38 protein-coding genes and 1 pseudogene (2 of these 39 only partly in view) are annotated in these 57,671 nt (G+C 72.6%); 11 read left to right on the top strand and 28 right to left on the bottom strand.

From position 1 onward, the window contains the following. The 4 genes from ACQ9ZG_RS26825 to ACQ9ZG_RS26810 all read left to right on the top strand — a co-directional run. Positions 1-266, top strand: partial view of an ABC transporter ATP-binding protein gene (locus ACQ9ZG_RS26825; protein WP_109916122.1) — the final stretch only. The gene continues 1,549 nt to the left of window position 1, outside the view; only the last 266 of its 1,815 coding nucleotides appear in the window; its start codon lies beyond the left edge, outside the window; its stop codon occupies positions 264-266. Beyond that, on the top strand, positions 263-2,023 hold the full coding sequence (locus ACQ9ZG_RS26820) for an ABC transporter ATP-binding protein (protein ID WP_109916123.1): 1,761 nt from the start codon (positions 263-265) through the stop codon (positions 2,021-2,023). Before ACQ9ZG_RS26825 ends, ACQ9ZG_RS26820 begins: the two co-directional genes overlap by 4 nt. A gap of 139 nt (positions 2,024-2,162) precedes the next feature. Further along, positions 2,163-2,909, top strand: a complete 747-nt coding sequence (locus tag ACQ9ZG_RS26815) for a TetR/AcrR family transcriptional regulator (protein ID WP_050451428.1) — start codon at positions 2,163-2,165, stop codon at positions 2,907-2,909. Beyond that, the gene (locus ACQ9ZG_RS26810; RefSeq protein ID WP_499281302.1) at positions 2,906-3,712 is read left to right on the top strand and encodes an alpha/beta fold hydrolase; all 807 of its coding nucleotides are present in this window, start codon (positions 2,906-2,908) and stop codon (positions 3,710-3,712) included. Before ACQ9ZG_RS26815 ends, ACQ9ZG_RS26810 begins: the two co-directional genes overlap by 4 nt. On the opposite strand, the gene ACQ9ZG_RS26805 is transcribed toward ACQ9ZG_RS26810, so the two are convergent. From ACQ9ZG_RS26805 to ACQ9ZG_RS26795, 3 genes are read right to left on the bottom strand one after another with little or no spacing between them, the layout of a single operon-like run. After that, a complete protein-coding gene (locus tag ACQ9ZG_RS26805) occupies positions 3,709-4,788 on the bottom strand; it encodes a FecCD family ABC transporter permease (protein WP_084991591.1) in 1,080 nt (359 codons plus the stop codon). The genes ACQ9ZG_RS26810 and ACQ9ZG_RS26805 overlap by 4 nt on opposite strands. Beyond that, positions 4,785-5,831, bottom strand: a complete 1,047-nt coding sequence (locus ACQ9ZG_RS26800; RefSeq protein ID WP_028418020.1) for a FecCD family ABC transporter permease — start codon at positions 5,829-5,831, stop codon at positions 4,785-4,787. Before ACQ9ZG_RS26800 ends, ACQ9ZG_RS26805 begins: the two co-directional genes overlap by 4 nt. Positions 5,832-5,881: 50 nt before the next feature. Next, the gene (locus tag ACQ9ZG_RS26795; protein WP_109917311.1) at positions 5,882-6,943 is read right to left on the bottom strand and encodes an iron-siderophore ABC transporter substrate-binding protein; all 1,062 of its coding nucleotides are present in this window, start codon (positions 6,941-6,943) and stop codon (positions 5,882-5,884) included. A 239-nt stretch (positions 6,944-7,182) separates the two neighbouring features. On the opposite strand from ACQ9ZG_RS26795, the gene ACQ9ZG_RS26790 reads away from it, so the two are divergent. Then, positions 7,183-7,680 carry a MarR family winged helix-turn-helix transcriptional regulator gene (locus tag ACQ9ZG_RS26790; protein ID WP_109917312.1) on the top strand — a complete coding sequence of 166 codons (498 nt, stop codon included), beginning with the start codon at positions 7,183-7,185 and terminating at the stop codon, positions 7,678-7,680. Between the two features lie 49 nt (positions 7,681-7,729). On the opposite strand, the gene ACQ9ZG_RS26785 is transcribed toward ACQ9ZG_RS26790, so the two are convergent. Further along, positions 7,730-10,537 carry a molybdopterin-dependent oxidoreductase gene (locus ACQ9ZG_RS26785; protein ID WP_109917313.1) on the bottom strand — a complete coding sequence of 936 codons (2,808 nt, stop codon included), beginning with the start codon at positions 10,535-10,537 and terminating at the stop codon, positions 7,730-7,732. Next, positions 10,534-11,376, bottom strand: a complete 843-nt coding sequence (locus tag ACQ9ZG_RS26780; protein WP_109917314.1) for an FAD binding domain-containing protein — start codon at positions 11,374-11,376, stop codon at positions 10,534-10,536. Before ACQ9ZG_RS26780 ends, ACQ9ZG_RS26785 begins: the two co-directional genes overlap by 4 nt. 204 nt (positions 11,377-11,580) lie before the next feature. On the opposite strand from ACQ9ZG_RS26780, the gene ACQ9ZG_RS26775 reads away from it, so the two are divergent. After that, positions 11,581-13,203, top strand: coding sequence for a PucR family transcriptional regulator (locus tag ACQ9ZG_RS26775; protein WP_109917315.1), 1,623 nt, complete (start codon positions 11,581-11,583; stop codon positions 13,201-13,203). Between the two features lie 46 nt (positions 13,204-13,249). On the opposite strand, the gene ACQ9ZG_RS26770 is transcribed toward ACQ9ZG_RS26775, so the two are convergent. The 7 genes from ACQ9ZG_RS26770 to ACQ9ZG_RS26740 all read right to left on the bottom strand — a co-directional run bounded on the left by ACQ9ZG_RS26770 (position 13,250) and on the right by ACQ9ZG_RS26740 (position 22,154). Further along, a complete protein-coding gene (locus tag ACQ9ZG_RS26770; RefSeq protein WP_109917316.1) occupies positions 13,250-13,954 on the bottom strand; it encodes a GntR family transcriptional regulator in 705 nt (234 codons plus the stop codon). Between the two features lie 138 nt (positions 13,955-14,092). Beyond that, positions 14,093-15,094, bottom strand: coding sequence for a proline racemase family protein (locus tag ACQ9ZG_RS26765; RefSeq protein WP_109917317.1), 1,002 nt, complete (start codon positions 15,092-15,094; stop codon positions 14,093-14,095). Positions 15,095-15,152: 58 nt separating this feature from the next. Further along, entirely contained in the window at positions 15,153-16,049 is an 897-nt protein-coding gene (locus tag ACQ9ZG_RS26760) for a dihydrodipicolinate synthase family protein (protein WP_099219795.1), read from the bottom strand. Positions 16,050-16,135: 86 nt separating this feature from the next. Then, positions 16,136-18,142, bottom strand: coding sequence for an FAD/NAD(P)-dependent oxidoreductase (locus tag ACQ9ZG_RS26755; protein WP_499281301.1), 2,007 nt, complete (start codon positions 18,140-18,142; stop codon positions 16,136-16,138). Further along, a complete protein-coding gene (locus ACQ9ZG_RS26750) occupies positions 18,123-18,488 on the bottom strand; it encodes a (2Fe-2S)-binding protein (protein WP_258312342.1) in 366 nt (121 codons plus the stop codon). Before ACQ9ZG_RS26750 ends, ACQ9ZG_RS26755 begins: the two co-directional genes overlap by 20 nt. Positions 18,489-18,529: 41 nt before the next feature. Beyond that, the gene (locus tag ACQ9ZG_RS26745) at positions 18,530-19,687 is read right to left on the bottom strand and encodes an NAD(P)/FAD-dependent oxidoreductase (protein ID WP_109916949.1); all 1,158 of its coding nucleotides are present in this window, start codon (positions 19,685-19,687) and stop codon (positions 18,530-18,532) included. 145 nt (positions 19,688-19,832) lie between these two features. After that, positions 19,833-22,154 (bottom strand): M9 family metallopeptidase, encoded by a 2,322-nt coding sequence (locus ACQ9ZG_RS26740; RefSeq protein ID WP_109916950.1) that lies wholly within the window; start codon positions 22,152-22,154, stop codon positions 19,833-19,835. Positions 22,155-22,402: 248 nt separating this feature from the next. Here ACQ9ZG_RS26740 and ACQ9ZG_RS26735 point away from each other — a divergent pair, with 248 nt between their 5' ends. From ACQ9ZG_RS26735 to ACQ9ZG_RS26720, 4 genes are all read left to right on the top strand, one after another. Further along, positions 22,403-23,443, top strand: coding sequence for a hypothetical protein (locus tag ACQ9ZG_RS26735; RefSeq protein ID WP_109916951.1), 1,041 nt, complete (start codon positions 22,403-22,405; stop codon positions 23,441-23,443). Between the two features lie 56 nt (positions 23,444-23,499). Further along, complete coding sequence (locus tag ACQ9ZG_RS26730) at positions 23,500-25,551, top strand: vWA-MoxR associated conflict system protein (protein WP_109916952.1); 2,052 nt, start codon at positions 23,500-23,502, stop codon at positions 25,549-25,551. After that, entirely contained in the window at positions 25,548-26,501 is a 954-nt protein-coding gene (locus tag ACQ9ZG_RS26725; RefSeq protein ID WP_109916953.1) for an AAA family ATPase, read from the top strand. The genes ACQ9ZG_RS26730 and ACQ9ZG_RS26725 overlap by 4 nt, the downstream gene beginning before the upstream one ends. 133 nt (positions 26,502-26,634) lie before the next feature. Continuing rightward, positions 26,635-29,307 carry a TIR-like protein FxsC gene (locus ACQ9ZG_RS26720; RefSeq protein ID WP_146225827.1) on the top strand — a complete coding sequence of 891 codons (2,673 nt, stop codon included), beginning with the start codon at positions 26,635-26,637 and terminating at the stop codon, positions 29,305-29,307. An 88-nt stretch (positions 29,308-29,395) separates the two neighbouring features. Here the strand turns inward: ACQ9ZG_RS26720 and ACQ9ZG_RS26715 are convergent, their stop codons facing one another. Next, entirely contained in the window at positions 29,396-30,442 is a 1,047-nt protein-coding gene (locus ACQ9ZG_RS26715) for a helix-turn-helix transcriptional regulator (RefSeq protein WP_109916954.1), read from the bottom strand. Between the two features lie 444 nt (positions 30,443-30,886). Next, positions 30,887-32,233 carry an aminotransferase-like domain-containing protein gene (locus tag ACQ9ZG_RS26710; protein ID WP_499281300.1) on the bottom strand — a complete coding sequence of 449 codons (1,347 nt, stop codon included), beginning with the start codon at positions 32,231-32,233 and terminating at the stop codon, positions 30,887-30,889. A 293-nt stretch (positions 32,234-32,526) separates the two neighbouring features. Here ACQ9ZG_RS26710 and ACQ9ZG_RS26705 point away from each other — a divergent pair, with 293 nt between their 5' ends. Next, positions 32,527-33,177 carry a LysE family translocator gene (locus ACQ9ZG_RS26705; RefSeq protein ID WP_028418007.1) on the top strand — a complete coding sequence of 217 codons (651 nt, stop codon included), beginning with the start codon at positions 32,527-32,529 and terminating at the stop codon, positions 33,175-33,177. Here ACQ9ZG_RS26705 and carB read toward each other — a convergent pair. The 14 genes and pseudogenes from carB to ACQ9ZG_RS26635 all read right to left on the bottom strand — a co-directional run. Then, positions 33,096-36,488: a carbamoyl-phosphate synthase large subunit gene (gene carB / locus ACQ9ZG_RS26700; RefSeq protein WP_499281299.1), complete on the bottom strand. Its 3,393-nt coding sequence runs from the start codon at positions 36,486-36,488 to the stop codon at positions 33,096-33,098. The two genes, ACQ9ZG_RS26705 and carB, sit on opposite strands and share 82 nt — an antisense overlap. Continuing rightward, the gene (gene carA, locus ACQ9ZG_RS26695; RefSeq protein ID WP_109915246.1) at positions 36,481-37,623 is read right to left on the bottom strand and encodes a glutamine-hydrolyzing carbamoyl-phosphate synthase small subunit; all 1,143 of its coding nucleotides are present in this window, start codon (positions 37,621-37,623) and stop codon (positions 36,481-36,483) included. Before carA ends, carB begins: the two co-directional genes overlap by 8 nt. Then, on the bottom strand, positions 37,620-38,879 hold the full coding sequence (locus ACQ9ZG_RS26690) for an ATP-grasp domain-containing protein (RefSeq protein WP_109915247.1): 1,260 nt from the start codon (positions 38,877-38,879) through the stop codon (positions 37,620-37,622). The genes carA and ACQ9ZG_RS26690 overlap by 4 nt, the downstream gene beginning before the upstream one ends. After that, positions 38,876-39,166 carry a hypothetical protein gene (locus ACQ9ZG_RS26685; RefSeq protein WP_018490382.1) on the bottom strand — a complete coding sequence of 97 codons (291 nt, stop codon included), beginning with the start codon at positions 39,164-39,166 and terminating at the stop codon, positions 38,876-38,878. Before ACQ9ZG_RS26685 ends, ACQ9ZG_RS26690 begins: the two co-directional genes overlap by 4 nt. Before the next feature lie 212 nt (positions 39,167-39,378). Next, positions 39,379-40,632, bottom strand: a complete 1,254-nt coding sequence (locus ACQ9ZG_RS26680) for an ATP-grasp domain-containing protein (protein WP_109915248.1) — start codon at positions 40,630-40,632, stop codon at positions 39,379-39,381. A 163-nt stretch (positions 40,633-40,795) separates the two neighbouring features. Continuing rightward, complete coding sequence (locus tag ACQ9ZG_RS26675) at positions 40,796-41,749, bottom strand: TauD/TfdA family dioxygenase (protein ID WP_109915249.1); 954 nt, start codon at positions 41,747-41,749, stop codon at positions 40,796-40,798. 43 nt (positions 41,750-41,792) lie between these two features. Then, on the bottom strand, positions 41,793-41,951 hold the full coding sequence (locus ACQ9ZG_RS26670) for a hypothetical protein (RefSeq protein WP_181398220.1): 159 nt from the start codon (positions 41,949-41,951) through the stop codon (positions 41,793-41,795). Between the two features lie 53 nt (positions 41,952-42,004). Further along, the gene (locus ACQ9ZG_RS26665) at positions 42,005-43,843 is read right to left on the bottom strand and encodes a carbamoyltransferase family protein (RefSeq protein WP_499281298.1); all 1,839 of its coding nucleotides are present in this window, start codon (positions 43,841-43,843) and stop codon (positions 42,005-42,007) included. A 198-nt stretch (positions 43,844-44,041) separates the two neighbouring features. Next, entirely contained in the window at positions 44,042-46,426 is a 2,385-nt protein-coding gene (locus ACQ9ZG_RS26660; protein WP_499281297.1) for an iron-containing redox enzyme family protein, read from the bottom strand. A 316-nt stretch (positions 46,427-46,742) separates the two neighbouring features. Further along, a complete protein-coding gene (locus ACQ9ZG_RS26655; RefSeq protein ID WP_109917161.1) occupies positions 46,743-47,753 on the bottom strand; it encodes an SGNH/GDSL hydrolase family protein in 1,011 nt (336 codons plus the stop codon). Between the two features lie 230 nt (positions 47,754-47,983). After that, a pseudogene (locus ACQ9ZG_RS26650) lies at positions 47,984-48,160 on the bottom strand (IS701 family transposase); the annotation flags it as partial. 187 nt (positions 48,161-48,347) lie between these two features. Beyond that, on the bottom strand, positions 48,348-48,725 hold the full coding sequence (locus ACQ9ZG_RS26645; protein ID WP_109917162.1) for a VOC family protein: 378 nt from the start codon (positions 48,723-48,725) through the stop codon (positions 48,348-48,350). A gap of 47 nt (positions 48,726-48,772) precedes the next feature. Continuing rightward, positions 48,773-49,417 (bottom strand): type VII secretion system-associated protein, encoded by a 645-nt coding sequence (locus ACQ9ZG_RS26640; RefSeq protein ID WP_109917163.1) that lies wholly within the window; start codon positions 49,415-49,417, stop codon positions 48,773-48,775. A gap of 249 nt (positions 49,418-49,666) precedes the next feature. Continuing rightward, positions 49,667-57,671 carry the 3' portion of a lonely Cys domain-containing protein gene (locus tag ACQ9ZG_RS26635; protein ID WP_499281639.1) on the bottom strand. The gene runs 23,264 nt beyond the window's last position, so 8,005 of the gene's 31,269 nt are visible here — the last part of the coding sequence; the start codon falls outside the window, past its right edge; its stop codon occupies positions 49,667-49,669.

The raw sequence follows: 57,671 nt of genomic DNA, 5'->3' as shown, positions 1-57,671 counted from the left end.
CGGACGCCCCGGTCCTCGTACTGGACGAGGCGACGGCCTTCGCGGACCCGGAGTCGGAGGCCGCCATCCAGGACGCCATCGCCCGGCTGGTCCGGGGCCGGACCGTCCTGGTGATCGCGCACCGGCTCCCGACCATCGTCGAGGCCGACCGGATCGCCGTGCTCAGCGACGGACGGATCGTCGAGCGCGGCCGCCACCCCGAACTCCTCGCGGAGGACGGTCTCTACGCCCGGATGTGGGCCACGCACGAAAGGGCAGTCGTATGATCCGCGACCTCACCGCGGTCCTGGGGAGCGCCCACCGGGTCGTCCTCTTCCGCTATCTCGCCGCCCTGGTCGCCTACGCGGTGGCCCAGGGGCTCTCCGTCGCCTTCCTGGTGCCGGTGCTCGGCGACCTGCTGAGCGGGGACACCGGCGGGGCGGCCCGCTGGACCGGCTGGATGGCGGGGGCGGTTCTCGTCTCCCTGGGCCTGCACTACGTGCAGGCGATGCTGGGCTTCCGGGTGGCGCTCGTCATCCTCACCACGCTCCACCACCGGCTGGGCGACCATGTGGCGGCGCTGCCGCTGGGGTGGTTCGACGGGACGACGGTGGGGCGGCTGACCCGGATGGGCACCAAGTCGGTGCTGTCGATCGCCGGGAGCTGCGCCCATCTGCTGCAGCCGCTGGTCACCGGGGTGCTGACCCCGGCCACGGTGGTCGTGGTGATGCTCTTCCTGGACTGGCGCCTCGGGCTCGCCGCCCTGGCCTGCTCCCCGCTGATCCTGTTCGCCGCGCGGCTCTCCGTACGGCTGCTGAACCGCATGGACGAGCTGAACGACGCGGCCGGGGTCGAGGCCTCCGGCCGGGTGCTGGAGTTCGCCCGCAACCAGCCGGTGCTGCGCGCCTTCGGCCGGACCACGGAAGGCTACGCGCCGCTGGAGGCCGCGCTGGAGGAGCAGCGGGCGGCCTCGCGCAAGCAGGTGTGGATGTCGGTGCCGGGGATGCTGCTGGGCGGTTTCGCGGTGCAGGTGTGCTTCTCGGCGCTGATCGGGGTCGGGGCGTCGCTGGCGCTGGACGGGGCGGTGGACCCGGTCGAACTGGTGGCACTGCTGGCCCTGGTGGCCCGGTTCGCGGGGCCGCTGGCGGAGGTGGGGGACTTCGCGGCGGTGGTACGGGCCGCCCGCAACGACATGGGCCGGGTGCGGGCGGTGCTGGAGGAGCCGCCGCTGCCGGAACCGGAGCGTTCGGCGCCGGTGACGGTCCCGGGCGCGGTGGAGGTGGACGGGGTGCGGTTCGGCTACCCGGGCGGTGGTGGCGCTTCCGGTCACCCGGTCCTGGAGGACGTCTCGTTCACGGTCGCCCCGCGTACGGTGACGGCCCTGGTGGGGGCGTCCGGTTCGGGCAAGACCACGCTGACCCGGCTGATCGCCCGGTTCTTCGACGTGGACGCGGGGACGGTACGGGTCGGCGGGGTGGACGTGCGCGACCAGTCCACGGCCGCGCTGATGGAACAGCTCTCCCTGGTCTTCCAGGACGTCTACCTCTTCGACGACACCCTCATCGGCAACATCCGCGTCGGCCGGCCGGACGCGGACGAGCGGGAGGTGCTGGAGGCCGCCCGGCTGGCCGGGGTCGACGAGATCGTGGCCCGGCTGCCCGACGGCTGGGAGACCCGGGTCGGGGAGGCGGGTGCCTCGCTCTCCGGCGGGGAGCGGCAGCGCGTCTCCATCGCGCGGGCGCTGCTGAAGGGGGCGCCGATCGTGCTGCTCGACGAGGCGACCGCCGCGCTGGACCCGGAGAACGAGGCGTACGTCCAGCGGTCGACGGAGGCGCTGCGGGAGACGAGCACCCTGCTGGTCATCGCCCATAGGCTGTCCACCGTGACCGGAGCCGATCAGATCGTGGTCCTGGACGGAGGACGGGTGGCGGAGCGCGGGACCCATCAGGAACTGATGGCCCTGGACGGGCAGTACGCGCGCTTCTGGAACGAGCGCCACCGCGCGCTGGGCTGGCGGATCGCGGCGGACGCCGACGCCTCGTGAGCGAGGATCACGGCCGGCGCCACGAAAGTCGCGGTCGGGGCCACGAGAGCCACGGCCGGGGCCAGGAGAGTCGCGGCCATCGCCACGAGGATCGCGGGCGACGCGTCGTGAAAGCAACGTCTCAGGGAAGTGACGCCTCTTGAACGAGCGGGGAAAGACCGGCGGCAGGCCCGGCAGGAAGCCCGGGCCCGCGCCCTCGCTGACCCGGGACGCGGTGGCCGCGGCGGCGCTCGCCGAGGGCATCGCGGTGTTCAGCATGCCGGGGGTCGCGGCCCGGCTGGGGGTCGGCCATTCGACGCTCTATCGCTATGTCGACAGCCGGGAGGACCTGGTGCGCGCCGCGATCGAGCTGGCCGCGGCGCGCACCGCCTGGCCCCCGGCCGACCTGCCCTGGCGCGAGCTGCTGACCGGGTTCGCGGACGCGGTCTGGGAGGCGTGCGAGGCCTTCCCCGGGCTGGCGGAGGTACTCCTCACCACCCCGGCGTCGCCGCCCGTCATGGTGGACCGGCTCGGCCGGTACGGGGTGGCGCTCGTCGGCGCGGGGCTCTCCACCCGCGACGCGGCGGTCGCCGTGGACTTCGTCGGGGACCTGGTGCTCTCCTCGGCGGTGGCGATGCGGGGCCTGGACCGTACGGTGCCGGACGCCACGGGCACCCCGAGCACGGCCCGGGAGCAGTACCGCGACGCCTGGGCGGCGGGATCCCACCCGTTCGAGGCCGAGTTCGCCGCCGAGGAGACCTGGCACGGGCGCGGCTGGTTCGACGACAAGCTGGCCGTCTTCCTGGACGGGCTGGCCACCAGACTCGCTCCGACGGCCCCCGGAGGCCCCGGGTCCGCCCCGCCGGCTTCCGTACACCCCTCTGAGAGCCCTGAGGAGAACGCGTGAACCGTACGGTCCTGACCTTCGACTCCATCGCGCGCGGCCTCGCGGAGTACGGCGATCCGCACGGCCACCCGGTGGTGCTGCACCACGGGCTGCTCGGGGACGCCGGGCTGCCGGACGTCTGGGACGCGCTGGCGCGGGACGCGGCCGTCCGGCTGATCGCGGTGGAGCGCCCCGGGTACGGCGCCTCCGACCCGGCCCCGATGGCGGCGGTGGGCGACTGGACCGCGCATCTGCTGCCGGTGCTGGAGGCGTGCGGGGTGGACGGCTCCTTCGACGTGCTGGGCATCTCGGCGGGCGCGCCGTACACGTACGCCCTGGCCGCCGCCCTGCCGGAGCGGGTGCGGCGGGTCTGGGTGCTCAGCGGGCTGCCGTACGTCCCCGACGACGCGGTCCGCGGCCACTACCCCGAAGAGGCCGAGCCCGTCTGGACGTTCTACCGGGAGGCGCCCGAGGCCGAGGTGGTCGCCCGGTTCGGGGCGGCGGCCGGACGGATGGCGGAGGTGTTCGCCGGGTCGCCCTGGGTCCTCGCCTCGCTGCCGGGCCTCGCCGCCCACGGCTGGCGGGGTCCGGCCCGGGAGGTGCGGCTCCAGACCCGCCCGTGGGGGTTCGTCCCGGCCGGGGTGGCGCAGCCCGTACGGCTGTGGCACGCGCCGGGCGACCAGGAGGTGCCGTTCCCGGCGGCCGAGGCGACCGCGGCCCTCCTGCCGGCCGCCCGGCTGACGGAGCAGGAGGCTCCGGACCACATCCCGAGCGAAACGACCCTGCGGGAGCTGTTCGCGGAGGTGCGGGAGGCGGCTCCCTAGAGCACGCCCCGGCGCCACTCCCGGATCAGCAGGTGGCCGAGGTAGGCGCCGCCGATGGCCATCGTGTAGATGCCGACCGGCAGGTCGTCGAAGAGCGGCAGCTGCTGGGCGCAGAGGTCCGCGGCGACCAGCAGCAGCCCGCCCGTGAGGGCCGACAGCAGCAGGTGGGGGCCGGAGCCGCGGGTGAGGCGCCTGGCGATCTGGGGGGCCGTCAGGGCGATGAAGGCGATGGGCCCCGAGACGCTGACGGCGGCGGCCGAGAGGGCGATGGCGAGGACGACGGCGAGGGTCTTGGCCTTCTTCGGTTCGGCGCCGAGCCCTTCGGAGATGTCGTCGCCCATCTCACCGATGTCGAGCCGCCGGGAGATCAGCGCGGTCAGCGGGGCGACGGCGAGCAGGACCAGCCAGATGGTGGTGGCGTCCGACCAGGAGCGGGCGGTGAGGCTGCCGTTGACGTACGCGGTGAGGACGGAGGCCTTGTCGCGCTCCAGGGCGTAGACGACGTACTGCGTGAGAGCACCGCCCATCGCGGCGACCCCGATACCGGCGATGACGAGCCGGGCGGGGTTGCGGAAGCCGGTGCCGGTGGAGACGTACACGAGGGCCATCGCGGTGACCGCGCCGATGAGCGCGCCGAGGGCGACGGGGACCGTGCCGGGGAACATCAGCGCGCAGATCGCGGCGCCCGCCCCGGCTCCGGCGGAGAGGCCGATGACGTCGGGGCTGCCGAGCGGGTTGCGGGTGACGGACTGGAAGAGCGCGCCGGAGAGGCCGAGCGCGGCGCCCACCCCGATGGCCACGGTGAGCCGGGGGCCGCGCAGCCGGTTGAAGACGAAGCGGTCCTTGCCCTGGGCATCCCCGAGGAGGGCGGCGGGCAGGTCGGCCGGGTCGAGGCCGAGGCGCCCCCAGGTGAGCGTGGCCACGGCGGCGGTCAGCAGGAGGACGAGGAGCCCGGCGAAGGCGAGGACGGAGGCGCGGCGCATCGGCACCGCCACCGCGCGCCCGACGACCAGATAGCCGCGGGGAGCCTTGACGGACCCGCGGGCGGCGACGGTGGGTTCGGTGGTGAGCGTCATGTGGTGCCCCGCATCCTGCGTACGGCGATGAGCAGCGCGGGTGCGCCGATGAACGCGGTGACGACGCCGACCATGAGCTCGGTGGGGCGCATGACGGTCCGGCCGATCACGTCCGCGAGGAGCAGCAGGGTGGGGCCGAGCAGCGCGGAGAAGAGGAGCTGGACCCGGAAGTCGACGCCGACCAGGGCCCGTACGACGTGCGGAACGGCGAGGCCCACGAAGGCGATCGGGCCGACGGCGGCGGTCGCGGCGGCGCTGAGCAGGGTGGCGGCGAGCAGGCCGCCGCCCCGGGTGCGGGCCGGGTTCGAGCCGAGGGCGACGGCGGTCGCGTCCCCGAGGGCCAGGGCGTTGAGGCCGGGGCCGAGGGCGAGCGCGAGGAGGAGGCCGACGGCGGCGAAGGGCAGCACGGACCAGAACACGTCGAAGTCCCGGCCGCCGAGCGCCCCGACGACCCAGTAGCGGTAGCTGTCGAACACCTGGGGCTTGCTGAGGGTCACCGCCTGGATGAACGCCATCAGGACGGCGGTGAGCACGGCCCCGGCGAGCACCAGGCGCACCACGCTCGTCCCCGTACCGGCGGAGCCGATGACGTGGACGAGTACTCCGGCGACCAGCGCTCCGGGCAGTGCCCACCACATGGTGTCGGTGGCGCCCGAGGCGCCGAGCCAGGCGGTCGCGGCGACGATGCTCGCGGAGGCCCCGGCGTTGATGCCGAGCAGGCCCGGTTCGGCCAGCGGGTTGCGGGAGACGCCCTGCATGAGCGTGCCCGCGACGGCGAGGCAGAGCCCGGCGAGGACGCCGAGGACCGTACGCGGGTAGCGGCTCTCGACGATGGCGGTGACGTTGGCGTCGGCGCTGCCGCCGAGCACGTCGAGGACCTCGCCGAACGAGGTGGAGCGGCTGCCGAACATGACGCTCGCGCCGAGCGCGGCCGCCAGGGCGACGACCGCCGCGACCGTCATGAGCAGGAGGAACGCCGGCCGAGCGGCACCGGAACGGGATGTTCCGGTGCCGCTCGGCGGTGCGACCGTCGTGGTTGCCATGGGAGTGAAGTGTGCCTGGTGACCTCGGCGGTTCCGATACCCGGCCGGGGTTACTCGGCGGCCTTCTTGACGGCCTCGTCGATGATCGGCAGGTAGCGCTCGATCGTCCACGGCACGGTCAGCGGGTTGATGATCGAGGAGGCGGTGACGAAGGAGTTGTCGTTGCTCGCGACGACGGCGCCCTTCTTGATCGCGGGGATCTCGCCGTACAGCTTCTGGCCCTCGATCTCCTTGCGGTTCTTCTCGTCCGTGTAGAACGTGAAGATCACGTCGCTGTCCTTGAGCTTCTCGGCGTTCTCCAGGCCGATGAGGGCGGAGTCGGTGCCGGGGGTCTCCTTGAAGCCGTTGACGACCGGGTCGACGGTGAGGCCGAGCGAGGAGACCATCTTGACGCGCTGCTCCTCGGGCTTGAAGACGCCGAGGGTGCCGGGGCCGGTGTTGTAGATGTAGGAGAAGGTGACGTCCTTGTAGTTCGGCCGGGTGGCCGCGGCGTCGGAGAGCTGCTTCTCGATCTTCGTCTTGAGGGCGTCGGTGTCCTTCGTGCGGCCGAGCGCCTTGCCGATGATGTCGATCTGCTGGTCCCAGTCGGTGCTCCACGCCTGGTCCGGGTAGGCGACCGTGGGGGCGATGTCCTTGAGGACGTCGTACTGCTTCTGCGTGATGCCCGACCAGGGGGCGAGGATGACGTCGGGCTCCAGCTCGGTGATGGCCTCGAAGTCGATCTCCTCGCCGCCCGTGAACTGCTTGGGCAGCTTGTCGCCGGACTTCTTCACGGCCTCGTCGATCCACGGCAGGTAGCCGGACTTGTCGCTGCCCCACGGGTAGCTCTCGATGCCGACCGGGGTCTGTCCGAGGGCTATCGCGGTCTCGGCGGACCCCTGGCCGAGGGTCACGATGCGCTGCGGCTTCTCCTTGATCTCGGCGGTGCCGAGCGAGCTCTTGATCGAGACGGGGAAGGCACCGGCGCTGTTGCTCGCGTCCTTGCCCGCGTCCTTCGCCGCGTCTTTGCCGCTGTCGCCGTCCGAGGAGCAGCCGGCCAGGACGACGGCGAGGGCGACGGCGGTGGCCGAAGCGGCAAGGGTGTGACGACGCACGCGGGTGAAGCCGAGCATGGGTGTTCCTCAGGTTGGACGAGCAGTGAGAGTTAGGCAAGCCTAAGCTAAACGTACAGGGGCTTGCGGGGCACCCCTCCCCTGGTTCCGTTTCCGCACCGGATGAGCCGACGCCACGGACGAGCCGGCTCCGCGGAGGGCCCGGCGGCGAGTGGTGGGCCCGGCCGCGGCTGAGGGCCCGGCCCGCTCCGTCGCCCCGACGCTAGGCTGGTGACGCCCTGGAACCAGGAGGAACCACCATGGCCGCCGCCCCCCATCCCTCCCACCCCGCACCGACCGGCCCGGAGGCGGAAACCGCGGGACGCGACCGGTACTTCTCCAGGCTGGCGCGGGAGCGGCCGGACATCGCGCTCTGCCGGGCGACGTCCCTGGTGAGCCGGGCCCTCGACGAGGAGCTGGCCGGGCGGCGGCTCACCACGGCCCAGCACCTCGTGCTGAAGATGCTGAGCGAGGTGGGCCCCTGTTCCCAGCAGGAGCTGAGCGAACAGCTGCGGATCGACCGCAGCGTGATGGTGGGGTGCATCGACGGACTGGAGGGCTCAGGTCTCGTACGGCGGGAGCGCCGCCCCCGGGACCGGCGGGCCTACGCGGTGACGCTGACGCCGGAGGCCGGGCCCGCGCTGGAGGAGGCGGAGAGCGGGGTTCCGCGGCTGCTGGACCGGGCCTTCGGCGCCCTCACCGCGGCCGAGCGCCGGACGCTGACCCGGCTGATGGGCAAGATCCTCGACGTGGACTGAGCGCAGCCGCCTCCGCGCAACCGCTCCCTGGGAACCACTGCCGCGTCCGTCACGGCTCCCGCGACCGGCCCGCCTCATGGAGCGCCAGCCACACCCGGTCGCGGGTCAGCGGCAGTTCGGTGAACCGGATCCCCGTGGCGTCGCGCAGCGCGTTGGCGAAGGCCGGGGCGACCGGGTTGAACGGGCTCTCGCTCATCGACTTGGCTCCCAGCGGGCCGATCGCGTCCGAGGTCTCCATGAAGTGCACCTCGGTGCGCGGCACATCGGCGAACTGCGGCAGCCGGTAGCGGCGCAGGGCGGCCGTGGTCACCTCGCCGCGCTCGTCGAGCCGTACGTTCTCGAAGAGGGTCGCGCCGAGCGCCTGGGCCACCCCGCCCTCGACCTGCCCCCGGCACTGCATGGGGTTCATCACCTTGCCCGCGTCGGCCGCGTGGACGCTGCGCAGGATGCGGATCTCACCGGTCCCCGGGTCCACCGCGAGCCGGAACCACTGCGCGTTGAACGCCACCGAGCGCGGGGAGCCGCCCCAGTGCCCGTCCGCCAACAGCTCGCGCCCGGCCGCGCGGGCGGCCTGGAACAGCTCCTTCAGGCTCACTTCGCGCCCGGCGCACTCCACGGCCTCCGCCGTCAGCCGGCACTCCCCCGGCGCCGCCCCCAGGTGGTGCGCCGCGAACTCCCGGAGCTGTACGGCGAGGGCGTCGGCGGCCTTCATCACCGCCTTGCCCGCCACCACCGTCCCGGCCGAGGCGAAGGCCCCGGTGTCGTGCCGGACCACGTCGGTGTCGGACTGGCGGATCGCGATGCGGTCCACGGTCGTGGAGAGCGCCCCGGCGGTGATCTGCTTGTGGACGGTCGTCGTCCCGTTGCCGAACTCGGCGGTGCCGACGGCGATGTCGTACGTCCCGTCCTGGAGCAGCTTGACCGTGGCGTCCGCGAAGTGGCCGCCGGGCGGTCCGGTGGCGATCATCGACATCCCGGTGCCGTGGCCGACGAGCCACCCTTCGGGAACGTCGTCGTCGCACCGCCCGCCGGGAACGCCGTCGGCGGACCTCTCGCCGGTCGCCCGGCCGCCGGAACCGCCGCCGTACTCCTCGATCGCCTCGCGTACGACCTGGAGGCACTGGTCGAGGCCGTAACTGGCGATCTCCAGGTCTTCCTCCTCGCCGCCGGGGCTGATCATGTGCTCGCCGGGGCCGATGATGTTCAACTCCCGGAAGACCAGCGGGTCGACGCCGGTACGCCGGGCCAGTTCGTCCATCACCGACTCGACCGCGAAGACGACCTGGCCGAGCCCGTAGCCCCGGAAGGCGCCCGCGGGAACGCAGTTGGTGTAGACGGAGAAGGCGTCGACCTTCTTGTGCGGGGCGCGGTAGACGGCCAGTGACTCACCGACGCTGTGGAACATCACGGCCGGGCCGTGGTTCCCGTACGCCCCCGTGTTCGCCACAACCCGCAACTGGAGGGCGGTGAGGGTGCCGTCCGTCCGTGCGCCCGCCCGGACGTGGACGGTGAAGGGGTGGCGGGTGGTGGCCCCGTAGAACTGCTCGGGGCGGGTGTACTCCAGCTTGACCGGGCGCCGCAGCCGCATCACGGCGAGCGCCACGATGTCCTCGACGATCATCTCCTGCTTGCCGCCGAAACCGCCGCCGACCCGGCCCGCCAGCACCCGCACCTGCTTCAACTCCAGCCCGAACAGGGCGCAGAGGGCGCGGCGGGTGAGGAAGGGGGTCTGGGTGCTGGAGCGCACGGTGAGCCGCTCCCCGCCGTCCTCGCCCTTCTCGTACCAGGCCACCGCACCGTGGGTCTCCAGGCTGGCGTGCTGGACGCGCTGGGTGCGGAAGGTCTCCTCGTAGACGACGTCGGCCGCCGCGAACCCCTCCTGCACCGAGCCGATCTCGCCGTGCACCTCACCGACGACGTTGTTCTCCGGGCGGGCGATCCGCGCCTCCGGCCCCTTGTCGTGGATGACCGGGGCGCCGGGGGCCATCGCCTCCTCCGGGTCGATGACGTAAGGGAGTTGCTCGTACGTCACCTCGATGCGGCGGCATCCCTCCTCGGCCGCCGCCTCGCTCTCCGCGACCACGGCGGCGACGCGCTGGCCGATGTAGCGGACGGTGTCGTCGAGCAGCCGGGTGTCGTCGGGGTCCTCGGTGGGGTGCTCGTGGCGGGCGGAGGAGTAGAGCCGTTCCGGGGCGTCGTGGTGGGTGAGGACCAGGTGGACGCCGGGGACGCGCAGGGCGGCGGCCGTGTCGACGGCGAGGATGCGGGCGTGCGGGTGCGGGGAGCGCAGGAGCTTCATGTGGAGGAGGCCGGGGACGTCGAGGTCGAAGGTGTAGCGCGCGGTGCCCGTGACCACCTGCGGCCCGGCCGGGGCGCCCAGATTGCGGCCGACGGCCTGCCCCGCGTCCGGCTCCTCGGTGTGCCGTACACCGCGCACCGCGTCCTCGATGGCCCGGTAGCCGGTGCAGCGGCAGATGTTGCCCTTGAACGCCCTGGGCAGATCGGCCAGTTGCTCGTCGTCCAGCGCGGCGGTCGTCATCAGGTACCCGGCGGTGCAGAATCCGCACTGGAACCCCTGCGCTTCCAGGAACTTCCGTTGTACGGGGTGGAGTTCACCGTCCTCGCCCGCCAGCCCCTCGACCGTGGTGACGGCCCGCCCCCGGGCTCGAACGGCCGGGTAGAGGCAGCTGTGCACGGGCTCCCCGTCGACATGCACCGTGCACGCTCCGCAGTCCCCGGCGTCACAGCCCTTCTTGACGCCGAACCAGCCGCGCTCGCGGAGGTAGGTGCGCAGACACTGGCCGGCGCGGGGCTCGTCCGCGAAGGGTCGGCCGTTGACGCGGATCCCGTCACTCATGCCGTCTCCCCCGTCTCCGCCTTCACCTGCGCGGTCAGTTCGCGGCGGATCTCCTCCGCGAAGCGCAGGGCCATGTGCCGCCGCCACGCGGGCAGTCCGTGGATGTCGTCGAACCAGTCCTCGGCGGCGACCGTCGCGTCGATCACCCGGTGCAGCTCCTCCCGGCCGGGCGGCCGCGGGAACCAGAACCGGAACGGCCGTACGGTCGCCGCGCTCACCGTCACGGCCAGCGACCCGTCGACCGGGTCCAGCACCCCGATGACCAGCACCCCCGACCGCCCGAGCCCGTACAGGGAGGCCTGGCGGAACGCCGTACGGGAGGCCAGGGCGCGGGCGGGCAGGGTGACCGAGCGCAGCAGCTCCCCCTCGCCCAGGCCCTTCCGGCCCGCCCCGGTGACGAAGTCCGCCACCTTCACCCGGCGCAGCGAACCGTCCTGGGCCCGGAGGAGGCAGGTGCCGTCGAGGGCGGCGGTGAGCGAGATCATCGGCCCGGCGGGCAGGGCGTTGCAGAGATTGCCGCCGACGGTCGCCATGTTCCAGATCTTGAAGGAGGCGAGGAAGGCGCGGCAGCACTGTTCGACCAGCGGGGCGGCCGGTGCGGACCAGCTCCGGCCGAACCGGGAGAGCCGCGCGATGGTGCAGGTGGCCGCCAGCTCCAGCGAACCGCCCGGCAGCTCGCGCACCGGCTCCCAGCCCATGCGGCTCAGGTCCACCAGCCGGCGCAGCTGCGGCTGCGGCTCGGAGAAGAGGTAGGTGCCCCCGCCGAGCCAGGCGTCGCCCGGCCGCCAGGGAGCGGGGCTGCGGGCGTCCCGCACGTCGAGCACCGTGTTGAGGTCCATGGCGCCCAGTGAAGCGCCGGGGCGGGGGCCCGCACGACTGGTTCACCGTACGGAAATACACCGGGCCCAAGACGTAACACTGGAGGATCAACCAAGAGGTGTTTGCCTCTTCTGGCCTTGCATTTACGATGCAGTGACTCGCATTGGCCTCGTGAATGTGAGATGCCGGGTGCGGTGCCCGGCAGCCCCGCAAGGAGACCGCGCATGCACGTCGAAGACCTCCTCCGGCTGGAGTCCCTGGACCTCGCCCTGCTCTGGGGCGAGCCCCCGCTCCTCGCCCAGGAGATCAGCGGGGTCACCGCGACCGATCTGGAGGAGCCGGGCCGCTTCCTCCAGCGGGGCGAGATCGTGCTCAGCGGTCTGGTGTGGTGGAGCGCGGCGGACGAGGAGGCGACGGCGGACCGGTTCGTGGCGGCGCTGAGGAGCGCCGGTGCGGCCGCACTGCTGGCGGGCGAGGAGACGCACGGGCGGGTGCCGGAGGTGCTGGTCGACGCGTGCCGCCGCCATGGGATCGCGCTGCTGTCCGTGCCGGTGCACACCTCCTTCCGGGCCATCACCGACACCGTCTATCTGCGGCAGTGGGGCGACCTCAGCAGGCGGCCCGCCGCCTCCTACGCGCTGCCGGAGAACGTCCGGGGCGAGCTGGGCCGGCTCCTCGCCGAGGGCACGGACCCGGCGACCCTGCTCACCCGCGCGGTGGCCCATCTGGGGACCCCGCCCTGCTACGTGCTCAGCGCCACCGGCCGCACCATCGCCCGTACGCCGACGGCCCGCGCCCTCTCGGTGTCCGAGGCGTCCCGGCAGCTGGCCTCCGCCCTGCGGGTGGACCCGGAGGCGTCACCGTACGGGCAGTGGTTCCTGCGTCTGACCGGGGAGGCGGAGGTGCCGCCGCGGATGCTGCACGAGATAGCCGAGGTGTTCGCCCAGTACCGGCAGGGGTCGCTGCGCCGGGAGGCCGCGGCCCAGGCCCCGGCCCGGGAACTGCTGGCCCTGGTCGGGGCGGAGAGGCCCGCCGCCGCCCCGCTCGCGGCGGCCCTGCGTGCCTGCGGACTGCCGGAGCGGGGGCCGTTCACGGTGGTGGTGATGGCCACGGGGACGGAGGAGCGTACGGAGGCCGACGCCCTGGGAGAAGCGCTGCGGCATCTGCCGGGCCACCGGTTCGTGACGGCGCGACTGTCGGGGGGCGGGACGGCGGCGGTGGTCTCGGGGGCGGACTCGGGGTCGGACACCCGGGCGGATACGGCTGTCGCTGCGGGGGTGCATGCGGGGGTCGCCTCGGTGGCAGCCTCGGGGCCGGACGCAGCAGGTGGGGCGGGTGCGGGGTCGCCGGACGGTTCCCCGGGCAGTGCGGTGGCCGTACTCAAGGGAGTCTGGCCCGCGCTGCGCGCCTGCGACGAAGCCACCCTCCCGTACGGGGGCGCCGGCGCTCCGGCCGCCACCCCGGCCGACCTCAACGGCGCTCTGGTGCAAGCCCGTTACGCACTGACGGCGGCACGCCGGGCGGAGGGCCCGAACCTCACCGCCGTCGACGACCTCACGACCCTGGAGGCGCTGCTCTCGGGGCTTCCCGCCGACGTGCGGACGGCGTTCGGCATCCACGCGCTGGGCCCGCTGGCCGACGACTCGAACCCCTCCCACCGGATGCTGCTGGAGACTCTCGACACCTTCCTGGCGCACAACGGTTCCTGGGCGCGGACGGCCGAGGCCCTGCATCTGCACGTCAACACCGTGCACTACCGGATCGGCCGCGTCGAACTGCTCACCGGCCGCGACCTGGCCCGCCTGGACCACAAGCTGGACCTCAAGGCGGCGCTGCTCTGCCGCTGAGACCGGCGGCGCGGATTCCCCGGGGGCAGCCCAGGTGGAGCCGGGGTCAGCCCCTGCCGAGGGTGAGCGCGGTGTGCTGCTCCGGCTGCGGGCGGCTGGCCCACAGGGTCCGCACGTGTTCCAGATGGTGGCGCATGAGGGCCTCGGCCGCCTCCGCGTCCTGGGCGATCATCAGGTCGAGCAGCGTCACATGCTCCTCGGCGGAGTCGACGAGGACCCCGGCCTCGTCCAGTTCGGTGAGCCCGTAGAGCCGGGACCGCTTGCGGAGGTCGCCGACGACCGAGACGAGATGGCGGTTCCCGCCGAGGGCGAGCAGGTCGAGGTGGAAGCGGCGGTCGGCGTCCAGATAGCCGATGAGGTCATGGCCCCGGGCCGCCGCCACGATGGCCTCCGCCTCCGGGCGCAGGGCTTCGAGCTGGTCGCGGGTGGCGGTCCGGACGACCTTGCCGACGGTGGGCACCTCGATGAGCGTACGGATCTCCGTGTACTCGTCCAGGTCCCGCTCGGTCATCTCCGTCACCCGGAAGCCCTTGTTCCGTACCACTTCGACCAGCCCCTCGCGGGAGAGGTCGAGCATCGCCTCGCGGACCGGGGTGGGCGAGACGCCGAACTCCGCCGCGAGGGCGGGGGCCGAGTAGACGCCGCCGGGCTTGATCTCCCCGGCGATGAGCGCGGCGCGCAGGGCGTGGGCCACCTGGTCGCGCAGGTTCTCGGTGGGAGCGACGAGTTTGCGCGACTGCAGGGTGACCATGGCGTCCTCCGGGACCTCGGACCTCTTCGGTGCAATGTCACGTTACCCGACGGGAGTTCACCTCCGGAGGGGCTCGGAGCCCCAGGACAGCGGCGGGGGCCGGAGGGGGGAACGGGAACGGGAACGGGAACGGGAGCGTCACAGCAGGAATCCGTCCGGGAACGGGTCGGACGGGTCGTGGTGGAACTGCGCGGTGCCGGTGATCCACGCACGCCCCGTGATGACCGGGACGACCGCCGGCGCCCCGGCCACCCGGCTCTCCGCGACGAGCCGCCCGGTGAACGACGTACCGAGGAAGGACTCGTTCACGAAGTCGCGGTGCAGGGGCAGTTCACCCCGGGTGTGGAGCTGGGCCATCCGGGCGGAGGTGCCGGTACCGCAGGGCGAGCGGTCGAACCAGCCCGGGTGGATGGCCATCGCGTGCCGGGAGTGGGCGGCGGTGGAGCCGGGGGCCAGGAACTGGACGTGGTGGCAGCCGGTGATCGAGGTGTCCTCGGGGTGGACGGGCGGTTCGGTGGCGTTGACGGCCGCCATCATCTCCAGCCCGGCCCGCAGGATGTCGTCCTTGCGGGCACGTTCGAAGGGCAGGCCGAGGCGGTCGAGGGGGAGGATGGCGTAGAAGTTGCCGCCGTAGGCGAGGTCGTAGGCGACCGTGCCGTACCCGGGGATCTCGACCTCGCGGTCGAGGGCGACGGTGAAGGAGGGGACGTTGCGCAGGGTCACGGCGGTGGCCGCGCCGTCCTCGACGCGCACCTCGGCCACGACCAGGCCTGCCGGGGTGTCCAGGCGGACCGTGGTCACGGGTTCGGTGACGGCCACCATGCCGGTCTCGACCAGGACGGTGGCGACGCCGATGGTGCCGTGCCCGCACATCGGCAGCAGTCCGGAGACCTCGATGAACAGGACGCCCCAGTCGGCGTCGGGCCGGGTGGGCGGCTGGAGAATCGCCCCGCTCATCGCGGCATGCCCGCGCGGCTCGTACATCAGCCAGGTGCGGAGGTGGTCCAGGTGCTTCTGGAAGTAGGCGCGCTTCTCCCCCATGGTCGCGCCGGGTACGGTCCCGATGCCGCCGGTGACGACCCGGGTCGGCATGCCCTCGGTGTGGGACTCCACGGTGTGGATGGTGCGGCGGCTGCGCACGGTGCTGCTCCTTGGCGGTGAGGTGGAGGCGTACGGTCTCGGGCTCGGCGCCCCTGGCTCAGTCGAGGCCCTCCGCGAGCAGCTTCTCGGTCAACGCCCTCACCGTGGCAGCGTCCTGCGCGGAGAGCGGGGTACGGGGAGGACGGCAGGGCCCGCCGCTGCCGGCGGCCACCACGTCCTGTGACGCCTTGATCGCCTGGACGAACTCGGTCTTGGAGTCCCAGCGCAGCAGCGGGTGCAGCCGCCGGTACAGGGGTACGGCGGTCTCCAGGTCACCGGCGACCGCCGCGCGGTAGAGGGCGGTGCAGGAGCCGGGGAGCGCGTTGGGGAAGCCGGCGATCCAGCCGACGGCCCCGGCCACGGCAAGCTCCAGCAGGACATCGTCGGCACCGATCAACAGGTCCAGCCCCGGGGCCCGTTCGGCGATCTCCCAGGCCCGGCGCACATCGCCGGTGAACTCCTTCACGGCGACGATGTCCCCGGCGTCGTGGAGTTTCGCCAGCAGGGCGGGGGTCAGGTCGACCCGGGTGTCGTACGGGTTGTTGTAGGCGACCACGGGCAGCCCGGCACGGGCGACCTCGGCGTAGTGGGCACGGACGGCGTTCTCGTCGGCCCGGTAGACGTTGGGCGGCAGCAGGAGCACGGAACCGGCCCCGGCCTCCGCCGCGTGCTCGGCCCAGCGCCGGGCCTCCGTACTGCCGTACGCGGCCACGCCGGGCATCACCCGGTCCCCGTCGCCCGCCGCGTCGACGGCGGTCTCGACCACGCGGCGGCGTTCCGCGTCGGTGAGGGTCTGGTACTCCCCGAGGGACCCGTTCGGCACGACGCCGTCGCAGCCCGCGTCGATGAGCGAGCGGACGTGGTCGGCGTAGGCGTCGTGGTCGACGGAGAGGTCGGCGCGGAAGGGCAGCGTGGTGGCCACCATGACGCCGTGCCAGGGGCGGGACCGGTGCATGAGGAACTCCTTCTTTCGCGTGGGCGGTTGGGACCGTTCGGCCGGTCGTCGGTCGGTCGGTCGTCGGTCGGTCGGGTCCGATGGGGTCAGGCGCAGGGCCCGGGCTCGGTGGAAGGGGCGGACTCGGCGAGGGCCCCGAGAGAGACCGGGCAGGAGAGCGGGCGGCGGGCGGGAGCCAGCGGGGCCGAACCGTCGCCGCCCGCCGCGAGGCAGGTGACGGCCGTCTCGCACATACGGCCCTGGCACCAGCCCATGCCCGCCCGGGTGAGCAGCTTGGCGCTCCGCACGTCCTGGGCGCCCAACTCGCGTGCCTGCCGCAGCTCGTGGGCGCTGACCTCCTCGCAACGGCAGACCTCGGTCTCGTCGGTGAGCCAGCGTGTCCAGTGGGTGCCGGGGCGGTGGACGCTCGCCATGAGGTCGGCGAAGCGGCGTTGCCGGGTGGCGGTCGCCGCCCTCACCCTCCGGCGGCCGCGCTCGTGCGCCTGCTCGGGCTCGTCTCGCTGCTCGGGCTCGTGTGTCCGCTCGGGCTCGTGTCGCTGCCCGCGCTCTCGTCGCGGCTCGGGCTCGTGCCCGTGCCCGTGCCCGTGCTCGTGCTCGTGCTCGTACCTGTGGAGGGATGCCGTCATGCTCAGAGCCGCCACTCTCCCTTCCGCCAGGGCCAGTTCGACGCCGCCGATGCCGGTGGATTCGCCTGCCGCCCACAACCCCCTGATGCCGGTGCGCTGTTGGTCGTCGACGACGACGGCGGGTGTTCCGTCCGGTGCGGTGCGGAGCGCGCAGCCCAAGGTGACGGCGAGTTCGAGCTGAGGGACGAGGCCGTGGCCGACGGCGAGCGCGTCACAGGCGATCCGTACCTCGGTCCCGGCCACCGGCCGCCACTTCCGGTCGAGCGCGGCGAGGGTGACCGCCTCGACCCGGTCCGTACCGTGCGCCCGGACGACCGCGCTGCGGGTACGCACCCGGATCCCGTGCCGCAGCAGCTCCCCCGCGAGCCGGACCCCCTCCACCGCCTTCGCCGGGTTGAGGGCGAGGGCGCCGGGGCGGGAGGCGTAGGCGGCGTACGAGGCGGCCTCGGCCAGCACGGGGATCTCGGCGCCCGCCTCCGCGAGGGAGACGGCGACGGCGAGCAGGAGCGGCCCGCTCCCGGCCACCACGATGCGCCGCCCGGGCAGGGCACGGGAGTCCTTGAGCACGGCCTGGGCCCCACCGGCGGCGACCACACCGGGCAGGGTCCATCCGGGGAAGGGGAGTTGGCGTTCGTAGGCGCCGGTCGCCAGGAGGAGGAAGCGGGCCGTGGTGACGTGGATGCCGGGGGTGGGTGTGCCGGAGGTGGGTGCGTCGTAGGCGGTTGCGTCGGAGGTGGGTGTGCCGAGCGCGGGTGTGCTGGTGCCGGGCGGAGCGGAGGCCGGTGCATCGGCGGCCGGTACGGGCCCGGCCGGCATCCCGTCGACCGCGACATGGCGGAGTGTCCAGCGGCCTCGGTCCCGGTCCCGGTCCCGGCCGCGATCCTGGTGCCGGCCCCCGTCCCCGCCCGCCGTCGGGTCGCCCCCGTCGACCGTCCAGACATGGCGTCGTGGCAGGTGGGTGATCCTCCCGTCCCTCAGGTGCGCCGCGAAACGGGCGGACAGGGCGGCGAAGGCGGCCCGCTTGCCGTGGACCGGCTTGCCGCCCCGGGCCAAGGCGAGGCGGGGTGCAGAGCCGGAGACGAGGCCGGAGGCAGGAGCGAGGGCAGGGGTGCGGCCGAGGGCAGGAGCAGGGCCGGAGACAGGGCCCCGGGCTGAGGCGCGGCCGGAGGCGCGAGCGGGTCCCGGGCCACCAGCGGGTCCCGGGCCACCAGCGGGTTCCGGGCCACCAGCGGGTCCCGGGCCGGAGGCGGCCTGGCGGAAGTACTGGCCGCCCGGCCGTTCCGACGCGTCGATCACCACCACCCGCAGGCCCCCGTCGGCCGCGGTGACGGCGGCGGCCAGCCCCGCGGGCCCGGCGCCGACGACCGCCAGGTCGAAGCCGTCGACCGCGCGGCGGTCGCCGCCCTCCGTACGGCCGGAGGCAGCCCCGCCGCTCCCCCGCCCCCCGTCAGCTGTCGAGCGCACCATGCCCGTGCCCTTCCTGCGAGGCGACCGCATCGCCTTCCGACACCCTGACGAGACAAGCGCGTCGGCCGGGTACACCGTTGACGAGGACGAGACAGTCGAAGCAGACGCCCATCCCGCAGAACGCCCCGCGTGGGCGGCCTCCGTCGCGTGTCGTGCGCCAGGCGACGATGCCGTGACCCCAGAGGGCGCCCGCGATGCTCTGCCCCCGGCGGGCGGCGAGAGCGCGGCCGTCGAAGGTGAAGCGGACAACGTCCGTCTCCCCCTCCGCCTCGGCCTCCGTACCCTCCACGTCCTTCGCGCCTTTCGCACCCTCCGTACCGACGGATGGCTCGGACCGGTTGGGCATGGACCACTCCTCCCTCTCTGATCTCACGCTCGGGCTCGCGCTCACGTCGGCAGCGGATCGGCGGCGGACTCGACCAGCCGCCCCGGATCGAAGGGCGTGGCATCCAACCCCGGTGCCTCGCCCGCCAGTTGCCGGGCGATGACCAGCCCGGTCGCCGGGGCGAGGCCGATCCCGGCGCCTTCGTGGCCGCAGGCGTGGTAGAGGCCGGGCACGTACGGGTCGGGTCCGATGGCCGGCAGATGGTCGGGCAGATACGGGCGGAAGCCGCAGTAGACGCGGAGGACGCGCACCTGCGCGAGGACCGGGAAGAGGGCGGTCGCGGCGGCGGCCAGCCGGTGGACGGCCTCGGCCGAGAGACGGCGGTCGAACCCCACCCGTTCCCGGCTGGCCCCGATGAGTACGGGCCCGGCGGGCGTGCCCTCCACGACGGGTGAGGTCTGCAACTCGGCGTCCCCGCTGGCCACATCGGCGACGTATCCCGCCGCGTACACCTTGTGGCGGACGAGCGGGGGCAGGGGTTCGGTGACGAGGACGAAGCCCCGGCGCGGCTGGACGGGGAGATACGAACCCGCCAGCTCCGCCACCCGGTCCGCCCAGGTGCCCGCCGCGTTCACGACGGCCCCGGTGAGCAGTCGGCGGCGCGGGGTCCGTACGGCGCTCACCCGGCCGTCCGGGGTCGTCGACACGGCCGTGACCTCCTCCCCCAGGAAGATCCGCGCCCCCGCTCGCCCCGCGCACTCCAGCAGCCGGGCGGCTGCCCGGGCCGGCTGCACCTGGGCGTCCTCGGGATAGTGGAACCCTCCGGCGAGCCCGGGCGCGAGGTGGGGCTCCCGTTCAAGGAGACCGCCGGCATCCAGCTCCTCCACGGCGACGCCGGACCGTCCCTGGGCCGCGGCGAACCCCCGTAACAGAGAGAGCTGTTCTCCGTCCTCCGCCACGACGATCCCGCCCTTGGCCTCGAACTCGATGTCCTGGGGCAGCACATGGGCCAGCTCGTCCCAGAGCGCGAGCGACATCCGGGCCAACTCCAGCTCCGGGCCGGGCTCCTTGTCCGAGACGAGGAGGTTTCCCTCCCCCGAGCCGCTGGTGCCACCGGCGACCGGCCCCCGGTCGACGACGGCCACCGACAGTCCGGCCCGGGCGGCGTAGTAGGCACAGGCGGCACCGACGGTTCCGGCGCCGATCACGACGAGATCCACGGACTCTCCCTTGAGCACGCCGGTAACATGTCACATGACGCAATGCCTGCCAAGACCCGCTCCCGGCCGGCCGATCCGCTTCCGGCCGGTTCGGTCCGTTCCCGGCCGAAGACCGGGCGGGAACGGACCGATCGCGCATCCGGGCTCAGAACTCGGCGGAGACCACGAGCCCCGACACCGCCTGTTCGGCGGCGACGGAGAGGTAGTGCCAGCCGGAGGCAGGGCTGTTCACCGTCACCGTCTCGGCGTTGCCCGGTGTGGCCGAGCGGTGGGTGAAGTCGGTTTTCGTCGGCCAGGAACCGGCCCGGTGGTACAGGTCGGCGTCCCCCGTCCCGCCCTGGGTCCTGATGCGCAACTTCGCCGTCCCCGCGGGGACATACACGGTCAGGTAGGCGTAGTCACCGGCCCGGACCGAGATGCCGGAGCGCGCGCAGTCGCGGTCCAGCCGGGTCCGCTCGGGGTGGGTGCACTCGGGCAGCCCCGGCGGATCGGTGGGGTCGGTGGGATCGGTCGGATCCGCGATCTCACCGCAGTCGCCCGCCGCGCAGGCGGTGAGCCAGGTGTTCCAGTCGGCGTCGTAGCGGGTGCCGATGGTGGATTTCAGATGGGTGCGGGCCGCGTTCCAGTCGCCGGCGCGGTAGTGCCGCAGGACGGTGTCCAGGTCCGCCCGGTGGGACTGGAGCATGTAGCGGACCGCGAGGTAGCCCCAGCGGTAGATCCGGGCGCTGTCGCTGTTGTCGTAGGTGGTGTCGAAGAGCGTGCTCAGGGCGTACGTGCGCTTGCCCGCCTCGGTGATGGCCGCGTCGTAGGCAAGACCGCGGTAGGAGTAGGAGACGTACTCCGCGAAGCCCTCGACCCACCAGACGGTCGGTGTGGTCATGCCGTCCGCGAAGTCACCGGCCATGGTGAAGCGGCCGTCGAGGTAGTGGGTGTACTCGTGGTTGAGGTTCCAGATCTGGAAGTCCGGCCGCAGCCACTCGGCTTCGTAGGCGATGAAGCGCGGCTGGTTGCCCACGGCGGACGGGTCGCCCTCCAGGTACATGCCGCCGTTGTTCGTGTCGATGCCGAACATGGCGCCCGCGTATGTCCCGTAGTCGTCACTGGAGTTGTAGACGACGACTTCGAGCCGGGTGTTGAGATCACCGGCCACCGGCCCTTCGTCCCGGGCGAGTTCGTGGAAGAACGCGTCCTGCCGCGTCAGGTCGGCGCAGGTGGCGGCGAGTTGGGCGGCGGACATCTCCTGGGCGCGGATGCGCAGGCTCTCACCGCACTCGTGGCGGACCGGCAGGGCCGCCCGGTCGAGGCGGTCGGCCAGGTCGCAGGTGGCGAAGTAGGCGCAGTCGGCGGAGTCGTAGTGGTTGGCGGACTCGGCCAGTCCCACCCACAGCGGCGCGGTCGCACCGGTGATGGAGGTCCGGCCGAGGAGCCCCTTGACCTGCGGCCGGACCGTGGGGCGCAGCGTCTCGTAGGCGAGGAGGCGGGCGAGTTCGCGGCCCGCGTGGGTGACGAGGAAGGCGTGGTCGGTGCCGAGCAGCCCGAGGTTGCGGTCGGCGAAGGAGTGGAGCGTGTCGGCGGTGGACCGGTCCGCTGTCACCGCCTGGACGAACGCCGGGAGTTGGTGCCCCCGGAAGAGCACGGTGAAGGTGCTGTTCACGGCGGCCCGCATGTTCCACAGCTCGTTGTACGAGGAGTCGTGGGCGGTGAGCAGGCGCTTCACCACGTCGAGGTAGCGGGCGTTCTCCTGGGCGCTGTCGATGAGCACGACCGCTTCGGAGAGCGTCTCGCCGTTGGCGTCGGTGACGTCACGGGAGCGCGGCGAGGCGAAGAAGGCGTCGAGCCCGCCCCGTATCGCGGTGGTGAGCACCGGCCCGTAGGACCCGACGGCCGACTCGTTGTACCACTGCACGTAGTACCCGGCGCGCAGGTACAGCACCAGCTGGGTCACGCCGGTGGACCCGTTGCCCGGGTAGGTGGCCGAGGCCTCGCGCAGCGCGTTCGCGACCGTCACCATCTGCGCTTCCCGGAACGCCAGGCGCGCGTTCTCGCCGGTGAGGCCGAACAGCGTGTTGAGGCACTGCGTGGTGGAGTCCTTGATCCGCTGGACGAGGGCACTGCCGGTACGCGAGGTGAAGTCCGCCGGATCGCAGGCGGCGGCAGCGGTGGTGGCGCCTTCGCGGGGCTCGTCGTAGTCCCGCCTGAGCGCCGCGTCGGACGCCGGGGCCGGTCCCCGTTCGTCGACGGGCAGCGCCGAGGCGCGTACGTGGTCGGGCTCGGGCGCCCCGTCCGGCAGGAGGGAGGCGGCGGGCGGAATCTCCGTACCGCCACCGCCGTCCGCCGGATCCGGGGCCGCGACACCGGCGACGGCCGGGCGCTGTGCGGTGGAAGCGAACGACGGGGCGCCGAACGAGGTCGTACCCAGGCACATGCAGAGCGCCAACGCGGCCAGGGCCACGGCGCGTCTGCGCATCGATGCTGGTCTCACCAGCTGCCTCCTCTTCAGGCTCACCCGGGACGGGTGTGGGGGATGAGGGTGGTGGGGATGGCGGAGCGGCACCTCACGCGTCAATTTGGCATGGACACGCAAGGTGAGGTACGACAGTACAATTTCACACAGCACACTCCTTGAGAAGGCGCCCATCCGGACTTTCACCGAACGGGGTCACGACCGCCGCCCTTTCCCTCACAGGGCCGCCCGGCCGTTGCTAGCCTGCAGGCATGGCGCATCCGACGGGGAGTGGTGATCCGGTGGGCCCGCGGCTCGTCTTCGTGCACGGGATCGGAGGCCCGCGCGACCCGGAACGTGAACTCGACGCCTGGAAGGCGGCGTTGGCGCGCGGAATGCGGCTGAGCGGGCACTCGGCCTCGGCCGACCGCCTGCTCTCCGACACCTCGGTGGAGTGCGTGTTCGCCTCCTATGCAGACCTCTTCACGGGCGGTCAGAAGCAGGGCGCGGAAGCTCCTGCCGTCCTCGGGGACGACGAGGAGGCCGCCTCTGCTCTCTCGGATCTCCTCATCGACTGGGTGGAGGCGCTGAGTTACGAAGCGGAGTGTCCGCGTGAGCAGCGTCTGCTGGAACATGCCCGTGCGGAGGCGGAGCCCGGAACCCAGCAGCAGGGTTCCCTCCAGGTCGTACGGCGCGCCCTCAACGTGACCACGACACTGCTGGGACTCCGGCCATGGGGACGGACAGCGCAGTGGATCACCCCCAAGGTGATGGTGGGGCATCTGACCCAAGTGGCCCGCTATCTGGCCCGTGGTGAGCACGACGCGTCGGGGAGGACCCTCGACTACCGCGTCCGCGACCGGGTGCTCGCGGCCGTCTCGGACGGGCCGAGCGTGGTCGTCGCGCACTCCCTGGGCACCGTCGTGGCCTTGGAGGCCCTGCACGAAGTCGCCACGCGGACACCGCTGTTCGTGACTCTGGGCTCGCCCCTGCCCATGCGCACGGTGATCTGGCCACGGCTGGCCCCCCAGCCGCCCGCCGTTCCGGCCCACGTGGAGAAGTGGCTGAACTTCTGGGACCGTGACGACATCCTGGCGGTCCGGCCCCACCTGGAGCGGGACATGCGGCCGAACGGCTCGGGGGTGCTCCCCGCCAGTCTGCGCATCGACTCGGACGGCACCTGGGTCCACTCGGCCGAGAAGTACCTCGCGCAGCCCGCCGTGGCCGGACGGGTGGCCGAGGAACTGGACCGTACGCCGCACGTCGCCCCCGAGGTCGTTCCCGGCAGCACCCCCTCGGCCCCCGCCGGATGAGCAGCGGCCCCGGCGGCCGTCGGCACGTCGTGGTCGTCGCACCCCATTGCGCGTCCATGGAGCATCTGGAGCGCCTCGAGGAGGCGGCCACCGACCTCTACGCCGTACTCACCGACCCCGCGCTCGGTTCCTGCGAGCCCGGCATGTCCGACGGCGGCGCGCTCATCATGGGACACGGCCTGGAGAGCCGGTCCGTGGTGGACCGGCTGGAGGAGGCGATCGGCCACGCGGCCGAGCACGGAGCCACGCTCGTGCTGGGATTCCTCGGTCACGGCTTCGCACCGGGCCGCACCAGTGAACTCCACCTCATGTGCGCGGAGTCCGGCGAGGACCTTCGCCACGGGGCGGTCAACGTAGGCGAAATGCTGGCGAGGGCCGCGGACCACCCCGGCGTGGACGGTGTGATCGGGATCATCGACACCTGCCACGCCGGGGGTGCTCCTCCCGCGATGGACGCCCTTACGGGAGGTGCGCGCAGCGGCCGGACGCGGCTGAGTCTGCTCATGGCCTCCTCGGTGGGCCAGACGGCCAGAGACCTGGTCTTCTCCCGGCAGCTGGCCGCCCTGGTCCGTGCGGGGCTGCCTTGCACGGCCACGCACCTGAGCACCACCGACGTCCGCGACGCCCTGCGGGCGGTGGTGGTCGGGCAGAACGTCACCTGCTTCGAGTACGACGGGGACGGCCTGGCAGACGGACCTCTCTGGGTGGCACGTAACGCCGCTGTCGTGAAGGCGCGGGGTGGGAGCCTCAGCGGCACGCTGGCGACCGAGGAGCTGACCAGGGCGCTGACCGCGCTGGATCCGGCCGCCCCCGTGCCGGACGGGGCCCCTGACCTGGGGGAGGCTCTGCACTGCCGGACCGCGGTGCTGCGGCACCCTCCCGGTCCGGCGCGAGAGCGGGCGCTACGGGCGGTGGACGGACTCATCACCGCGGTGACGACGGTGGCCTTCATCCGTGAGTGGATCGGCACCGGACTGACCACCGCGCGGCTGCGGCAGGCCCACCACACCCTGTCCGCCGCGGTCGGCAGGCCTCCCGGAGCCTGTGCTCCCACCGATGTGGCCATCGTCGACGAGCTGACGTTCAACCACCCGGTCAGCGAGAGCGACGGACGGCGGGGGCTCGCACAGTTCGTGGCACTGCTGGCCCAGATCTGCGGCAAGTCCTCCGACGACCCCGCACTGCGTTCCTGGGCCGTACGGATCCAGGCGCTCGTCGAGGTCAACGACGCCGTCGAGGCAACGGCCCGCCGTGCCAGCCGGAGCCGTCTCACCCTCGTCATCGGTCTCCACGCCTCCCTCACCGGCGACTGGCCGGAGACGGTGGACGGCTGGCTCCTCCTGGACGGTTCGGTGATCCACCACCAGGAGTTCCTCAGCGACCCGGCCGACCGGCGGGGCACCGAGGCGGCGATCGAGGACGCTGTCCTGTGGGCCGAGGACCACGCCGGAACGCTCGCGCTCCCCCTCACACGGGTCGATGTCGCCGCTCCCGGCAAACTGCTGCTGGACTGGCACCCGGAGGAGGCAGGCGCCGCCATGCTCCTGGGCGTCCGGTACGACGTGCGACTGCACTGGAGCAGCCGGCTGGCGCCCGACGCCTCGGTGCGCAGCATCGAGGCCATGGTCGCCGCGCGCTGGGAGTCTCTGTCCGGGGAGACCGGGGAGACTCCCGTGGACTGGCTCGGGCCGGGCGATGTCGCCGATCCGCAAGCGCTGCGGGGGCGGCTGCGCAACGGCAGCTACGCACGCGGGATCGGGCTGCTGCACCATCCGGGCACGGACGCCCGCCTCCTGGACACCCTTCTCGCCTACACACCGGTTCTGCTCTGGCCCCAGCCGCACGCCCCGGCCGGATTCCCCGCCGAGCGGCACGCCTTCCTCGACGACAGCTGGTGGGCCATGCCCGGTGCTCTCGTCGATGCCTATCGGAAGCGCTGGCAAGGCGGCGCCGGCGCGGACCTCGCGGATCTCCGGGCGGTCTGGGACGACGAGGAATGGCTGCGCTTCTGCCGGTTGTTCCGGACACCGCCCTCCTCCGCCCGGCCTGCCCCACCTGCCTCACCCTCCCTGCCCGTCCCACCTGTCAGAAGCGAGGGGTCACCTTGACCTGGAACACCAGTTATCGCGGCGACGGGACCGTCCGGGCCGATGCGGCTCTGCCCGAACCTCCGCCCTGGCGGACCTTTCCGGTCCGTTCGGCGGCCGAGGTCTTCGAACCGCCGGCGGGGCTGACCGAGGCGGTGAACGCCGCACTCGCGCTCCGTCGGCCCCTGCTGATCACCGGGGGCCCGGGCACCGGCAAGTCCACGGTGATCGAGCAGGTGGCGACCGAACTGGCGCTGGGCCCGGTGCTGCGCTGGCACGTCACTTCACGCAGCACCCTCGGTGACGCCCTGTACCGCTACGACGTCCTCGGCCGCATCCACGCCCACCGGCTCCAGCAGGAGACGGCCCGGGTCGGCGGCGAGGCGGGGACGGACGACATCGCGTCCTTCCTGACCCTGGGCCCCCTGGGTACCGCCCTGCTCCCGTCGTCGCGTCCGCGCGCCCTGCTGATCGATGAGATCGACAAGGCCGACCTGGACCTGCCGGGCGACCTCCTGGACGTACTGGAGCGCGGGGAGTTCCGCATCGCCGAGCTGTTACGGGAGGAGCAGCGGTCGGCGTGGGTCCGTACCTGGGAGAGCGAGGACCGGCGGCTTGTCGAGAACGGGCACGTGCAGTGCACCGAGTTCCCGTTCATCCTGATGACCAGCAACGGTGAACAGGAGCTGCCCGCCCCCTTCCTGCGCCGGTGCGTCCGCTACTCCATGCCTCTTCCGACCGCCGGGCTGGTCCGCAACGTCGTTCGTCGCCACCTGGACCTGGACGTGGGAGAGTCCGGACCCGCCGCCGAGCTGGTCCAGCAGTTCGTCCAGCGGCTCGCGGGAGGCGAGAGCCTGGCGATCGACCAGCTGCTTGCGACCCTGCATCTGCTGAGCGGCCCGAACGGGTCGGAGAGCGCCGAGCGCGAACGGGTCGTCAGCCTCCTCATGAGGGACCTCTCCGGTGCCTGACCCCGGTGCTCCGGCCCCTGAGCCGTCCTCCTCCCCTCCGCCGGACACCGAGGAGGGTTCTGCCCGCCGTCCCGACGATCCGCTGCTGGCCGTCGTCGCGGCACTGCAGGGTCTAGGCCGGAAACTGGACGCCGTGGCGATCAGTGAGGTGCTCTGGCTCGCGGCCCGCCACCAGCGACCGGTCCGCTCACCGGGCGGGCAGGCCGGAGGGCCGCAAGCCGGGCACGGGAGGGTCGATCCGCGCGAGAAGGTCGGAGTGTGGGCGCCCTCGCCCGGAAGCCGTACGGCCGATCCGTCCGTCGGTGACGGATTGCGCGGCAGGAAGGTCGCTCTGCCGCGAGGTTCCGCGCTTCCGCGCGCCCGGGAGATCGCGCGTTCGCTCAGACCACTGCGCCGCTCATGGCGGAGCGGCCGACGGCTGCGGCTGAACATCGATGCCACGGTGTCGGCCTACGCCCGTACGGAAGAACTGCTGCCCGTCTTCCGGCCCGCGCCCGAACGGTGGTTCGACCTCAGGGTGTTCATCGACCGGTCACCGACCATGTCCGTTTGGTCGGACACCGCCGAGGAACTGGTGAGGGTTCTGGCCAGAACCGGTGCGTTCCGCACGGTCCGCGTCGGAGGGATCGCCTCCGGCAGACCCGCGCCCACCACCGGCGCGGATCAGCCCCCCACGGTTCCCGCAGGCTCGCCACAGCCGCGGCGGCTCGTCCTGGTCTTCTCCGACTGTGCCGGCGACCGGCGATGGGAGCCTCTTCTGCACGGGTGGGCGTCCTGGTCCCCCACCCTCCTGGTGAATCCGCTGCCGCCCAGGATCTGGCGCTACTCCGGCCTAGACCTGCCGGCCGTCAGGGTCACGCCCCCGAGAACGCCGGGCCCGCGCAATACCGAGCTGCGGTACGCCGTCCCGCCGCTGCTCGACGACGAAGCCTCGACCGGAACGGGTGTCGGCCCCTGGGTGCCGGTGCCCGTAGCCTCGCTCTCGCCGCGCTCCCTCGGGCTGTGGGCACGTACGCTGATGCGCGCCGCCCCGGAGGGTTGCGAGGCGGTACTCCTGACCGGAGGGTCATCACCTCGTACGGCAGTTGCCGCGCAGCCGGCCGCGAACGCGGTGGAGGTGTTCCTGCACCGGGCGTCAACCAAGGCGATACGGCTGGGGGTGCTCGCCTCCTCCTATCCGGCCCTGCCCGCGGCGCTTCTCAACGTCATTCGCCAGGAACTGGTCCCGGAGGCCGATGCGGCCGACGTGGCGGAATTCGTCGTGGGCGGTCTCGTCTCCCTGCAGACATCACCCGAACCCGGCCTCTCGTCCCCGCTGCTGCGTTTCGAGACCGGCGTGCGCGAAAGGCTCGCCCCACGGCTGGGTGTACGTGACGCGGCCCGCGTACAGGACGCGGTCGACGCCTTCCTCTCCTCGAACGCCGCTGCCCGCGGTCGCTTCCCCGCACTCGTCGCGGACCCGGCGGGCGGTACGGAGATCTCTCCCGGCACCGCCCCCATCGCCGCGATATCACGCGATGCCCTGCCCGAGCCGGTGGAGGCGGGACCGGGCGGGCGCACCGTCGCCCTCCGCCCGGCCGTCGAGCGGTCGTCAGCGCGTCCGGCCCGCCCCCGGCCCTCCGCGGAGAGGGAGCGGCCGTACTTCTTCCTGAGCTACGCCCGCACCCCACGGCACGGCCGGGACGGGCAGGACGCGGACCTCTGGGTGGAGCGGCTCTTCCGCGACCTGTGCAGCCACGTGCTGGCGATGAGCAACGTGCCGACAGGGGTGCCGGCCGGGTTCATGGACCGGGAGATACGCAGTGGTGAGAACTGGTCGGAGCGGCTCAGCGACGTGCTGTCCCGCTGCCGGGTGTTCGTTCCTCTGTACTCTCCGCGCTACTTCGCCAGCGAGACCTGCGGCAGGGAGTGGTACGCCTTCGAGGCCAGGGCCAAGCGTCGGCCCTACCCCGGCGCAGCACCTGCGACCGCGCCGATCGTGCCCGCGCTCTGGGTCCCGGTACCGGCCGGGCAGCTGCCGGACGTGGCGTCCCGATTGCCGTACTCCGATCGCGACTTCGGAGAGCAGTACGCCACGGACGGGCTGTATGGGCTCATCAAACTCCGGCGCTTCGCCGAGCAGTACGAACGCGCGGTGTACGAACTGGCCAAGCGGATCATCGTCGCGGCGGGCACCTCCCCCGGGGACGGGCCCGTGATCGACTACCGGACCGTTCCCAGCGCCTTCCACTCTCCCCTGCATCAGCCGGACACCCTCAGGGTCGCCGTGGCAGCTCCCACCAGGCACAACCTGCCCGACGGGCCCGACCCTTCCCACTACGGCGACACCCCGGAGGAGTGGAACCCGTACAGCCCCGCCTCATCACGCCCGCTGGCCGACGCCGTGATCGATCTGGCCTTCCGGCTGAACAACCAGGTGGACGTCTCCACGCTCGCGGAGGAAGTGCGACGCGTCGACGACGGTCACCCCTCTCCTGGGCCGCTGCTCCTTCTGGTGGACCGCTGGGCTCCGCTCGTACCGGAACTGCGGCACCAACTGGCACGGCTGGACGCGGCACGCGAACCGGGAACGACCGTGATCGTCGGGTGGGATCCGCAGGACGGAAGGGCCACACGGCCCAACTCCCCTCTGGCCCACGCACCGGCACCGGAGCAGGCCATGCCGCACCTGGCAGACCTCAGGATCAGCCCCTTCTTCCCACTCCAGGCTCCCGAGGGGCTGACCAGCCTGCTGCCCCGGGCTCTGGAAGCCGCGTACCACGCCTACTCCCGTGGGAACCCTTCGCCGCAGGGGCCACCGCAGTGACCGCGATCCCGTCGTCGTGACGCCGCCCCCGTGGCGGTCACAGGCGTACGTCGCCACGGGCGCCCCCGTCGTCCACTCAGACCTGGCCTCAGCCGCACGACTCCCGTGCGGGCGGCCGACGTTGACGGGCCGGGGAGCGGGGAGTCCCGTCGGGAAGACCGCCGCCCTCGTCGAGCAGCCGCCGCTGGGAGAGGAGGTAGCCCAGCTCGGCCCTGCTGCGGCTGCCCAGCGCTTCGGAGACCTTGCGGATGTGGGTGGAGACGGTCCGCGCGCTCATGCCGAGCCGGGTCGCGATGGATTCGTCGGTGTGACCGGAGACGACCATGCGGAGGACGGTCCGGCGCACGGAACTGGTGAGAAGGTCGGGGCGGTGGCGTTCGGCGGTGATGGCGACGGGCTCGCCGCGCTCCCACGCGTGGTCGAACATCTTGGCGAGGAACTCGATCACCCCTGAGTGCCGGACGGCCAGGGCGGCACTCTTGCGCTCCTCGGTTCCCGGGATGAAGGCGATCGTACGGTCGCAGATGATGACGCGTTCGAAGATCTCGTCCACGGTACGGACCCGGGCGCCCTCGGCGAGAACCTGCTCGATGTAGGCGAGGGTGGGCGTGTGCGACCGGACGCTGTGCTGGTAGAGCGTGCGCTGCCGTACACCCTTCCGCAGCAGGGCGAGATCACGGGGCAGGGCCTCGGCGAGCAGGGCGGGCGGGCGGCCGCCGCCGGGCTGTGCGGTCAGCAGCTCTTCCCGGCAGGAGGCGACGGCCTTCCGCAACGCCTCCCCGATCACCTCTTCGCCGCGCAGCGACTCGATGGGCAGTTCACCCCGGCGCTGGACCTTTCGATAGACGGCCTCCGCCGCGAGAAATGAGGAATGCAGGGCTTCCAGGGATTTCCGCCGCTCTTCGATGTCACGCTCGACATGACGGGCGAGCAGCGATTCGGCGATTGCCGGGGGAACGGGAACGTACACAACACCCGGCCCGCCGGGCAGCCGTTTGAGGAGTCCGGAGCGTACGAGGCATCCGGGCACCTCACCGGATACCGTCCCGGCCTCCAGCGCCTCGCGGTAGCGCCGCAGCCCCTCCTCGCACAGGCGCACCTCGGTTAGTGGCGTTATGTCAGGTTCTGGAGTCATCTGCCCATCCTTCGGGTTGCCGCATTTCGTGGTCAGGACGACAGGCAGGCTCGCATCGTCGCCGGAATATGCGAAAGGATGGCCGTGACGCAAACAATGCGCCCGGACAAAGCAGTTGTGACCCATCCCCCGAGCCGATTCACAGGGACTCGCCCGGGAAATTTCACAAACGGGAAACCCCCGCAGTGAAACATGGAAACAATCACATCGATAAGGTGATGGTATGTATCGGACCGTCAACGCTGCGCATACTTGCTTTCCACAGCGCACCGACCGCGCGGAACGGGCACGAAAAGACTCCGCCTGGGGTTGATGCACGCACGGCACAAAGTACGTCATTCCCGATCTGGACTTTTTTCTCCGGAAATTGACGGAGAAAAATCTCATATCCTGAGACGCCTGGCGGTGGTGGTGCGCCCGGGGACGCCTGCCGGGAACACCGCCTCAGTCCTGGGCGAGATCCTCCGGAGCCGACCTCGCGAGGTCCGCCAGGGTCGCGAGAGCCCGGGACAGGGTCTGCGCCGACGGTGAGGCGAGACCGAGACGGATCGCGTGCGGACCCCGGTGGCGGCCCACGGCGAAGGCGGCCGCCGGGGTCACCGCGATACCGTGCCGCGCCGCGGCGGCGACGAACGTGTCGGCCCGCCACGGCTTCGGCAGTTCCCACCACCGGTAGTACGACCCCGGCGCGCTGCGGGTCACGAAGTCCCCGAGGTGGCGCTCCGCCACCTCCTGCCGCTCCACGGCCTGCCGCTGCTTGGCCCGTACGAGCGTCTCCACGGCCCCGACCGCCTGCCACTGGGCCATCGCCTCCAGGGGAAACCCCATGGGCGTCCAGCCCCCTGAGCGCAGAGCGGCCGCGACCGCACCCGACGCGGCGGCGGGCGCCACCGCGAACCCGAGGGACAGCCCCGGCGCCAGCCGCTTCGAGAGACTGTCGACCAGCACCGTCCGCTCGGGCGCACGAGAGGCCAGGGGCGGCAGATCGTCCCGGAGGAAGGCCCACACCGCGTCCTCGATCGCATGGATCCTGCACCTCAGCAGCACATCGGCCAGACGGTCCAGCCGCTCCGCGGGCATGGTCAGCGACAGCGGATTGTGCAGGACGGGCTGTACGTAGACGGCGTGCAGCGGCCCGGCCCGGTGCGCCTCCTCCACCGCCTCCGGGATGAGCCCGGCCCCGTCCGTCGCGAGCGGCACGAGGGTGACACCGAGCCGGGTGGCGATCGCCTTGAGGACGGGGTACGTCAACTCCTCGACGCCCAGCCGCGCGCCCGGCCGGGTCAGCGCGGCCACCACCGCCGAGATCGCCTGACGCCCGCTCCCCGCGAACAGCACCCGCGCCGGATCGGGGCGCCAGCCACCCCGCGCCAGCAGGTCCGCCGCCGCGGCCCGGGCGGCCGGGGTGCCGGCCGCACCGACCGGGCGCAGCACCGGCTCCAGCCGCTCGGGCCGCAGCAGCCCGCCCAGCCCGGCGGCCAGCAGTTCGGCCTGCTCGGGCACCACGGGGTAGTTCAGCTCCAGGTCGATCCTGCTCCCGGCGGGTTCGGAGAGCGCGGGGGCGGGCGGCGCCGCCGTGCCGGAGGTGTCGCGCACGAACGTGCCACGGCCCACGTGCCCCTCGGTGAGCCCCCGGCGCGCCAGTTCCTGGTAGACGCGGGTGGCCGTGGAATTGGCGATGCCGTACTGCCGGGCGAATTCCCTCTGGGTGGGCAGCCGTTCACCCGCCTTGAGCCGTCCGGCCCCGATCTCGGCGGCCACCGTGTCGGCAACGCTCCGGTAGTCCTTCACGGACCCCACCTCCCGCACTCCGTGCGCATCACGTATCGCGCACCACGCGTCGCGCACCACGTGATGCGCATCGCGTTCACGTATCGCGCATGACGTATCGCATTCACGTATCGCTCGCACCGTCATCAGCATCGAAGCACAGCATTGCACTGAGTTCAATATCTCGCATTGAACCGAGGCAAGTCAGGCCCTTACACTCGAATTGCTCCGATGCCCGATGACGGAGAACCGGAAATGCACGGAGCAGGATACGGCAGAGGTCCCACCCACGGAGCAGAAGGCGGCGCACGGGAATGGTTGAGCTGACCGGAGTACTGGGAGTCGCGATGGTGGCCCTGGGGATGGTGCTCACCCCCGGGCCGAACATGATCTACCTCGTCTCCCGGAGCATCACCCAGGGCCGCCGGGCGGGGGTCGTCTCCCTCGGCGGCGTCGCCGTCGGCTTCCTGGTCTACCTGCTGGCGACGAATCTCGGCCTCTCCGTGGTCTTCGTCGCGGTCCCCGAGCTGTACGTCGCGGTCAAACTGGCGGGCGCGGCCTACCTGGCCTGGCTCGCCTGGACCGCCCTCAAACCCGGCGGCGTCTCCGTCTTCGCTCCCCAGGAGATGCCGCACGACTCCCCGCGCAAACTGTTCACGATGGGGCTGATGACGAATCTCCTCAACCCGAAGATCGCCATCATGTATCTGTCCCTCATCCCCCAGTTCATCAACCTGGAGTCGGGGCACGTGCTGTTCCAGGGGTTCGTGCTCGGCTCCGTCCAGATCGCGGTGGCCCTCACGGTCAACCTGTCGATCGTCCTGGCCGCCGGTTCGATCGCCGTCTTCCTCGCGCGCCGCCCCTCCTGGCTCAAGGTGCAGCGCTACATGATGGGAACGGCGCTCGCCCTCCTGGCCGTCTCCGTCGCCCTGGACACCTCGATGCCCTCGACCGGGTCGAGCTGATCCCGCGAGGTCATCTCCGTGAGCTGTTCGGCGTGTTCTTGGAGGGAGCGGACGCCGACGTCGCCGCCGTTGAGGGCGTCGATGCCCTGGACGGCCGCGGCGAGTGCCTGGACGGTGGTCAGGCACGGCACGGAGCGGGCCACGGCCGCGGTACGGATCTCGTACCCGTCGAGCCGGCCGCCGGTCCCGTAGGGGGTGTTGACGATGAGGTCGACCTCGCCGTCGTGGATGTGCTGGACGATCGTCTTCTCACCGTTGGGACCGGTGCCCTCGGACTGCTTGCGCACGATCGTGGCGTTGATCCCGTTGCGCTTGAGGACCTCCGCGGTCCCCGAGGTCGCCATCAGCTCGAACCCGTGCGCGACGAGCTCACGGGCCGGGAAGATCATCGAGCGCTTGTCCCGGTTGGCGACCGAGATGAACGCCCGCCCACGGGTGGGAAGCGGCCCGTACGCCCCGGCCTGCGACTTCGCATACGCGGTGCCGAAGACGGAGTCGATGCCCATGACCTCACCGGTGGAGCGCATCTCCGGCCCCAGGACCGTGTCCACACCCCGCCCGTGGATGTCACGGAACCGCGACCACGGCATCACGGCCTCCTTGACGGAGATCGGCGCGTCCAGCGGCAGCGTGCCCCCGTCACCCGTCTTCGGCAGCAGGCCCTCGGTGCGCAGCTCGGCGATGGTGGCGCCCAGCGAGATGCGGGCGGCGGCCTTGGCGAGGGGGACGGCGGTGGCCTTGGAGGTGAAGGGCACCGTGCGGGAGGCGCGGGGGTTGGCCTCCAGGACGTAGAGGATGTCCCCGGACAGGGCGAACTGGATGTTGATCAGCCCGCGCACCCCCACCCCCCGGGCGATCGCCTCGGTCGAGGCGCGCAGCCGCTTGATGTCGAACCCGCCCAGCGTGATCGGCGGCAGGGCGCAGGCCGAGTCACCGGAGTGGATCCCGGCCTCCTCGATGTGCTCCATCACACCGCCGAGGTACAGCTCGGTGCCGTCGTAGAGGGCGTCGACATCGATCTCGATCGCATCGTCGAGAAAACGGTCCACCAGGACCGGGCGGGTGGGGCTGATCTCGGTGGACTCCGCGATGTACGACTCCAGACGCGCCTCGTCATACACGATCTCCATCCCCCGCCCGCCCAGGACGTAGGAGGGGCGTACGAGGACGGGGTAGCCGATCTCGTCCGCGATGGCCTTGGCGGCCGCGAAGGTGGTGGCGGTGCCGTGCTTGGGCGCGGGCAGTCCGGCTTCGGCGAGGACCTGGCCGAAGGCGCCGCGGTCTTCGGCGGCGTGGATCGCTTCGGGGGAGGTGCCGACGACGGGCACGCCGTTGTCCTTGAGCGCCTGGGAGAGGCCGAGGGGGGTCTGGCCGCCGAGCTGGACGATGACGCCGGCGATGGGTCCGGCCAGCGATTCGGCGTGGACGATCTCCAGGACGTCCTCCAGGGTGAGCGGCTCGAAGTAGAGCCGGTCGGAGGTGTCGTAGTCCGTGGAGACGGTCTCCGGGTTGCAGTTGACCATCACCGTTTCGAAGCCCGCGTCGGACAGGGCGAAGGAAGCATGGACACAGGAGTAGTCGAACTCGATGCCCTGCCCGATCCGGTTCGGACCCGAGCCGAGGATGATCACCGCGGGCTTGGTCCGGGGCGCGACCTCGCTCTCCTCGTCGTAGGAGGAGTAGAAGTACGGCGTCCTCGCCGCGAACTCCGCGGCGCAGGTGTCGACCGTCTTGTAGACGGGTCGGATGCCGAGCGCGTGGCGGACCTCGCGCACGACGTCCTCGCGCAGGCTGCGGATCTCGCCGATCTGCGCGTCGGAGAACCCGTGCCGCTTCGCCTCCGCGAGCAGCTCAGGGCCGAGCTTGTCGGCGGCGGCCAGCTCGTCGGCGATCTCCTTGATCAGGAAGAGCTGGTCGACGAACCAGGGGTCGATCTTCGTCGCGTCGAAGACCTCCTCCTGGGTGGCACCCGCCCGGATCGCCTGCATGACGGTGTTGATACGGCCGTCGGTCGGACGGACCGCCTCGGCCAACAGCTCCGCCTTGTCCCCCGGCTCGCCGGTGAAGGCGAACTGCGAGCCCTTCTTCTCCAAAGAGCGCAGCGCCTTCTGGAGGGCCTCGGTGAAGTTCCGGCCGATCGCCATCGCCTCCCCCACCGACTTCATCGTCGTCGTCAGCGTCGAATCAGCCGAGGGGAACTTCTCGAACGCGAACCGCGGGGCCTTCACCACCACATAGTCAAGCGTCGGCTCGAACGAGGCCGGGGTCTTCTCCGTGATGTCGTTCGGAATCTCATCCAACGTGTAACCGACGGCCAGCTTGGCGGCGATCTTGGCGATCGGGAAACCCGTCGCCTTCGACGCCAAAGCGGAAGACCGGGAGACGCGCGGGTTCATCTCGATCACGATGACCCGCCCATCGGTGGGGTCGATCGCGAACTGGATGTTGCAGCCGCCGGTGTCGACCCCGACCTCGCGGATGATCGCGATACCCACATCGCGCAGCCGCTGGTACTCGCGGTCGGTGAGCGTCATCGCCGGGGCGACAGTGATCGAGTCACCGGTGTGGACGCCCATCGGGTCGAAGTTCTCGATGGAACACACGACCACGACGTTGTCGTTCTTGTCGCGCATCAGCTCCAGCTCGTACTCCTTCCACCCCAGGATCGACTCCTCCAACAGCACCTCCGTGGTCGGAGACAGCGTGAGGCCCTGGCCGGCGATACGCCGCAACTCCTCCTCGTCATGAGCGAACCCGGAACCCGCCCCGCCCATGGTGAAGGAGGGGCGGACGACGACGGGGTAGCCACCGAGGGTGTCGACCCCGGCGAGAACGTCGTCCATGGAGTGGCAGATCACCGACCGGGCGGACTCGCCGTACCCGATCTTCTCCTTCACCGCCTCGACGACGCCCTTGAACAGGTCGCGGTCCTCGCCCTTGTTGATCGCCTCCACATTGGCGCCGATCAGCTCAACCCCGTACTTCTCCAGCACACCCTGCTCATGCATGGAGATCGCGGTGTTCAGCGCGGTCTGGCCGCCCAGGGTCGGCAGAAGCGCATCAGGGCGCTCCTTCGCGATGATCTTCTCCACGAACTCCGGCGTGATCGGCTCCACATACGTGGCATCCGCGATCTCGGGGTCGGTCATGATCGTGGCCGGGTTGGAGTTGACCAGGATGACCCGCAACCCCTCGGCCTTCAGGACCCGGCAGGCCTGGGTGCCGGAGTAGTCGAACTCGGCGGCCTGGCCGATGACGATCGGACCCGAGCCGATGACCAGGACGGACTGGATATCGGAGCGCTTAGGCACGCTGGCCCTCCATCAGAGAAACGAAACGGTCGAACAGGTAAGCGGCATCATGCGGACCGGCCGCCGCCTCGGGGTGATACTGAACACTGAACGCCGGCCGGTCCAGCAGCCGCAGACCCTCCACCACCTGGTCGTTCAGACACACATGGGACACCTCCGCACGGCCGAACTCCGTGTCGGACACCCGGTCCAGCGGGGCGTCGACAGCGAAGCCGTGATTGTGCGCCGTCACCTCGACCTTGCCGGTGGTGCGGTCCTGCACCGGCTGATTGATCCCACGGTGCCCGTACTTCAACTTGTACGTACCAAAACCCAGCGCCCGGCCCAGGATCTGATTGCCGAAACAGATACCGAACAGCGGAGTCGACCGCTCAAGGACACCCCGCATCAACGCGACGGGATGGTCGGCGGTAGAAGGGTCACCAGGACCGTTGGAGAAGAACACACCATCGGGGTTCACCGCGTACACCTCCTCCAGGGTGGCGGTCGCGGGCAGCACATGCACCTCGATACCCCGCTCCGCCATCCGGTGCGGCGTCATCCCCTTGATCCCCAGATCCACCGCCGCCACCGTGAACCTCTTCGTACCGATCGCGGGGACGACATACGCCTCCTTCGTGGCGACCTCGGCCGAGAGGTCCGCGCCCGTCATCTCCGGCGCCTGGCGCACCTTCGCCAGCAGCGTGCCCTCGTCCGCGATGGCGTTGCCGGAGAAGATCCCCACCCGCATCGCACCCCGCTCCCGCAAATGGCGGGTGAGAGCACGGGTGTCGACACCACTGATCCCCACCACACCCTGCGCCGCCAACTCCTCATCCAGCGACCGCTGCGCACGCCAGTTGGACGCCTTACGCGCAGGATCACGCACCACATAACCCGAAACCCAGATACGACCCGACTCCGGATCCTCATCATTGACGCCCGTGTTCCCGACATGCGGGGCCGTCATCACCACCACCTGACGGTGATATGACGGATCCGTCAACGTCTCCTGATAGCCCGTCATCCCCGTCGAGAACACCGCTTCGCCGAAGGTCTCCCCCACAGCCCCATAAGCACGGCCACGAAACGTGCGACCGTCCTCCAGGACCAGTACAGCGAGCGGCCCGCCCCCGCCCGCGTTCCCGGCCCTCACCGATCCAGCCCGCAGACCGCGCGCGCTCCTCGCACTCCTCGCTCCGGGGCACACTCCAGGCGGAACTGGGCCGCCGTCCTCAGGATCGCCTTCTCCACGTCCCCGCTCGACGCGCCGCGGAACCGGAAGCGGGCGCCGACGTGCTCGTACCCGCCCAGGCGCGGGACCACCTGGCCCACGGCCGGGATCACGGCGGTGTACGGGCCCTCCTCGGAGGTCGGCGGGTCGGGGAGGTCCCAGGCCGTCACGCGGCAGGGGGCCCGTACGGGGGACGGAACCAGCAGCCAGCCTCCCGTACGCCATTCCTCCGGTACGGGGAGTTCCGGGCGGCGGCCCAGCTGGACGGCGGCAGCGGCCCCCGCGAGGTCGATGCCGTGCACCTCGCGCCAGACGAACGGGATCTCCGCGCCGCCGACCCGGTACCCCGCTTCCAGGAAGCGGATCGAGGGCGAGCCGCCGGCCGACGTGCCGACGAACGCCTCCAGGTGGAAGACCCAGGGTTCCGGGCCGAGGGCCGCGGCCACCCGGGCCGTGAACGCGCCGAGGGGGCCGAGGAGTTCGGGGTCGTCGACCTCGACCGAGCCGAGGGCCTCGCCCTGGGTGAAGTCGACGCAGGTGTTGACGTACCGGGAGGCCCGCCAGGGGCCCAGCTCCTCGCCGGTCCACAGGCCGTCGATGTGGAAGACCGGGTCGGCGCAGAACTCCTGGACCAGGCGGGGTTCCGGGGGTGACGTACGCAGCAGCGGAAGGTCGGCCTCGGAGTCGAGGCGTACGACGCCCCGGCTCGCGGTTCCCCGGCGCGGCTTGACCACGACCGGCCAGCCGTGGTGCTCGGCGAAGGACAGGACGGCGGCTTCGTCGGGGGCGTCCCCGAAGGCGGGGGCGGGAATCCCGGCCGCCGCGGTCACCCGGTTCATGGTGAGCTTGTCGCGGAAGCGGGACAGCGCGGCGGAGGTCTGGCCGGCGCAGCCCAGCCGCTCGCGGACCAGGGCGGCGGTGTCGAGGTCGCCCTCGTTGAGGGCCACCACCCGCTCGGGCACGCCGAAGTGGGTCCGCAGCTCGGTGACCGCGCGCCAGACGGCGTCGAGGTCGTCGGTGGCCGGGACGGTACGGGCGGCCGCCGCTTCGCCGGGTACGGAGTCCAGGGCCAGTTCCGTGGTCACGTAGGTGACCCGGTGGGTGCGGTGGTCGAGGTACTTCTCGTAGTGGGCGTGCCGGTCACGCCAGCGGTGGAGGACGACGATGTGGTCGCTCATGCCCGGTCCGCTCCGGCGGCCGACATGTCCCGGACCCGGCCCACCGCGAAGGTCGCGGAGACCACGGCGGCCCGGGCCGAGCCCAGTGCGCCGCGTGCCGCGTCCAGGTCGCCGTCCGGGAGCTGGCCCACGATGTCGGTGGCGCAGTCGATCAGGTGCAGCGCGGCCCGGGCGAGGGGCTGTTCGCTGCTGTACCGCTCCTCGACCAGTCGGCGGACGGTGTGCAGCTGGGCGACGGGGTCCGGCCGGGACCCCTCCGTCCCGACGGGGCAGATGATCGTGTTCATCGGTGAGTCCATCCCAGGAGACAGGAGCCGGAAGAGGCGGGGGAAGCAGAGGCGGAGCAGAGGAAAGGGCAGGGGCGAAGGAGGAAGGGTGAAGGAGCGGGAGCAGGGGCGGTGGGGGCGGGTGGCCGGACCAGGGGCGCGGTCCTGGCCACCCGGATTCCGTGGCGCGGGCCGGGGAGGGCGGGGCAGAGCCCGGAACCCCGGCGCCGCCCTCAGCTCGTCTTGAAGCGGATGCGGTCGTTGGTCGCCTCGCACTTGGCCACGGCGTCGTCCGCGTCGCGGCCGGAGGCGATGACGTACCCGGAGACGCAGTCCGCGACGGTCAGCAGCGGCGGTACGGTCTCCCCGACGCTCTTGGCGATCACCGCCGCCACCTCCGTATCCGCGAACTCGTCCAGGTACGGGAGGAACACGTACTGCTTCTCGCCCTTCGGGATGCGGCGGACCTCGTCGGCCGCGTCGTCGGCCACCTCGACGGCGTCGACCGTGCCCGGCTCCGGGGTGAAGAAGCGGACCGCCGCGCCGCCCAGCGGTTCGGGCGAGGTCGCGGGCAGCTCGTCGATGCCGAGGGGGACCGTGAGGAACATCCGGTTGAGGTTCAGCCCGAAGGCGCGGCGGACCAGTTCGGGGGCGCCGCTGCCGGCCAGCCGGGCATGGGACTCCAGGACGCGCGGGCCCTTGGGGGTGAGGACGAACTCGCTGTGCGAGGGACCTTCGGTCAGGCCCACCGCGTCCAGCAGCTTCGGTGTGAGGTCGCGGAGTTCGGCGAGCCACGGGGTGGCGTACCGGCTGGGGGTGCTGACCTCCCACTCGACGTACCGCTCGTTCATCCGGTACTCGGAGTATCCGATGGTGAGGTGGCGGCCCGCGTGCGAGAAGGAGTCGACGCTGACCACGGGGCCGTCGAGGTACTCCTCCGCGATGACGGCCGAGGTCTCCGCCTCCTGGAGCGCCTCCCATGCCCTCTCGGCGTCCTCGGGTCCGTCCACGGGGTGGATGTGCAGGCTGGCGACGCCGTCCACCGGTTTGACGATGATCCGGTCACCGACCTCCGCCCGGAAGGCGGCGATCTCCTCGGCGCTCCGGACCAGCCGGTAGCAGACCGGGCTCAGGCCGTGCTCGTCGAGCAACTGCCGGGTGAGCGCCTTGTCCTTGAGGGCGCGGGCGGTGAACTCGCTGACGCCGGGCAGGCCGAGGGCGTCCACGACGAAGCCGGTGGACTCGGCGGCCGGTTCGGTGGTGGTGAGGACGCGGTCGAAGGGGCGCTCCTCGTGCAGCGGCTTGAGGAGTTCGAGGATGGCGGGGCCGTCGGCCAGAGGGCCGTGGATGATGCGCTCGCAGTGCTGGGCGACGGCCACGTCGTAGGCACCCTCCTCGTGGACGAGGACGACGTCGATGCCGAGTTCCTTGGCTCCCGTGACCGGTGCCGGCCGGCCGCCGATGACTGCCACGCGGTACTTGCCCATGGGGTTCCCTTCGGGGTTCGGGTGAGGGTGAGGTGAGGGGTGCTGGGTCAGCAGTGCTGAGTGAGGGTGCTGAGACAGCGGCACTGAGTGCGGGGGCGCCGAGTCAGCGGTACTGAGTGAGGGGTGCAGAGTGAGAGGTGTGCCGTGTGGTGGGACGGGCCCGTCAGGCGGCGTAGCAGCGGCGGAGCCAGCGGGCCGTCGTGTTCGGGTGCGGGGTGAAGGCCTTGCGGCGGTGCAGCACCCGGAGGTTGTCGAAGATCATGAAGTCGCCCGGCCGGAGGATCAGATCGGCGGCCGGGATGTCGAGCAGGACCTCGCGCCAGCGCTCCAGGGCCTGTTGGGCGGCGGGCGTGAGACCGGCCGTGGTGCCCCGGTCGTAACGGGCCCGGTGGCGGCCGTCCGGCCCGGTCTCCAGGACCGGGGTCTTCACCAGCGGGCCGATGGTGTCGCCGTCGTTGGAGTCGGGCGCCCCGACCTCGAACTCCGGTGCCCTGAGGACGGCTTGCGTCTCCTCGTCGAGCCGTACGACGACGTCGTCGAGGGCCGCGACCTCGGTGGGGATGCGCTCCTCGTTGCGGATGGCGAAGAAGGTGAGGTACGGCGGGGTGTAGAGCCGGGGGTCCGAGCCGGGCGGGCCGAACGGCTGGTGGGGGTTGTCGGAGTGCCAGAAGAACTCCGAGTCGGCCCCCCAGGAGCTGGTGGTGCCGGACGCGGCCGGGTTGGGGACGACATTGCGGATGAGGCGGCCGTCGTTCTCGTAACTCACCGCGAACGGCGTGCAGCCGAGGAGCCTGATCATCCCCAGGTGGATCGCGTTGGTGACGGCGAGCGCGCTCTCGTCGGCGAAGCCGCTGACCGGGGTGGCGGGGAAGTCCTGGGTGGGCAGGTTGGACAGGAGCAGCGCGTGGGAGCCCGCGGCGGTGAAGACCTGGCTGCCCTGGAGGATGTCGCCGGGCAGATGGCGCCGCAGCGCGTAGGCGCCGATCCCGCCGAGGATGGCGTCGTCGAGGTCGGAATCGAGGCTGGTCTCCGATACCCGGGCCGATATCTCCTTGCGCAGCAGGTCCCGGGCGCTGTCCTCGACGCGGTACCGGGCGAACTGGAGCAAGCTGGTCATCGTCTGTCTCCGTTGGGTCGGTTGCACGCCCTCGTCGTCCCGCTCAGCGAGCCGGTGACGCGGGCGGCGCGTTCCAGTACGTGTCGGCGCGCCGGTTCCAGCGGCGCGCGAGGGGGTCGTCGACGAGCCGGCTCAGCAGGCCGACCGGGGTCACGACCAGGTAGTAGGCGAGGAGGAGCAGAAGGGTGCGCAAGGTACGCATGGACGTTCGTTCCGTTCTCGTGTCGGCGCGAAGAAGTGCGGACGGGGGCCGGTTCAGTCGAGCGGGATCTCGTCGCGCCAGTCGGACTCCTCCGTCCAGACCGGCTGATCGCCCTTTTCCAGAAGGAAGTTGCCGAGCGCGAGCATGTCGATGTCGGTCCGCATGAAGCAGGTGTAGGCCTCCTGCGGGGAGTTGACGATCGGCTCGCCGCGTACGTTGAACGAGGTGTTGACCAGGACCGGGAGGCCGGTGAGGGACTTGAAGGCGGTCAACAGCCGGTGGTAGGCGGGGTTTTCGCGGTCGGTGACCGTCTGCACCCGTGCCGAGTGGTCGACATGGGTGACGGCGGGGATGGTGGACCGCCGCACCTTGAGCAGGTCGAGTCCCGTGGCGCCGCCGTCCCGGGCCTCCAGCCGCTGGGCGGCGGCGACCTGGGAGACGACGAGCATGTACGGGCTCTCCTGCGACAGGTCGAAGTAGTCCTTCGCGTCCTCGGCCAGGACGGCGGGGGCGAACGGGCGGAAGGACTCCCGGAACTTGATCTTGAGGTTCATCGCGGACTGCATGTCCGGGTTGCGCGGGTCCCCGATGATGGACCGGGCACCGAGCGCCCGGGGGCCGAACTCCATGCGCCCCTGGAACCAGCCGACGATCTTCCCCTGCGCCAGCCCGTCCGCGACCTGCGCGGCCAGGGTGTCGTCGTCCAGGCGGCGGTACGGGACGGACCGCGCGTCCAGGTAGGCGGCGATCTCGTCGTCGCCGTACGCGGGCCCGAGCAGGGACCCGCTCATCGCGTCGCGCCCCGTGGGGACGTGGTCCCGGCGGGCGCCCCGCTCGGCCGCGACGGCCTGGGCGGCGCCGAGGGCTCCCCCGGCGTCTCCGGCGGCGGGCTGGACCCACACCTCGTCGAAGATCCCGGCGTCGATCACCTTGCCGTTGGCCACACAGTTGAGGGCGACCCCGCCGGCCATGCAGAGGCGGGACTCCCCCGTGCGCTCGCGGGCGGTGCGGGCCAGTCGGAGCACGGCTTCCTCGGTGACCGCCTGGACCGACGCGGCGAGGTCGAACTCGCGCTCGGTGAGCGGGGATTCGGAGGTCCGGCGGGGTCCGTCGAAGAGCTTCTCGAAGCCGCGTCCGGTCATGACCTGGCCGCGCAGATACGCGAAGTAGCGCATGTTCAGGCGGAAGGAGCCGTCGGGTTTGAGGTCGATCAGCTCCTCGCGGATGAGGCGGGCGTAACGCGGCTTCCCGTAGGGCGCGAGGCCCATGAGCTTGTACTCGCCGGAGTCGACCTTGAAGCCGCAGAAGTAGGTGAACGCGGAGTACAGCAGGCCGAGCGAGTGGGGGAAGCGGATTTCGGAGACGGGGCGGAGGGCGGTGCCGCGGCCGTGCCAGAGGGTGGTGGTGGCCCATTCGCCGACGCCGTCGATGCAGAGCACCGCCGCGGACTCGTACGGGCTCGGGAAGAAGGCGGAGACCGCGTGCGACTCGTGGTGGCGGCGGACCGACAGCTCGGGGACCCGGCCCCGGCCGAGGGCGGCGAGTTCGGCCCGTACGGTCGCGTCGGTGCGGAGCTTGCCGGTGCGGCCGAGCCAGGCGGGCAGCGTGTCCCGGAAGGAGGCGAAGCCGGTGGGCGCGGCGCCCGCGAAGGTGGCCAGGAGCCGGCGGAACTTCAGCCGGGGGTCCTCGTAGTAGGCGACGGCCGAGATGTCGTCCAGGCTGACGCCCTGTTCGTCGAGGCAGTACGCGACCGCGCGGGAGGGGAAGGAGGGGTCGTGCCGCCGCCGGGTGAAGCGTTCCTCCTGGGCCGCGGCCACCGGCACGCCGTCGGCGACGAGGGCGGCGGCGCTGTCGTGGTAGAAGGCGGAGACTCCGAGAATGAGGTCAGACACCGCTGCGTTCCTCCGGCTGGATGGGGAATCGGGAGGGGGATCGGGAGGGGAATGGAGCTGGGGCGGGGCAGGGGGTGAGAGGTGCGGTACGGACGAGAGGTGTGAGGTGGGCGAGGGGTGTGAGGTGGACGAGGACCGCGGGATGGGCGAGGGCTGCGGGGCGGGCGAGAGGGGTGGGGCGGGCGTGCGTCCGGGGGGTCACTTGCGGCGGCCGGTGAAGCGGGTGCGGCGGGCCGCGAACCGGGCGCCGACGCTCCTCGGCGGGTTGAGCGAGCGGTAGCCGACGCGCACCCGCCCCCAGACGTCGGCCCGGGCCCCGGGTCCCGGCGCGTCCGGCAGCGAGGCGAGCAGGGTGTCCACGGCGTCGGCGGCCCAGGCCGAGTGGCCGGTGGCCACGTTGTCGATGGTGTTGTGGATGTCCACGAAGCGGGTGCTGAAGCCGTACGCCTTGAGGGCGAGCCGGGCCCGCCGGTAGGTGCCGCCGACGCCGGAGAGCTCCATGGCCAGGTTCAGGCCGAGGACCTCCGGCAGATAGGTCTGCGGGAAGCGGCCCACGCACAGCCAGTACACCGGGAGTTCGAGGGACTCCTCGCGGAAGCCGGGCCACTGTGCGAACGCGGCGGAGGCCGTCGGCGGCAGCTCCACCCCCATCTCCTTGAGCACGTCGCGGTAGATGAGCGGGTGGTTCAAGTGCGGTTCGCCATTGCCGAGTTCGTCCCAGTACGTCTCGAAGAGGGAGTGTCCGATCGCGGACGAGGCCTGCTCGTAGTCGGTGAACCCCTGGAGCCAGCTGCCGTCGATCAGGGTGAGCGGCGCGGTCTGGACGGTGTCGTCCACCACCGCTTCCTTCGAGGGCAGGGGGATCGCCGCGTTCTCCTCGAACTCGGCGCCGTGCCGGTCGTGTTGGGCCTGGAGCCAGGGCCGCAGCCCCGCGTGGCTCCAGCGTTCGGGCAGCGGCATCGCCGTACGGTCCATGCCGTGGCCGGAGCGGGCGAGCCAGCCGTCCACGTACTCCATCGCCCAGGTGCGCAGGGCGGGGGTGTCGGTACGGCTCATCAGCAGGTGGTACGCCTCGCGCAGCCCGGAGGGCGTACGGCCCGGGGAACCCGCCCCGGCCCGCAGGGCTCCGGCCACCCCCGCGAGGGCGTCCCGCGCACCGGCCGGGGGCGGCTCGGCGGGCCCCCCGGAGGTGCCGTGGGCTCCAGGGGTCCCGGAAGTTCGGGCGGTTCCGGAGGTTCGGGCGGTTCCGGAAGTTCGGGCGGTTCCAGGAGTTCGGGCGGTTCCGGAGGTTTCGTGGGCCCCGTGGGTTCCGGAGGCCGGGCGGGGCCCGGAGGGGGTGTCGGCGGGCTTCTGCGGGAGGGAGTCGATCCACCGCCGGATGACCGTGAGATCCTCCGGCGAGAAGACCCGGAACATCGGTCCGCGCTCGCCGACCAGCCCCCGCACCAGCGAACTGGCCCCGGAACGACCGGGCTTGACCAGCTTGCTGCGTGCCAGGACCTCCAGCAGCGGGGCCGGGTCCGTCCGGCACTCCGCCAGCCAGCGGGCCAGGGGCTTGCCCTCCAGCAGGAACTGGTGGTGGTAGACGGCGCCTTCGCGGGACCGCAGCCGCATCAGCTCGGCCATGTCGAACGCGGGGTCCCCGGCCGCCACCAGCTCCGCGTGGAGCGCCTCGGACCACTCCCGGAGCCCGGCCAGCATCCAGCGGAAGCCGGAGCGTACGGCGTCGGCACCCCGCTCGCCCTCCCTCTCGACCAGCGCGTCCACGGCGGCCCGGCACTGGTCGACGGGCAAGGGCCCTTCGGCCGCGCGCCTGGTGGCCGGATCGAGGGTGGCCCAGTCCGCGCCGGCCGGCAGCACCGCCCGGACCGGCTCCAGGGCGGGCGGCAGCCCGACGGCACGCAGGCACAGGTCCGCGCCGAGGATCTCGCCCCGGAAGTCGTCGGGGCGCCGGCTCATCGCCAGGAGCAGGGCCGGGAGGCGGAACGCGCTGTCGGGAATGCGCTGGTCGCCGGTGAGGCGGGCGGCCGGGGCCGCGTTCTCGGCGAGCCGCAGCCTCCGCAGCAGTTCGAGGTAGGCGCTGCCCCGGGAGGCGGCGGGATGGCCGGCGCCGACGTCGGAGGCGTACAGGGCGAGGATGCGCAAGGCCAGGGGGTCGTCGGCGTTGCCGGGGGCGCTGAGCCACTGGAGCCAGGCGCCGGACAGGAGGGCGAGCGGGGCGCAGCCGAGGACGGCCCGCCGGACGAGCACCTCGCCATGGCCCTCGGGGTGCTCCTCCCCCTGCCCCGGGGTGACGAGGGCGAGGTGGCGCGAACGCTCACCGGCCGCCCAGTCGGCGGCCTGCCGGAGGAGGCCGTCGAGCGAACCGTCGCCCGTGGCCACGCCCGCGTCCGTGGCGCGGCGGACCGCGGTCCGCACCTCCTCCACGAACCGGCCCTCGGGAAGCGACGCCTCCGGGTCCGTCGCATACGCGTACACGGTGCGTGCCGAGCCGCCGTCCCCCGGCAGCCCGTGCGGACGGCCCGTCCGGCGCTCCGCGGCGGGCGTGGCCGGGGACGGGGCGGCCGCCTGTTGGCTGTGCATCGATTCCCTCTCTCCGTCGGTTCGCGTGCGGTCGGGACGTGCGGTCAGAACATGGGGTAGATGGAGGCGTCGTTCTTCGCCTTCTGCTTGCGCCGGAGCACTTTCGCGATGATTTTTCGCACGAACGACATGACAGGCAGCCCTCTCTTGCAGGGAGGTGTAAGGGAATGCACGGTGGCTCACGGGAACGCTTGGAGGATTGCGGGAGCGCTCAGAGCAGTGCGGGACGCGTGGAGGCGTGGAGGCGTGGACCAGTACGGGCAGGGCTTGAAGCTGCGCGGGAACGCGTGGCCGGGTACGGGAACCGGCGGACCGTTCAGGAAAGCCCGAGGGATTCGGCCAGCAGCCGGGAGGTGATTTCCGTGCCGTGGTCGGTGAAATGCGCCCGGTCCACATAGAGCCAGTCGTCGCCCGTGACCGACTCGGCGAGGACGGGGCTCATGTCCAGGAAGCGGACGTCCTGCGCCTCGCAGGCCACGCGGAGCGCGTCGGCGTACCTGCGGCCGGACTCCAGGGTGGCGATGTCCCCGTACAGCTCCCAGAAGTTGGAGATGTCGTCGAGTTCCCCGAAGACCGCCTTCTCCTCGGGCGACCCCGACTCCCGGACCCAGGTCGCCAACGGCTGGAGTACGTAGGTGATACGGGCTCCGCTCGGTCCGGCCAGCAGCCGGAGTGCGGCGAGATGACGTGTCGTCAGGTCGACGGCGTACGCGATCCGGTCCGCCAGTGGGGGCACCACGTGCGGCTCGTCCTCCGGCCCGGCAGCACGTCGGCCGAAGCCCCGCCTGGCCTTGCGGTGGGAGGCGCGCAGCTCCTCCATCCGGTCGAAGTACTCACCGCAGTTGAAGAATCCGCCGTGTTCGCCGCGCTGGGCATCGGGCAGCCGGCTGAGCGCCAGGTCGTTGAGCCCGGAGAACACGACGATCTCGTCGATCTCGGGGACCAGTTCCCGGTGCATCAGGAACAGCAGCAGTTCCTGCATCGAGTTGTGGCTGCGGCCGGCGAAGTTGAGCCAGGGGACGGACGGCGCGTACCGGCTCCAGAGCCGTGACGCCATGGTCGTGCCGTCGCCGGTCGCGCCGATCCCGAACGGCGTGGAGCTGCCGGCCAGCAGCCGGACCGGGCCCTTGGGCGGATGCGCCACCGATCCCCGCTCGGTGGCACCGTGGGAGACGCGGAATCCCAGCCGATCGGTGTTGATCGTCGCGGAGCGGTAGTCCGCCCGGTGGAAATACATCAGGTAGGGCAGATACCGGGTTTCCGCCCGGTCGTCGAAGTCGTCGTACCGCAGCATCTGCGGGGTGAGAATTTCACGCTGGGATTTCACGGACGGGACGCTCCTCGATTCAGGGATCGCTCTTCCGATGGGCGTGTACCGGCCGGGTGCGCCCCGGCTGTGCCTGTTTCGGCGCCGTACGTGACGAGCTTTGTCGGTCGGCGACCCTGAAAGAAAGGAAACGCGGGGTCGGGAACGCGCAATGCGCGATCCCGAGGGAGGGACGAGAGCGGAGAAAAGGGGGCGATCGTCCCCTAGTACTCCAGCTGTGATCGTGATCTTCACGTCTGGGACATGGGTTGCCGCCGGTCATGGCTGGTGCGCGATCGCTGCTGATGGCGGCGTCGCCAGTCGGACCAGCCGAGTCGGTGGGTGATGTCGTGGAGGGGCTGGACGACGACCGTGATGAACAGGCGCCGGATCTCGTCGCAGGACAGTGGGACCAGGGCGTCCGGGGCGGCCCGGCACAGCGGATGCCGCATGCCGTGCGGGCCGGCCTCCCCGGCCCGCGATCCGGCTCATGGCCGTCTCGAACGCCTGTCACCACCGGGCGGGAGCTGTGCTGTGGCCTGCGGCCGCCGTCTCATCGCCAGTCCGCACGACTCACGGTGATCAACGGTGGCCGCGTCCTCGCGGTGTCTCCTGTCAGTCCCGGACGAGACAGAACGGGTGACCTGCCGGATCCGCAAAGATGCGCCAACTCCGTTTCCCGTCCCCCTCATCGAGCAGTGAGGCGCCCCGATCGAGGACGTCTTCCTGAGCTCGGTCCAGGTCCTCGACCCCCAGGTCGAGGTGGAACTGCTGGGGTCGAGCGGGATCCGGCCACTGCGGTGGCCGGTGGTCCTCCACCCGCTGGAAGGCCAGCACGAGCCCACCGTCCGTGTGAAGCGTCGCCCAGCCCTCGCCGAGCGACCACCGGGGATCCGGCCGGTTCACCGCACCGCCGAGAAGCGACTGGTAGAAGCGGGACAGCTCAACGACATCGGCACAGTCCAGCACCACACACTGCAGCTTGGCGATCATGAAGAGCAGCGTCTCACGACGCCTGATGACGATCGAGAGCTGGAGTACTAGGGGGTCGTCCTCCCCGGCTCCTCCGGAGTCTTCCCCTGCTTCTCCGGAGTCCTCCCCGGGCCGTCCGCCAGGCCTTCGGCGGCCAGCACCATGCTCACCGGGGCCGAACTGTTGAGGCTGAGGCTGTGGCCGGCCGGGAGGAGGGCGAGCAACTCCGCCAGGGTCAGGGTCACGGAGCGGAGCTGTCCGAGGCTGTGGAGGTAGCCCGGCGAGGTGTAGACGGGAACCACCGCCGTACCGTCGGGCGCCGAGGCGCGCACCGGCTCGCCGTCGGCCGTGACCGGCACCGCGATCTCGGCCCCGGCCAGTGCGGCGGTGACGTCCTCGACGGGGCCGTAGCCGGTGGTGGCGAGCTGGACGGCCCGGTCCACCGGGTCCAGGGGCTCGGGCCATCCCATCGCCTCCGGCGAGGGGCGGTAGTCCGGGTTGTCCTCCCACTCGACGATCTCGCCCGCGGAGTCGGAGCGCCACTGGCCGATGACGGCCCACTCCGGGGGCGGGCCCTCGCCCTTCCAGGCGGGGTCGGCCAGATAGAGCCAGTGGTCCGGGGCGAGCCGGGCCGCCTCGACGAACTCCTCCGGGGGCGCGGGGTCCAGGGGGGAGACGGGAGAGGCGGTGGGCCGGGTGCCGGGGTCGCTCATCGGGTCCTCGTTCACTGGGGGTGCTGGGAGAGCTGGAGTGATGCGGGGTGATGCGGGTGTCGGGTGGTGCGGGTGTCGGGTGCTCGGCGTGCTGCGGGTGCTGGTTGTGCGGGTGCTCGGCGTGCTACCGGTGGTGCGGGTGTCGGGTGTGCGGCCGGGGCGGGAGGGGCCGGGCGGGTCCGTGGCCGTCGTGCGGCCTGGGCGGGAGCGGCCGGGCCGGTGCGTGGCCGTCGTGCGGCCGGGGCCGCTTCATGCGCCCGCCCCGGCCCGTCGGTCCGCGGCCGGGCCGCCGTCGGACGGCGAAGCGGACCCGGTCGCGGTCCCCGGCGCGAAGTGCGGGTTGGGGACGAACGGGCCGGCGGGCTCGCCGTTCAGCATCGGCTGCGCGCCCCGGACGTACCGGCCGGCCACACCACCGGGGAAGAGCACTTCCTCCTGGTCCGGGAAGGGCGAGGCCACGCCGAGGGTGGCGTTCACGTCGATGCCGCCGGGGGCCACGATGTCGTAGCGCCAGCGGTAGCGGCGGAACAGGGCAGGTGCGCCCGCCGGGTTGGCGCGGGCGCTGTCGCGCACGTAGTCCGGGTTGGCCGTCGTACTGGCGAAGACCGACCCCTGAGTCGTGTTGTAGACGTGGTCGATCAGATGCAGCACGGTGCTGCCGTACGGCCTGAGCCCCTCGGCGAAGACCCGGTCGGGCCCGTCCGGGCTGAAGCGGTGGAGCGGGCCGTCGTGGTCGCGCCACAGCGCCTCGGGCAGCGTGCCGTTCGCCAGGGTCCCGGGGTCGGCGGCGACGGTCGCCGGGTCGACGGGCGGAATCGGGCTGACCGTGCCGGTGGTGCGCCATCCGGCCGGGACCTCCATGGCGTCGTAGCCCTCGACGTGCCCGGTCACCGTCCTCAGGCGGGAGGAGGCGACGAGCCCGCGCCCCGGCAGGTACCAGTCCCAGGAGGGGCCGTCGGCGTGGAGCCGGCCGGCCATGTCGGTGACCCGCCCGGCGGACGGGCCCTCGGGCCTGTAGACGCCGCGCAGTCCGAGGGAGGGGATCTCGGCCACGAAGACGTGGTACTCCGCCTCGTCCTGGCCGAAGCCCCACACCCGCTGCCGGCCGTCGTCGACGAGCAGCGGGAACTCCGCCATTGTCTCCGCGAACTCGCGGTCGAACCGGCCGTCCCTCGTGTACGGCCGCGCCTCCGGGGGCGAGGGCCGCGTGTCCTGTGCCGTGGCGCCGGGGGCCGCGGGTCCGGATCGGCCGTCCGCCGCAGGGGCCGACGCCCGCTCCCGCCCGGCCGGTGCGGGCCCGTCGCCGCCCCGCGCCGCACGGGACCGGGGGGCCGGGACCGGGCGCTGCGCCTCATCGGCCGAGACCGGGCGCCCCGGGCGGGTCCGCTGCCAGGGGGTGGCGCCCGGCCCGGTGCCGTCGGCCGACGGGTGCAGGGTGAGCACCGGGTCGCCGCTGTCATCGGTGCCGGAGAGATCCACCGGGAACTCCGTCCACCACACGGTCCGGCCCAGCCTCCGGGCGACGTACCCGGCGAGCGCGGCCGGGTCGGACACCGGGTCCGGGAAGGCCAGGAGCACCGGCTCGGTCAGCTCCTCGCGGGACAGCACCGGGTCGGCGGCGAGGAGTTCGGCGAACTCACCGGCCGTCGTGGCGTACGTGTCGCCGCCCCAGGCCACCTCGATCAGGTCCGGGTCGTCCGCGTCGGCCCCGGCCCGCACCAGATACGGGACGGGCTCGGCCTTGCCGGTCGGCCCCTTGGCCCAGGGCGCGTCCGCGAGTCCGGCCGGGGTGCGGAACCGGGTCAGGTCCACGTCGGCAGGCTGCCCGTCGGTGTAGTCGCGGCCGGTGCCGTCCTCGGTGCCCTGGACCGTGTCCAGTGCGGTGTCCTCGTACGCGCCCGCCTCCTGGAGGGCGTAGGCCGCCGCGACATCGGTGACGGCCGCGTCCCGGCCCGCCGCGAAGGCCCGGGTGAGGATGTCGAGCGCCTCGGCGCGGCGGGCGTGGGCGAAGCCCGTACCGGAATCCCGGTGGAGGACCCGGTCGCTGAACTCCTCGGCGTCCGGGCCGGTTTCCGGCAGTGTCTCCAGGGCCTTGACCCGGGCCCAGAAGATCCGGGACAGCTCCGCCTCGCCGACCTCGTCGGTGCGGACGCGCAGGGCCGCTGCGGCCTCGTCCTCGGCGGTGCCCTGGGCGAGCCACTGCGCGGCCTCCTCCACGGCGGGCAGCTCGACGAAGGCGATGAGCCCGTCGCCCGGGTAGCGGCGCCAGTGCTCCGCGGCCTCGGCCAGCACCCGCCGGGTGGCCGCTCCGTCCGCCCCGGCGGCGGCCTCCGGGTGCGCGGCGATCACCCGGTGGAACAGGTCCAGCGTGAACGGTCCGGCGTCGGCGAAGTCGTTGTCGCTGCGCCACATCTGGTCGATCGCGGCGGCGCCGCGCAGCAGCTCGGGGTAGCCGGGGTCGTCGTCGATGTCGTGGCCGAGGGTGAAGCGCAGGGCGCGGACCAGGCGCAGCGTCGCCGTACGCATCTCGTCGGTCACCTCGGCGTCGCCGGGGCTGATTCCGGCGGCCTCGGCCAGCCGGTCGAGTCCGTCGTCGTCGGGTTCGGGGCCGGCCAGGGCCCAGGCGTGGCGGCGGCCCCGGGCGTCGGTGAACAGGGTGCGCTGGTACTGGCCGTTGGCCGAGCGGGTGCCCTGCGAGCTGTAGGCCAGACGTACGGCGCGCCCGGTGGCGTTGGCCACGTGCTGGCCCATGGAGACGGTGGCCAGGGGGTCCGCGACGAAGGGGCCGTCGTAGGCGTCGGAGGCGGCGCTCGGCCGGGGTACGGCGCTGTCGCGGGGCGCACCGCTCCAGCAGACGACGAGGTCGACCCAGTGGTCCTTCGGCAAGGTGGTCAGGCTCTTGCGGCGGCGCAGCCACGGTCCGGCCTCCCGCTCGTCGATGTCGCGGGTGCTGCCGTCGCTCATGGCCAGGATCAGCGCGCCGGGGCGGCCGTGCATGTCCAGCCGGTACGCCCGGTCCTCGGGGCCCGGCCGGGGCAGGTCGTACGCGCCGGAGAGCCGGTCGGTGGCCGGGTCGTCGTGGACGAAGGTCCCCATCCGGTCCAGGTGGCGGTCGTCCTCCTCGAAGTCCTCGGCGAACTCGGCCGGATGGTGGGAGGCCCGCCCGATCTGGCGGCCGGTGAGCGCGCTGACGAGCGCCCGGCTGACCACCTCGTGGTGCCAGGCGGGCACGTCGTCGTCCGGGTCCGGCCCGAGCCCGGGGTCGCTGGCGATCCAGTCGCCGCGGGGGGTCTTCGGGGTGCGGACGACGTCGATGGTGGCGGCTTCGCCGGGCGCGGACTCGACGGTGACCCGGCCGCTGTGCGCCCACACCGTGCGGCCGATGCGGTCGGCCAGCCTGCGGGGGAGGTCGAGCAGGCCGTCGGCGGCGAACGGTACGGCGAGGACGACGGGGGTGTCCGCGGGCAGGGCCTCGCGGGCCAGGTCCGCCGCGACCAGCTCGGTGAACTCCTCGATGTCCAGGTCCCGTACGGTGCCGTCGGGCAGCCGTGCCGCCACCCGGTCGCGCCCGCCGTCGGCGGCCACCACATAGGGGGTCCGCCCGGCCGGCCACGGGGTGGGTGAGGAGCTGACGACGTCGTAGCCGCCTGCGGGATCGGCCTCCAGCAGGTCGCTCCGGGTGGTGTCGAGCGCGGTGGCCTCGCCGCTCCCCCAGTTGAGCCCGGGTACGCGGCCGCCGCCCACGGTGAAGTGGCGGTCGCGGTCCGGTGCGGTCACGCCCAGCTCGGAGAGGTGGTACGCGGCCAGGGCGGCGAAGCCGGTGGCCCGCCCGGCCGCCGAGGCCCGGCCCACCAGTCCGAACAGCTCGGTCCTGGTGTCCGGTCCGACCGGGTCCGCCGGGTCCAGGCGCAGGACGCGGCGGGCGATGGCGTCCACGTCGAGCGGCCCGGTCCGGAGCGCGCGGTCACGGCGGCGCAGGGTGTCGAGCTTCTGCACCGCCACCGCGTCCGGCTGCTGGTGGAGCGCGATGACCGCCTGGCGGCCCAGCTCGGCCCGGGTGACCCCGGCGAGGGCGCCGGTGCCGACCCAGTCGGCGGGCACCCGGGCCATGGCCCGTACGACGACGCCGAAGTCGTCGGCGGTCAGGCGGGGCGCCCCGGCGGGCAACCCCTGCTGGAGCCGGTCCAGTTCGGCCGTCAGCAGCCGGGTGAACCGCTGGCGAGCGGTGGTGGCCCGCCGCCGTCCGAACGAGCCGCCGGGCGCCCGGTCGGGGGCGGACACCGCTCCGTAGCCGGTGACTTCGACACGGGGCAGGGACGCGCCCGCCCGGTGGTTGCGCAGCCCGGTGGCGGCCACCTGGGCGGCGAGCACCTCCAGGGTCCGCTCCCCCTCGGCCGAGGGGCTGGTCGCGTCCCTCCCGTACGCCACCAGGGTCCGGGACGGCAGGGGCTGCGGGGGGCGCACCGGGGCGGGGGCCACGGGAGGGGCGGTGGCGGGCAGGGAGGTGGGCTCCACCCCCTCCATCGGGTCGCCGAGGGAGCTGCGGGCGTGGCGGGCTTCTCGGGCATCGCGGGCTTCATGGGCGTCGCGGGGCGGGTTGTCGGTGGACAGGACGTCCACGGGCGCGGTGGCTTCCTGCCCAGTGGTTTCCTGCCCGGTGGCCTCCTGCCGGGTGGTTTCCGGTCCTGTGGTCTCCTGCCCGGTGGCTTGCTGCCCGGTGGTCGTCGCTTCCGCCGGTGCGGGGCCTTGACGGGCCGGGTCCGGAAGGGCCGGGTCCTGCGCGGCGTGCGGCTCCGCCGTGGGGTTGTTGTTGACGGCCGGGGTCGCCGCGCCGGGGCCGGGGGCCGGGGTGGCGGGAACCTGCGGGCCGCCGACGGCAGGGGCGGTGGCGGGGGCCGTGTACCGCCAGTCCGTGGCGGTGGGCTGGGACAGGGTGGAGAGGTCGGGTGCGAGCACGGGGAGCTCGCCCTCGGCGGCGTCCGGGGCGGACAGTTCGACCGGGGAGGTGCTCCACCACACCGGTCGGCCCAGCCTGCGGGCGACGGTCTCGGCCAGCACCGGGTCGGGGCCGCTGAGCCCGTCGAGCAGCAGCAGGACCGGCGTCGTGGCGGTACCGGCGCCCAAGGCGGTGTCGGCGGCCAGCAGTTCGGCGAACTCGGCGGCCGAGAGCCGGTGGGAGGTACCGCCCGTGGTCAGCTGGACGTGGCTGCTGTCCTCCAGGTCCACCGAGGCCCGTACGGCGTAGGGCACCGGCCGGCTCTGCCCGCCCGCGTCCACTCCGGCCCACGGCGCGTCCACCGTCGTGTCCGCGACCCGGAAGGCGTCGAGCCGGGGCAGCAGGGTCGGCTTGTCGCGCCAGTCCCGGCCGGACCCGAACGCCGTGCCCGCCATGGTGAGCAGCGCGGGTGCGGTGAGGGCACCGGCCGCCTCGGCCGCGTAGGCGCCCGTCACCTCGGGGTCGGTCATGTTCCGGCCTGCCGCGAAACCCCGGGTGAGCAGGTCGCGGGCGGCCGCGCGCCCGGCGTCGTCCGGCGCGGTGTCCGGGTCGAGGCGCAGGGCCCGTACGGTCAGGGCGTCGGCGGCCGGGCCGAGCAGGGTCTCCTCGGCGCGGACCCGCGCCCAGAACATGCGGGTGCGGTGCGCGGGCGCGTCGGCCGGGTCGGTGAGGCCCAGCGCCTGGACGGCAGCAGCGTCGACCGCCGCCGGGTCGGAGAGCCAGTCCACCGCCGTACGGAGGCCGGGGAGGGCGACGAAGCCGCTGACGGGCAGGGTGCCGCCGGAGTCCCGCCAGGCCTCGGCCGCTTCCGCCAGCACCTGGCGGACGGCGGCCGGGTCCGTCCCGCCGGGGGCGAGGGGGTGTGCGGCGACCACCTGGCTCAGCGACTGCGGCCAGAGGGGGCCGGTCCGTCCGAGGTCCGGGTCGGCGGCCCACATCCCGGCGACCGCCACGGCTCCGGCGACCAAGTCGGGGAAGTCGGCGTCGAGCACCACGTCGGGGCCCATGACCACCTTCAACGCCCTGACAGCGCGCAGGACTTCGGAGCGTGTCTGCGGGGACGGCGTGACACCGGGCTCCGCTTGGGCGGCCAGGCGGTCCAACTCGGCCTCGTCCGGCTCCGGGTGGCTGGTCTCCCACCACCAGGGGCGGCCCTGGGCGTCGGTGGCCAGCACCCTCATCGGACCGTCGCCGAAGTGGTTGACGCCCTGGGAGGAGTAGGAGAGCCGGGTCGTGCGCCGGAGCTGGTTGGCCAGGTGCTGGCCGAGGGAGAGGGCGTCCTCGCCCAGCGGGTCGGCGGTGAACGGCACGGGCAGCGGGCCGGAGAGCTGCGCGACGTCCTGGGCGGACCCCTGCGCCGGGGCTCCGGAGTGGCAGATGACCAGGTCGACCCAGTGGTCCTTCGGCAGGCTCGACAGGCTCTTGCGGCGGCGCAGCCACCCGGCCGCCTCGTGCCGGTCGACGGCCCGGTCGCTGCCGTCGGACAGCGGCAGGGAGAGCCCGCCCGGCAACCCGTGGCCCGCCAGCCGGTAGGCCTTGTCGGCCGGGCCTGGATCGCGCATCGGCAGCTTGCCGGAGTACGCGTTCGTCGCGGCGTCCCAGTGGACGTAGAAGGACATCCGGTCCAGGTCGCCGTAGGTCTCGCGCGGTCCGACGAGTTCGGCCGGGTGGTGGAAGCTCCGTCCGATCTGCTCCCCGGTCCGCGAGCTGACGATCGGCTGGGTGAGGACGTCGCGGTGCCAGGCCGGGACGTCGTCGTCGGGGTCGGGCGCCAGGCCGGGCCGGACCGGGAGCCAGGTGCCGTCCGGCAGGCCGTCCCGGTGCAGCACGCCGATGGTGCTCGTGGCGGCCGGGTCGGGGTTGCGCTGGGCCAGGCCGGTGTGGACCCAGACGGTGCGGCCGGTGCGCTCGGCGAGTCTGCGCGGCAGGTCCAGGTAGCGGTCGCCCGCCGAGGGCACGGCGAGCACGATCGGAGCCCGTTCCGGCAGCGGATGGCGGGTCAGGTCGGCGGCGACGACCTCGGCGAACTCGTCGGCGTCCAGCTCCCAGGTGGTGCCGTCGGGCAGCAGCGCCGTGACCCGGTCGTGGCCGCCGTCCGCCAGCACCGGGTAGGGGGCCTGGTCCCACGGCCACGGCGAGAGCGCCGACTCCCCCGTGCGGACGGGGGTGCCCGCCGGTCCCGTGGTGAGCCGGTCGACGAGCATCGTGTCCGTCTCGGCGGTCTGCGGGCCGGTCCAGTTGAGGCCCGGCACCCGGGTGCCGCCGCTCGTGACGTACCGGGCGCGGTCGTCACCGAGCAGCCCCTGCTCCTCCAGGTGGAACGCGGTGAGCGCGGCCAGGCTGGTGGCCCGGCCGGCGGCGACGGCCCGGCCGGTCAGCTCGTACAGGTCGCGCCGCGTCTCGGGGTCGACGAGGACGGCGGGTCCGAGGTGCCAGATGCGTCGGGCGACGGCGGCCACGTCCAGGGGCCCCTGGCGCAGCGCCGGATCGGTGCGGCGGAGCGCGTCCAGGGCGTCCAGGGCGGCCGCGTGGCGCGGCGAGACGATGCCCACGGTGGCCTGGCGGCCCAGCGCGTCCCGGTCGATCCGCTCGGCCGGGGCCACGGTGACGCCCTGGCCCGGCACCCGGGTGCGGCCCCGGGCGGTGATGGTGAAGTCCCGCACCCTCAGGGGTACGGCTCCGGCGGGCAGGCCCGCCTGGAGGGTCTGCAAGGCGTGGTCGAGCGCCCGGACGAACAGCTCCCCGGCGGCCCGCGCCCGCTCCTCGCCCCGGGTCTGGGCGGCCTGGTCCCGGTCGCGCGCGGTGCCCGTCCCACGCGCGTCGGCGCCGTATCCGGCGATGTCGACCTTGGGCAGGGGCACCCGGTTGCGCCGGTTGCGCAGCGCGGTCCGGGCGACCCGGTGGGCCAGCCGCTCGATGGTGCGCGCGGAGCCGTCGGCGGGGGCGGTGGCGCCGGGCTCGAAGGGTACGAGGGTGAGCGGCGGCAGTGTGGTGAGCGGCCGGGCGGGCGGGGCGGCGGGCACGGCGTACACCGGCTGCCCGCCGGACGTGCCGGGGCCGACCGGGACGGGGACGGAGGGGCCCGCTCCGGGCTGGTCGGTGGCGGGCTGGCCGAAGCCGGGATCGAAGCCGAGGCCGAAGCCGGGGTCGGCGTCGAAGCCGGTGCCGAAGCCGGAGAGATCACCCAGGTCGCCCAAGGCGGTCAGGTCCCCCAGGTCGCCCAAGTCCCCCAGGGCTTCGAGATCGAGGCTGTCCAGG

Source organism: Streptomyces araujoniae, assembly GCF_050871195.1.
GTDB lineage: Bacteria > Actinomycetota > Actinomycetes > Streptomycetales > Streptomycetaceae > Streptomyces > Streptomyces bacillaris.
Note: the sequence above shows the minus strand (reverse complement) of the source record. Positions and strands in the feature narration are given on the sequence as shown.

Excerpts from the sequence above, each read along its gene's own strand:
- ACQ9ZG_RS26640 (WP_109917163.1), bottom strand. The coding sequence starts at position 49,417 with ATGAGCGACCCCGGCACCCGGCCCACCGCCTCTCCCGTCTCCCCCCTG.
- ACQ9ZG_RS26775 (WP_109917315.1), top strand. The coding sequence starts at position 11,581 with ATGCACGTCGAAGACCTCCTCCGGCTGGAGTCCCTGGACCTCGCCCTG.
- ACQ9ZG_RS26780 (WP_109917314.1), bottom strand. The coding sequence starts at position 11,376 with ATGGACCTCAACACGGTGCTCGACGTGCGGGACGCCCGCAGCCCCGCT.
- ACQ9ZG_RS26715 (WP_109916954.1), bottom strand. The coding sequence starts at position 30,442 with ATGACTCCAGAACCTGACATAACGCCACTAACCGAGGTGCGCCTGTGC.
- ACQ9ZG_RS26735 (WP_109916951.1), top strand. The coding sequence starts at position 22,403 with ATGGCGCATCCGACGGGGAGTGGTGATCCGGTGGGCCCGCGGCTCGTC.
- ACQ9ZG_RS26800 (WP_028418020.1), bottom strand. The coding sequence starts at position 5,831 with ATGGCAACCACGACGGTCGCACCGCCGAGCGGCACCGGAACATCCCGT.
- ACQ9ZG_RS26685 (WP_018490382.1), bottom strand. The coding sequence starts at position 39,166 with ATGAACACGATCATCTGCCCCGTCGGGACGGAGGGGTCCCGGCCGGAC.
- ACQ9ZG_RS26675 (WP_109915249.1), bottom strand. The coding sequence starts at position 41,749 with ATGACCAGCTTGCTCCAGTTCGCCCGGTACCGCGTCGAGGACAGCGCC.
- ACQ9ZG_RS26750 (WP_258312342.1), bottom strand. The coding sequence starts at position 18,488 with ATGCCCAACCGGTCCGAGCCATCCGTCGGTACGGAGGGTGCGAAAGGC.
- ACQ9ZG_RS26770 (WP_109917316.1), bottom strand. The coding sequence starts at position 13,954 with ATGGTCACCCTGCAGTCGCGCAAACTCGTCGCTCCCACCGAGAACCTG.
- ACQ9ZG_RS26645 (WP_109917162.1), bottom strand. The coding sequence starts at position 48,725 with ATGATCGCCAAGCTGCAGTGTGTGGTGCTGGACTGTGCCGATGTCGTT.
- ACQ9ZG_RS26760 (WP_099219795.1), bottom strand. The coding sequence starts at position 16,049 with ATGCACCGGTCCCGCCCCTGGCACGGCGTCATGGTGGCCACCACGCTG.
- ACQ9ZG_RS26790 (WP_109917312.1), top strand. The coding sequence starts at position 7,183 with ATGGCCGCCGCCCCCCATCCCTCCCACCCCGCACCGACCGGCCCGGAG.
- ACQ9ZG_RS26795 (WP_109917311.1), bottom strand. The coding sequence starts at position 6,943 with ATGCTCGGCTTCACCCGCGTGCGTCGTCACACCCTTGCCGCTTCGGCC.
- ACQ9ZG_RS26740 (WP_109916950.1), bottom strand. The coding sequence starts at position 22,154 with ATGCGCAGACGCGCCGTGGCCCTGGCCGCGTTGGCGCTCTGCATGTGC.
- ACQ9ZG_RS26690 (WP_109915247.1), bottom strand. The coding sequence starts at position 38,879 with ATGAGCGACCACATCGTCGTCCTCCACCGCTGGCGTGACCGGCACGCC.
- ACQ9ZG_RS26785 (WP_109917313.1), bottom strand. The coding sequence starts at position 10,537 with ATGAGTGACGGGATCCGCGTCAACGGCCGACCCTTCGCGGACGAGCCC.
- ACQ9ZG_RS26805 (WP_084991591.1), bottom strand. The coding sequence starts at position 4,788 with ATGACGCTCACCACCGAACCCACCGTCGCCGCCCGCGGGTCCGTCAAG.
- ACQ9ZG_RS26755 (WP_499281301.1), bottom strand. The coding sequence starts at position 18,142 with ATGGTGCGCTCGACAGCTGACGGGGGGCGGGGGAGCGGCGGGGCTGCC.
- ACQ9ZG_RS26820 (WP_109916123.1), top strand. The coding sequence starts at position 263 with ATGATCCGCGACCTCACCGCGGTCCTGGGGAGCGCCCACCGGGTCGTC.
- ACQ9ZG_RS26730 (WP_109916952.1), top strand. The coding sequence starts at position 23,500 with ATGGAGCATCTGGAGCGCCTCGAGGAGGCGGCCACCGACCTCTACGCC.
- ACQ9ZG_RS26680 (WP_109915248.1), bottom strand. The coding sequence starts at position 40,632 with ATGGGCAAGTACCGCGTGGCAGTCATCGGCGGCCGGCCGGCACCGGTC.
- ACQ9ZG_RS26660 (WP_499281297.1), bottom strand. The coding sequence starts at position 46,426 with ATGCACAGCCAACAGGCGGCCGCCCCGTCCCCGGCCACGCCCGCCGCG.
- ACQ9ZG_RS26705 (WP_028418007.1), top strand. The coding sequence starts at position 32,527 with ATGGTTGAGCTGACCGGAGTACTGGGAGTCGCGATGGTGGCCCTGGGG.
- ACQ9ZG_RS26670 (WP_181398220.1), bottom strand. The coding sequence starts at position 41,951 with ATGCGTACCTTGCGCACCCTTCTGCTCCTCCTCGCCTACTACCTGGTC.